General features: G+C 42.3%; 53 protein-coding genes, 1 tRNA gene and 1 pseudogene (1 of these 55 running past the window's edge). 31 read left to right on the top strand and 24 right to left on the bottom strand.

Annotation, left to right across the window (positions count from 1 at the left end):
- From JMX95_RS08360 to JMX95_RS08330, 7 genes and pseudogenes are all read left to right on the top strand, one after another.
- Positions 1-437, top strand: partial view of a chemotaxis protein CheW gene (locus JMX95_RS08360; protein WP_055124771.1) — the 3' portion only. 94 nt of this gene lie to the left of the window's left edge; 437 of the gene's 531 nt are visible here — the last part of the coding sequence; its start codon lies beyond the left edge, outside the window; it ends in the stop codon at positions 435-437.
- 516 nt (positions 438-953) lie between these two features.
- A pseudogene (locus JMX95_RS08355) lies at positions 954-2,027 on the top strand (methyl-accepting chemotaxis protein); the annotation flags it as partial.
- Positions 2,028-2,139: 112 nt separating this feature from the next.
- The gene (locus tag JMX95_RS08350) at positions 2,140-3,114 is read left to right on the top strand and encodes a CheR family methyltransferase (protein ID WP_227676007.1); all 975 of its coding nucleotides are present in this window, start codon (positions 2,140-2,142) and stop codon (positions 3,112-3,114) included.
- Between the two features lie 30 nt (positions 3,115-3,144).
- Complete coding sequence (locus tag JMX95_RS08345) at positions 3,145-10,053, top strand: Hpt domain-containing protein (RefSeq protein WP_201560525.1); 6,909 nt, start codon at positions 3,145-3,147, stop codon at positions 10,051-10,053.
- Positions 10,043-11,047 carry a chemotaxis protein CheB gene (locus tag JMX95_RS08340; protein WP_045444048.1) on the top strand — a complete coding sequence of 335 codons (1,005 nt, stop codon included), beginning with the start codon at positions 10,043-10,045 and terminating at the stop codon, positions 11,045-11,047. The genes JMX95_RS08345 and JMX95_RS08340 overlap by 11 nt, the downstream gene beginning before the upstream one ends.
- Positions 11,048-11,064: 17 nt before the next feature.
- Positions 11,065-11,580 (top strand): hypothetical protein, encoded by a 516-nt coding sequence (locus tag JMX95_RS08335; protein WP_201560524.1) that lies wholly within the window; start codon positions 11,065-11,067, stop codon positions 11,578-11,580.
- 146 nt (positions 11,581-11,726) lie between these two features.
- On the top strand, positions 11,727-12,254 hold the full coding sequence (locus JMX95_RS08330) for a cytochrome b (RefSeq protein WP_109591815.1): 528 nt from the start codon (positions 11,727-11,729) through the stop codon (positions 12,252-12,254).
- 109 nt (positions 12,255-12,363) lie between these two features.
- On the opposite strand, the gene minE is transcribed toward JMX95_RS08330, so the two are convergent.
- The 5 genes from minE to JMX95_RS08305 all read right to left on the bottom strand — a co-directional run bounded on the left by minE (position 12,364) and on the right by JMX95_RS08305 (position 17,225).
- Complete coding sequence (gene minE, locus JMX95_RS08325; RefSeq protein WP_055124765.1) at positions 12,364-12,654, bottom strand: cell division topological specificity factor MinE; 291 nt, start codon at positions 12,652-12,654, stop codon at positions 12,364-12,366.
- On the bottom strand, positions 12,654-13,469 hold the full coding sequence (gene minD, locus JMX95_RS08320) for a septum site-determining protein MinD (protein ID WP_045444058.1): 816 nt from the start codon (positions 13,467-13,469) through the stop codon (positions 12,654-12,656). Before minD ends, minE begins: the two co-directional genes overlap by 1 nt.
- Positions 13,470-13,920: 451 nt before the next feature.
- A complete protein-coding gene (minC, locus tag JMX95_RS08315) occupies positions 13,921-14,775 on the bottom strand; it encodes a septum site-determining protein MinC (protein ID WP_201560522.1) in 855 nt (284 codons plus the stop codon).
- A gap of 126 nt (positions 14,776-14,901) precedes the next feature.
- Entirely contained in the window at positions 14,902-15,963 is a 1,062-nt protein-coding gene (locus JMX95_RS08310) for a hypothetical protein (RefSeq protein WP_413786832.1), read from the bottom strand.
- A gap of 299 nt (positions 15,964-16,262) precedes the next feature.
- Positions 16,263-17,225, bottom strand: coding sequence for an acyltransferase (locus JMX95_RS08305; RefSeq protein ID WP_201560518.1), 963 nt, complete (start codon positions 17,223-17,225; stop codon positions 16,263-16,265).
- A 351-nt stretch (positions 17,226-17,576) separates the two neighbouring features.
- Between JMX95_RS08305 and JMX95_RS13795 the strand changes: the two genes are divergently transcribed.
- The 7 genes from JMX95_RS13795 to JMX95_RS08270 all read left to right on the top strand — a co-directional run bounded on the left by JMX95_RS13795 (position 17,577) and on the right by JMX95_RS08270 (position 26,479).
- Positions 17,577-18,230, top strand: a complete 654-nt coding sequence (locus tag JMX95_RS13795) for an OmpA family protein (protein ID WP_055124860.1) — start codon at positions 17,577-17,579, stop codon at positions 18,228-18,230.
- Between the two features lie 507 nt (positions 18,231-18,737).
- Complete coding sequence (locus JMX95_RS08295; RefSeq protein WP_201560516.1) at positions 18,738-20,198, top strand: imelysin family protein; 1,461 nt, start codon at positions 18,738-18,740, stop codon at positions 20,196-20,198.
- A gap of 318 nt (positions 20,199-20,516) precedes the next feature.
- Positions 20,517-22,196, top strand: a complete 1,680-nt coding sequence (locus JMX95_RS08290) for a di-heme oxidoredictase family protein (RefSeq protein WP_413786831.1) — start codon at positions 20,517-20,519, stop codon at positions 22,194-22,196.
- A 158-nt stretch (positions 22,197-22,354) separates the two neighbouring features.
- Entirely contained in the window at positions 22,355-23,503 is a 1,149-nt protein-coding gene (locus JMX95_RS08285; RefSeq protein WP_201560514.1) for an imelysin family protein, read from the top strand.
- Between the two features lie 3 nt (positions 23,504-23,506).
- The gene (locus JMX95_RS08280) at positions 23,507-25,048 is read left to right on the top strand and encodes a DUF1513 domain-containing protein (RefSeq protein ID WP_201560513.1); all 1,542 of its coding nucleotides are present in this window, start codon (positions 23,507-23,509) and stop codon (positions 25,046-25,048) included.
- 2 nt (positions 25,049-25,050) lie between these two features.
- Entirely contained in the window at positions 25,051-25,719 is a 669-nt protein-coding gene (locus JMX95_RS08275) for a M48 family metallopeptidase (protein WP_201560511.1), read from the top strand.
- A gap of 154 nt (positions 25,720-25,873) precedes the next feature.
- Positions 25,874-26,479, top strand: coding sequence for a methyltransferase domain-containing protein (locus JMX95_RS08270; protein ID WP_201560509.1), 606 nt, complete (start codon positions 25,874-25,876; stop codon positions 26,477-26,479).
- Here JMX95_RS08270 and JMX95_RS08265 read toward each other — a convergent pair.
- Both JMX95_RS08265 and JMX95_RS08260 read right to left on the bottom strand, forming a co-directional pair.
- Complete coding sequence (locus JMX95_RS08265; protein WP_201560507.1) at positions 26,457-27,140, bottom strand: hypothetical protein; 684 nt, start codon at positions 27,138-27,140, stop codon at positions 26,457-26,459. The two genes, JMX95_RS08270 and JMX95_RS08265, sit on opposite strands and share 23 nt — an antisense overlap.
- A 45-nt stretch (positions 27,141-27,185) precedes the next feature.
- Entirely contained in the window at positions 27,186-28,094 is a 909-nt protein-coding gene (locus JMX95_RS08260; RefSeq protein WP_201560505.1) for a hydrogen peroxide-inducible genes activator, read from the bottom strand.
- 332 nt (positions 28,095-28,426) lie between these two features.
- On the opposite strand from JMX95_RS08260, the gene ahpC reads away from it, so the two are divergent.
- Positions 28,427-28,993: an alkyl hydroperoxide reductase subunit C gene (gene ahpC / locus JMX95_RS08255; protein WP_045453533.1), complete on the top strand. Its 567-nt coding sequence runs from the start codon at positions 28,427-28,429 to the stop codon at positions 28,991-28,993.
- Between the two features lie 173 nt (positions 28,994-29,166).
- Here the strand turns inward: ahpC and JMX95_RS08250 are convergent, their stop codons facing one another.
- Positions 29,167-29,415, bottom strand: coding sequence for a YdcH family protein (locus JMX95_RS08250; protein WP_045444089.1), 249 nt, complete (start codon positions 29,413-29,415; stop codon positions 29,167-29,169).
- Positions 29,416-29,917: 502 nt separating this feature from the next.
- On the opposite strand from JMX95_RS08250, the gene ahpF reads away from it, so the two are divergent.
- From ahpF to JMX95_RS08235, 3 genes are all read left to right on the top strand, one after another.
- On the top strand, positions 29,918-31,495 hold the full coding sequence (gene ahpF, locus JMX95_RS08245) for an alkyl hydroperoxide reductase subunit F (RefSeq protein ID WP_201560503.1): 1,578 nt from the start codon (positions 29,918-29,920) through the stop codon (positions 31,493-31,495).
- 127 nt (positions 31,496-31,622) lie between these two features.
- Positions 31,623-32,483, top strand: coding sequence for a hypothetical protein (locus JMX95_RS08240; protein WP_201560502.1), 861 nt, complete (start codon positions 31,623-31,625; stop codon positions 32,481-32,483).
- Positions 32,484-32,555: 72 nt separating this feature from the next.
- Positions 32,556-33,347: a hypothetical protein gene (locus tag JMX95_RS08235; protein WP_201560500.1), complete on the top strand. Its 792-nt coding sequence runs from the start codon at positions 32,556-32,558 to the stop codon at positions 33,345-33,347.
- 22 nt (positions 33,348-33,369) lie between these two features.
- Here JMX95_RS08235 and JMX95_RS08230 read toward each other — a convergent pair whose 3' ends face one another.
- The 5 genes from JMX95_RS08230 to JMX95_RS08210 all read right to left on the bottom strand — a co-directional run bounded on the left by JMX95_RS08230 (position 33,370) and on the right by JMX95_RS08210 (position 37,539).
- Positions 33,370-34,116: a glutathione S-transferase family protein gene (locus JMX95_RS08230; RefSeq protein WP_193007174.1), complete on the bottom strand. Its 747-nt coding sequence runs from the start codon at positions 34,114-34,116 to the stop codon at positions 33,370-33,372.
- A 151-nt stretch (positions 34,117-34,267) separates the two neighbouring features.
- A complete protein-coding gene (locus JMX95_RS08225) occupies positions 34,268-34,600 on the bottom strand; it encodes a TIGR01244 family sulfur transferase (protein WP_021813753.1) in 333 nt (110 codons plus the stop codon).
- A gap of 81 nt (positions 34,601-34,681) precedes the next feature.
- Positions 34,682-35,008, bottom strand: coding sequence for a beta-lactamase hydrolase domain-containing protein (locus JMX95_RS08220; protein WP_060491797.1), 327 nt, complete (start codon positions 35,006-35,008; stop codon positions 34,682-34,684).
- 214 nt (positions 35,009-35,222) lie between these two features.
- Positions 35,223-36,932 carry a SulP family inorganic anion transporter gene (locus tag JMX95_RS08215; RefSeq protein ID WP_201560499.1) on the bottom strand — a complete coding sequence of 570 codons (1,710 nt, stop codon included), beginning with the start codon at positions 36,930-36,932 and terminating at the stop codon, positions 35,223-35,225.
- A gap of 238 nt (positions 36,933-37,170) precedes the next feature.
- Positions 37,171-37,539, bottom strand: a complete 369-nt coding sequence (locus JMX95_RS08210; protein ID WP_319020723.1) for an ArsR/SmtB family transcription factor — start codon at positions 37,537-37,539, stop codon at positions 37,171-37,173.
- Between the two features lie 279 nt (positions 37,540-37,818).
- Between JMX95_RS08210 and JMX95_RS08205 the strand changes: the two genes are divergently transcribed.
- The 3 genes from JMX95_RS08205 (at position 37,819) to trxC (ending at position 39,579) form a co-directional block, all read left to right on the top strand.
- Entirely contained in the window at positions 37,819-38,691 is an 873-nt protein-coding gene (locus tag JMX95_RS08205) for an MBL fold metallo-hydrolase (RefSeq protein WP_201560498.1), read from the top strand.
- A gap of 170 nt (positions 38,692-38,861) precedes the next feature.
- Positions 38,862-39,044 (top strand): DUF2892 domain-containing protein, encoded by a 183-nt coding sequence (locus JMX95_RS08200; protein WP_045444095.1) that lies wholly within the window; start codon positions 38,862-38,864, stop codon positions 39,042-39,044.
- A gap of 97 nt (positions 39,045-39,141) precedes the next feature.
- Positions 39,142-39,579 carry a thioredoxin TrxC gene (gene trxC / locus JMX95_RS08195; protein WP_201560497.1) on the top strand — a complete coding sequence of 146 codons (438 nt, stop codon included), beginning with the start codon at positions 39,142-39,144 and terminating at the stop codon, positions 39,577-39,579.
- Between the two features lie 162 nt (positions 39,580-39,741).
- Here trxC and JMX95_RS08190 read toward each other — a convergent pair whose 3' ends face one another.
- The 4 genes from JMX95_RS08190 to JMX95_RS08175 all read right to left on the bottom strand — a co-directional run bounded on the left by JMX95_RS08190 (position 39,742) and on the right by JMX95_RS08175 (position 42,247).
- Positions 39,742-40,143, bottom strand: coding sequence for a hypothetical protein (locus JMX95_RS08190; RefSeq protein ID WP_201560496.1), 402 nt, complete (start codon positions 40,141-40,143; stop codon positions 39,742-39,744).
- 147 nt (positions 40,144-40,290) lie between these two features.
- Positions 40,291-40,650: a SirB2 family protein gene (locus tag JMX95_RS08185; protein WP_060491792.1), complete on the bottom strand. Its 360-nt coding sequence runs from the start codon at positions 40,648-40,650 to the stop codon at positions 40,291-40,293.
- Positions 40,651-40,742: 92 nt separating this feature from the next.
- On the bottom strand, positions 40,743-41,066 hold the full coding sequence (locus JMX95_RS08180; protein WP_201560495.1) for a BolA family protein: 324 nt from the start codon (positions 41,064-41,066) through the stop codon (positions 40,743-40,745).
- Between the two features lie 368 nt (positions 41,067-41,434).
- Positions 41,435-42,247 (bottom strand): M48 family metallopeptidase, encoded by an 813-nt coding sequence (locus JMX95_RS08175; protein WP_045453551.1) that lies wholly within the window; start codon positions 42,245-42,247, stop codon positions 41,435-41,437.
- A 656-nt stretch (positions 42,248-42,903) separates the two neighbouring features.
- On the opposite strand from JMX95_RS08175, the gene JMX95_RS08170 reads away from it, so the two are divergent.
- A tRNA-Gly gene (locus JMX95_RS08170) sits at positions 42,904-42,978 on the top strand.
- Between the two features lie 289 nt (positions 42,979-43,267).
- Positions 43,268-44,059, top strand: coding sequence for a glucose 1-dehydrogenase (locus tag JMX95_RS08165; protein ID WP_201560494.1), 792 nt, complete (start codon positions 43,268-43,270; stop codon positions 44,057-44,059).
- A gap of 202 nt (positions 44,060-44,261) precedes the next feature.
- On the opposite strand, the gene JMX95_RS08160 is transcribed toward JMX95_RS08165, so the two are convergent.
- Positions 44,262-45,500: an amidohydrolase family protein gene (locus tag JMX95_RS08160; RefSeq protein WP_201560493.1), complete on the bottom strand. Its 1,239-nt coding sequence runs from the start codon at positions 45,498-45,500 to the stop codon at positions 44,262-44,264.
- A 431-nt stretch (positions 45,501-45,931) separates the two neighbouring features.
- Here JMX95_RS08160 and JMX95_RS08155 point away from each other — a divergent pair, with 431 nt between their 5' ends.
- The 4 genes from JMX95_RS08155 to JMX95_RS08140 all read left to right on the top strand — a co-directional run bounded on the left by JMX95_RS08155 (position 45,932) and on the right by JMX95_RS08140 (position 48,171).
- The gene (locus JMX95_RS08155; protein WP_109591771.1) at positions 45,932-46,291 is read left to right on the top strand and encodes a hypothetical protein; all 360 of its coding nucleotides are present in this window, start codon (positions 45,932-45,934) and stop codon (positions 46,289-46,291) included.
- Positions 46,292-46,479: 188 nt separating this feature from the next.
- On the top strand, positions 46,480-47,208 hold the full coding sequence (locus tag JMX95_RS08150) for a BLUF domain-containing protein (RefSeq protein ID WP_201560491.1): 729 nt from the start codon (positions 46,480-46,482) through the stop codon (positions 47,206-47,208).
- A gap of 4 nt (positions 47,209-47,212) precedes the next feature.
- Positions 47,213-47,746, top strand: coding sequence for a GTP-binding protein (locus tag JMX95_RS08145; protein ID WP_060491787.1), 534 nt, complete (start codon positions 47,213-47,215; stop codon positions 47,744-47,746).
- A gap of 8 nt (positions 47,747-47,754) precedes the next feature.
- Positions 47,755-48,171, top strand: coding sequence for a roadblock/LC7 domain-containing protein (locus tag JMX95_RS08140; protein ID WP_201560490.1), 417 nt, complete (start codon positions 47,755-47,757; stop codon positions 48,169-48,171).
- A 156-nt stretch (positions 48,172-48,327) separates the two neighbouring features.
- On the opposite strand, the gene JMX95_RS08135 is transcribed toward JMX95_RS08140, so the two are convergent.
- The 6 genes from JMX95_RS08135 to JMX95_RS08110 form a co-directional block, all read right to left on the bottom strand.
- A complete protein-coding gene (locus tag JMX95_RS08135; RefSeq protein WP_201560489.1) occupies positions 48,328-48,480 on the bottom strand; it encodes a hypothetical protein in 153 nt (50 codons plus the stop codon).
- 84 nt (positions 48,481-48,564) lie between these two features.
- Positions 48,565-48,702, bottom strand: a complete 138-nt coding sequence (locus JMX95_RS08130) for a hypothetical protein (protein ID WP_201560488.1) — start codon at positions 48,700-48,702, stop codon at positions 48,565-48,567.
- Between the two features lie 373 nt (positions 48,703-49,075).
- Complete coding sequence (locus JMX95_RS08125; RefSeq protein WP_198329499.1) at positions 49,076-49,528, bottom strand: DUF962 domain-containing protein; 453 nt, start codon at positions 49,526-49,528, stop codon at positions 49,076-49,078.
- Positions 49,529-49,723: 195 nt separating this feature from the next.
- The gene (gene pnuC / locus JMX95_RS08120; protein WP_060491784.1) at positions 49,724-50,455 is read right to left on the bottom strand and encodes a nicotinamide riboside transporter PnuC; all 732 of its coding nucleotides are present in this window, start codon (positions 50,453-50,455) and stop codon (positions 49,724-49,726) included.
- Between the two features lie 113 nt (positions 50,456-50,568).
- Positions 50,569-51,609 (bottom strand): multifunctional transcriptional regulator/nicotinamide-nucleotide adenylyltransferase/ribosylnicotinamide kinase NadR, encoded by a 1,041-nt coding sequence (nadR, locus tag JMX95_RS08115; protein WP_201560487.1) that lies wholly within the window; start codon positions 51,607-51,609, stop codon positions 50,569-50,571.
- A gap of 551 nt (positions 51,610-52,160) precedes the next feature.
- Positions 52,161-52,808: a hypothetical protein gene (locus JMX95_RS08110; RefSeq protein ID WP_201560486.1), complete on the bottom strand. Its 648-nt coding sequence runs from the start codon at positions 52,806-52,808 to the stop codon at positions 52,161-52,163.
- A gap of 426 nt (positions 52,809-53,234) precedes the next feature.
- On the opposite strand from JMX95_RS08110, the gene JMX95_RS08105 reads away from it, so the two are divergent.
- From JMX95_RS08105 to JMX95_RS08090, 4 genes are all read left to right on the top strand, one after another.
- Positions 53,235-53,447 (top strand): PspC domain-containing protein, encoded by a 213-nt coding sequence (locus JMX95_RS08105; protein WP_045454060.1) that lies wholly within the window; start codon positions 53,235-53,237, stop codon positions 53,445-53,447.
- Positions 53,448-53,949: 502 nt separating this feature from the next.
- Entirely contained in the window at positions 53,950-54,939 is a 990-nt protein-coding gene (glyQ, locus tag JMX95_RS08100; protein WP_201555134.1) for a glycine--tRNA ligase subunit alpha, read from the top strand.
- Between the two features lie 9 nt (positions 54,940-54,948).
- Entirely contained in the window at positions 54,949-57,042 is a 2,094-nt protein-coding gene (gene glyS, locus JMX95_RS08095; RefSeq protein WP_201560485.1) for a glycine--tRNA ligase subunit beta, read from the top strand.
- 251 nt (positions 57,043-57,293) lie between these two features.
- The gene (locus tag JMX95_RS08090; protein WP_227676006.1) at positions 57,294-57,590 is read left to right on the top strand and encodes a hypothetical protein; all 297 of its coding nucleotides are present in this window, start codon (positions 57,294-57,296) and stop codon (positions 57,588-57,590) included.
- Positions 57,591-57,671 lie beyond the last annotated feature (81 nt).

Genomic DNA, 57,671 nt, shown 5'->3' with positions numbered 1-57,671 from the left:
AAGGTGTGGTATTCGAGATTGGCGGACAGCGGTTAGTTGCACCGATGGGTCAAGTATCAGAAGTATTGGCCATGCCAGAGTATACCAGCTTGCCTCTAGTGAAGCCTTGGATGCTAGGCATCGCCAATATTCGCGGACGCCTATTGCCAATCACTGATTTGTCTCAGTTTCTACAGGTTCCTAGTCGTTTAACGCAAATGAGCCAACGCAAAGTCATTGTCATTGAACATGACAATCTCTTTTCAGGACTGTTAGTGGATCAAGTTATTGGGATTGAACAATTTACGCATGATCAATACCGTGCAGAAGCTATAGAGCCTAATTCGCCCTTTGCTCCTTATAATCACGGTAAGTTCTTTAAAAATGAGCAAGATTGGTATGTTTTTATGCCAAGCCTGCTCGCACAAGACCTGCAGTATACCGATGCTGCAATATAGCAGTCGATAACAGCTATCTGGCTGCTATAACGATGACGAAATAATAGCGAATGACATGATACAGTTGGGTGTCAGTATTCATACAGGCTTTGCTAATCACTGTTGTTTTTATAGCAATAAGATTGTCAAAGTCAGTCACGATGAGACTTTGATGATTGTTTGAAAGGAATACGTACGATGAGTGATGTTATAAAGAAACCTGTAGCTGGTACGACCAATACAACAGATGGCAAGGACGCTAATAGCAAGTGGAAGTTATTGTTAGGGTTTTTTGTGCTAATAAGTGTGGCCTGCCTGATTTGGCTGGTCAATTCGTTATCGTCAGTAAGTCAGTACTTGGCTGATTTTAATCAATCCGTTACTTTACCAGCGATTATATTTGTCGTAGGGGTATTAGGCATCCTCTTTGCTCTGTATCAGTTACTGAAGCAGCGTGGGGGATCAGAGCGTCTACTCATTGAAAAAGAAACCTTGCGTCGTCGTCAGGAAGCAGAAGCGGAATCTGAGCGAGCGCGTCAAATTCAAGAAGAAAACGAACGTAACCAGATTGCTATTCTACGTCTACTTGATGAATTGGGTGATTTAGCAGAAGGTGATTTGACGGTTAATGCCACCGTATCAGAAGATTTTACTGGGGCAATTGCTGACTCAGTGAACTTTGCGATTGACCAATTACGTCAATTGGTTTTGGTTATTAACAACACGGCTGACCGCGTTTCGCAGTCTTCAGACCAAACACAGATGAATGCAGTCGAACTTGCTGAAGCATCTGAGCACCAAGCACAAGAAATTGCTGGTGTATCAGCGGCTATTAATGAGATGACAGTATCGATTGACCAAGTTTCGAACAACGCTTCAGAATCAGCGACTGTTGCTCAGCGCTCAGTAGCCATCTCTCATAATGGAGCGGAAGTTGTACAGCGCTCTATTGAAGGTATGAACGTGATTCGTGATCAGATTCAAGAGACCTCAAAACGTATTAAACGTCTGGGTGAGTCTTCGCAAGAAATTGGTGATATCGTTGGTTTGATTAATGATATTGCTGACCAGACCAACGTTTTGGCATTGAATGCTGCTATTCAGGCATCGATGGCAGGTGAGGCTGGTCGAGGCTTTGCGGTCGTTGCTGATGAAGTCCAACGTCTTGCTGAGCGTTCAGCTAACGCTACCAAGCAGATTGAAACCTTGGTAAAAACCATTCAGGCAGATACCAACGAAGCAGTTATGTCAATGGAATCTACGACCTCTGAAGTTGTGCGCGGTGCACGTTTGGCAAAAGATGCTGGTGAAGCGCTAGAAGAAGTGCAGAGCGTTTCTAATACCTTGGCTGACTTGATTCAAAACATCTCAAACGCCGCTTTGCAGCAGGCAGAATCTGCTGGTCACATCTCTCATACGATGAATATTATTCAAGATATTACCTCACAGACCTCTTCTGGCACAATGGCAACCGCACGCTCTATTGGTGAGCTAAGCGAAATGGCTGCAGCATTGCAAGAGTCAGTCACTGGTTTTAAAGTATCGAACGATGATGAGCTACTAGAAAACGAGATGTTGGATACCGAAGAAGCGTTATCAGCAAGTGTGTAATGACAAGTGTTAACGTCAAGTAGGTGTGAGACCACTGACCGTTTTTAAATTAATGTGTTAATAAAATACTGTGCAGATACGATGATTTGCAGCAGTGACTATAGCAGGTGACGTGAATAATTTTACTCAACCAGACAGCAATCCTATCAAAGCAGTCAAGCACTCGTTGATTAAGGGTTTGCTGCAGGCAGACAGTTTTGATGTGCAGCAGTGGCAGCGATATATAGAACAAGAGATTGGTTTCGTTCTACCCAATGTCCAGCTGCAATGGTTGATAAATGCGATTGAACACACGGCATTATCACATGGATTGACAGTTGAAAAGCTGTGGTGTCAACTACCAAAGAATGATGAAGTACGCCAGCAGTTATTGGATAAAGTACTGATTCACGAAAGTCGTTTTTTTCGCCATATGCCTTCTATCGATTTTGTCACAAAGAGTGCATTACAGCATCAGCGCCAGCAGCTTACTGCCACTAGTACTGATCGTGGTCACAACAATGATGCTAATGATTTATTTCGCATTTGGAGTGTTGGTTGTGCCAGTGGACAAGAAACATGGTCATTGGCGATGGGCTTGGCTTCTGAACAATTGATTAATTATACGATATTGGGTACAGATGTTAGCCAACAAGCCATTACAAAAGCACGACTAGGGCAGTATGATAAGCGGCAGCAGTCGTTAATTCCAGACCTGTGCCAGCAGTTCGTTCAGCCATTGCGAGCTAAGTGTGATATCAGTCAATCGCATTTTTATAAGGTGTCTACCGCAAAAAAGGCGATGACTGGCACTCAGACCGACTGGCAGATTGCGCCAACGTTACGACGTTATGTTAGCTTCGCTTTACACAATATTATTGAGCAAAAACCACCTACTTCGCACCTTCAGCATGTCATTATCTGTCAAAATATGCTGCTATATTTTCGCAAGTTTGATCAGCGTGATATTTTGGCAAGGCTATCAGAGCAGTGTGCGTTAGGTGGATATATTATATTGGCTCCAGGTGAGGCGTTGTTTTGGCGTCCTTCAAATATGCGCCGTATTGCGCACCCACAGGTTAATGTGTGGCAAAAAATTAATGTCTAAATTAGTGCCTAGACAAGTTAGGATAACCCTATGAAAAACCAGCCCAATGACATAGTGACGCTTGAGTGGTTATTACCACTGTTTAATCAGCAATTATCACAGATATCTGATGGCTGGCAGTTAGACGCTGATAGCACTGATTACGAGCAGATGGTGCAACATTATCATCAGGTTGGCGGCGCGCTAACGATGATTCGCCTTAATTTATTAGCAGATCTTGCCAATAAACTGAGCTTGCTGGCAGACGTTAGCAGTCGCGATAGTATTTCTGCTAACGACCGCCGCATTGGTCAGTTTTCTCATCGCTTACTACAGCGTGAGTTGAATCAATACGCAGGTATGGGTAATCAAAACACCATTTTAATTGATAATGCTGCTGACGAGCTTACTCAAGCACTATCGAAACTGGGGGTAGCGCCAGATATCTCGGTCAGCTTGGCGAATACTCAGCATAAGAATCTAAATAATCATGCTATCGATGATCATATTATCGATGGTATTAATAGCATCGAAGTGATGATGCCGGCGAATAGAACGGCGACGCATTTAGCTGATTATCACTATCAACAATTATTACTGGTTTGGCGACAGCAAGTACAAGCGTTATTGAGTGCCAATACCAATCAGCCGTCCTTATTGACTACACTAGAAAGAGTTAGCCAATACTTATGGCAGACCACTCAACATGATGACTTACAACGCCTTTGGTACTTAACGGAACTGTGGCTAAATGACCTTGCTCATAATGATACCCCATTACCTGAGCATTATGCGTCATTGCTAAGTCAGCTGGATCAAGTAATAGAGTCTCGCACTCAGCAAGCTGAGTTGTCATCAAGCGTTATTCGAAGCTTAATCATAAGGGTGTATGTCGAACTAAATAGCCTTGCTCAAAGTAGCAAGCGCACTCAGTCACTCCTAAATGATTTGTCGCAAACGTCGTCAACGGGATCACGTTTTTTACCACGTATACTCAGTGAGCTTGAGACACTTATCTTTACTTTGGATAAGCCAGACACGCTTCTCATTCCTTTACAGAAAATACAAAGTCAACTCGAAGGTCGAGGTTGGACTTATTACGTGTCGCAAATACATGCAATTGCTACAGACATAGAGCAGGCTCTATCATCAGAAACAGGATTTGCGCAAGAACAATGGCAGATTGAGCGTCAGCTTCAAGAGCTATATAACGCTATCTATCATACTGAACAGACGATATCTCTCAAGATAGGGGATGCTGCTTCTTTTACGACATTGTCTGCAACGTTTGAAGGTATTGAAACGCAGTCGGAAACAAGTCCTGCGACAGCTTCTGTTGGTGGAAGTTTACGTGAGCTGCGCATCGCGGTAGAAGATGTCAAACAAAGCTTCCATGAATATGTACAGCGTCAAGACATTGACTTACTGCCCATTGCTGCTGATTTTACCGATATTGGTGATGCTTTTGCCGACATGGGATTGCCATCAATTCGTCAAACCATGAATGATATGGCAAGCATATTTACACAATTGACCATTCATGAGATTGACGTACTCAGTTGGGATGTGACTCAGGCATTGGCTGAAGGGCTAACGTCTATTGAATTGTTGCTTGACTACCTTGCACAGCAGGTTTTTGACCAGCAGCTATTAATGCGGGCAAATGAGTATACTGCGACGGCCGCCCAACTTCTTACTCATTATATTGCATCGCCAGAGACGATTAGCGACACTTTCCTTACCCAAAAATCCGTAGCGACCAACGTATTGCGTTACGATGATAGTGGCGAGATTGCTCCTGCTAATAGTCAAAATGATGTTGCTAACCAAGCTTTGACTGATGTAGATCATGAGCGTGTGGTAGGGCAAGATACGGCTGATGGTGATAGTACGGAGAGTGACGCATTAACGCGTGCTCGTGAGCAAGTTAAGCCTGATAATTTTGAGATGGACGCAGAGATTCGTGACATCTTTATCGAAGAGGTGACGGAAGTCATTGCTGATTTAGAAGACTTTTTACCTATTTGGCAGCAAGATTCAAAGGATTTAACCCCACTCACTGAAGTGCGTAGAGGGTTCCATACCTTAAAAGGCTCAGGACGTATGGTTGGGGCTTTTAGCATCAGCGAGATGGCATGGTCAATCGAAAATCTTCTCAATCGTCTTTTAGATAAGACGCTGCCTGTCACAGATGACGTCGTAAATCTGGTAATGGATACGGCAAAACGGCTACCAGCATTAGTGGTAGATTTTGAAGCGCAACAATCTCCAAGCTTTGATCCTGCTATTACTATTCTACAAAGCCATAATCTCATGACACAGCAACCTATCAATGCTGGGCTGACCATATTAGATGCTGTCACTGCTGATTCAGACTCAGCATTAGAACTATCGCATCCATTTGATGATGATGCTGAACTGCTAACTGCTCTCGACATGAGTAATGAGTCAAACGAGACAACTACTGATAGTACAAAGAGCACTGCTGTTGCTTCCTTATCTGCTATTGATATTCCAGCGATACTCAAACCTTTTATGCAAGAAACCGAGCAGCTATCGGCAGATGCTCATGATGCCGATCCTGATATTAAAGAGATATTCTTAGAAGAAGCTGATGAAGTATTGGCTGAGATTGTACCTTTATATGAAGATTGGCGATTATTGCCAGCCGACTTAAGCGGATTGGTGGATATTCGTCGAGGGTTCCATACCTTAAAAGGTTCCGGTCGTATGGTCGGTGCAAATTATACGGCTGAGCTGGCTTGGGCTATAGAAAATATGCTTAATCGCATTTTGGATCATAGTGTGACTGTCTCAGCAGATATGCGTCAGCTTATTGCTGATGTGCTAGCTGCCTATCCTGCGATGCTAACAGTATTTGAAAATGACAGCCAAAATTATCCAGCGATGGTGCCTTTATGGATCGCATGCGCCAATGCTTATAGCAAACAGCAAGGGGACGAATTTAGCTATTCTGCTTTGTATGAGCAAGCATCAAATAGTTCTGAGGATGAGACCATCCAAGCGTCAGTACCATCGCCTGCTATTGATGAGCATAGCCCGACCCAAGATAATCTTAATACAGAGATAGATACCACGCTGCAGACGATTAATTCTGTCAATGAAATGATAGCAGAAGCGCCTATTTATTTAGCACCGCAAAGCGAAGAAGAAAAAATGTTTTGTGAGATTTTTATCGACGAAGCAGAAGGACTGTTGCAAGATATTGACCAATTCGTTGATGAGCATCAAGATCAGTCTTATATTGAAGTGACGGATGAGATTGTCCGCGCATTTCATACCTTGCGAGGGGCTTCAGGTTCTAGTGCTTTAGCAGCGATCAGCGAGGTTAGCGCAACGATAGAGCATAGCTTAGAGCTACTGCAGCAGCAAGATACTGCCATGAATGCTCAACATCTAGAAGCATTGGCGAAGTCTGCTACGCTAATGGACGGTTATTTAAACAACTATAAGCAAAACGTTCAGCCACAAAATATATCGATCGAAGATGCACAAAGTCAGCAAGATATAGCCTCATTGCAAGCTATGCTTGGTGAGCAATACGTCATTAGCGATGATAAGGTCACGGCTGATAACAAACCAACGATAGAGCAGTTGTTAGACAGTAATATTGATGAACTATTGGATGCTGAGTGGGAATTAGATGACGCACTTAATCATTCTGAGACAGCACATGTTCAGGGCTATATATCGCAGCAAATATCGCAAATAGCTTACTTAGCCAATAAAGCAGAAGCGTTTCCAAAATTCACTTTTATTCTTAATGAGTTGGGTAATGCTTATGCCTATTTGAGTGATAATATTGATACAGCAAGAAATATCGATACCCAAGCGGTTTTACACGCTGGTCATGCTCAATTGGTTGGTTTGTTCGATGCATTGGCTGGTAGCACGTCATTGAAGATTGACCAACAAGTTATTGAAGATCTACAACGTATTTACCAAGACGATGATAGCAATGGTGATGAGGGTATCTTTGTCGTGAGAGCCGTTGCAGCACCTGAGCTACAGCTTGAATCTATTGATACTGATGCTGAGCTATTAGAGATATTTTTAGAAGAAGCTCAAGAGCTCGATGCCGCGCTGGATGAGAGTTTTAATAAGTGGCGTGCTGATATCAGCAATATAAATGCGCTAAAAGTTTTACAGCGCCATCTGCACACTATCAAAGGTGGTGCGCGAATGGCAGGTATTCGTAGTATTGGTGATCTGACCCATGAAGCTGAAAGTGTCTATGAAGCATTTGTAGAGAATAGAAGAATACCGACACCACAATGGCTTGAAATAATGCAAATAGTGCAAGACACAATGTCGTTGCAAGTACTGCATATCGTAAATCATAAAAAATCATTTTTTGCTTCAGCGCTGATAGAGCAGTTACAACAGTTTGTAAAAGCCCAAGCCTTGCCAGAAACGGTAGAGCTAATCATACCTATACCGAAAACCCACTTCGAACCTGAAGCACAAAATAGGGTGGCTAACAACGCTCACCTCAGCGCTGACGTATCTGATACCTTGAGCCTAGACATGATGATTAAACAGTCATGGGCGAATGGTTTGCCAGATCCTGATATATTGTCGGTGTTTTTAGAAGAAGCTGAAGAGCTTACCAATCGTAATAAGTATCTGCAACTGTTCTTAACAGATACCAATAATACGACAGCATTACAGGCATTGCAGCGTGATTTGCATACCATCAAAGGTGGCGCACGAATGGTCACCGCAGCTGGTATCGCTGATCTGGCACATGAAATGGAATCGGTTTATACAGATTTTGTAGATAATCGTCGTCCTGCTACCAAAAAAGTATTGGAGTTGCTGGTTGCCAGTCATGACTGGCTTGCTGATGCAATATCTATCCTTAGACAACATGTCAATCCACCGACGCCTGCGCTATTGATTGAGGCATTGCAGCAATTTAGTAAAAATCCTGACAGCTTAAAGCAAATTCCTAAAGAATCCCTACAATCGCAGCATGAAGCGCTCTTTATTGCTAGAGAACAGCAAGACTCACAGTATCTGGCAAAAGATATTAGCGAGATGCCCTCTATGCTCAGCAGTACGGGTGAGGAAGATCAGAGTGCCAATAATAATGAGATGATTCGTATCTCAGGTGGTTTGATCGAGCATATGATTAACCTGTCTGGTGAGTCAGCCATCAACCGTGCTCGTATCGATATGGGCATGAGTAGCTTGACCAATAGTATCGAAGATATGGGTATTACGGTACAGCGCTTGGCTGATCAGTTACGTCGAATGGAAATCGAGCTTGAGGCGCAGATCTTGTCGCAGATAGACGATGAGCTGATTAATCATGAAGGGTTTGACCCTCTAGAGATGGATCAATATTCTTCTTTAAATCAGTTATCCAAATCTTTGACAGAGTCAGCCTCAGATTTGATTGATATTAATCATACTTTATTAGAAAAAACACGAGACAGTGAAAGCCTTTTATTACAGCTGTCTCGTACACAGACCGAGTTGCAAGATGGGCTTATGAATTCACGTATGGTGCCGTTTACGCGCTTAACGCCACGTCTTGAGCGTATCGTACGACAAACTGCCAATGAGCTGAATAAATCTGTCGAATTAACGATCATCAATGCCGATGATGAGATGGATAGAACCATTCTAGAGCGCATCACTTCACCGCTTGAACATATGCTCCGTAACGCCGTCGATCATGGTATCGAAAATACCTCAACGCGTTTAAAAGCAGGTAAAGAGCGTAGTGGTCGCATTACTCTTGAGGTAAATCGAGAAGGTAGTGAGATTGTCATTCAGTTAATAGATGACGGTCGCGGCATCGATGTAGAAGCCGTTCGTAACAAAGCCATTTCTCAAGGCTTGATTGATGCCAATGATAACAGCCTAACAGATCTTGATATCATGCAGTATATTTTCCATGCTGGATTGAGTACCAGTAAGCAAGTGACGCAGATTTCTGGACGTGGCGTGGGCATGGATGTGGTCATCAGCGAGATTCGTCAATTAGGTGGTGCTGTATCGGTTGTCTCAGAGCTGGGTAAAGGCTCACGCTTTACGATGCGCTTACCACTGACGGTTGCGGTATCTGATGCATTGGTTGTGCGTGCCGCGGATCGCTATTATGCGATACCTTTAGTACAGATTGAGCGTGTGGTACGAATTAATCCAGAAAAGCTTTATGACTATTATCAGTCAGGCGATGCAACGTTGAACTTTGAAGATGTTGATTATCGAGTGCGTTATTTAAATGAGATTTTGTCAGGCAATGAGCTGAATGAGCTGGTCGTTAATACCAATACCAGTTTGCCACTTATTATCATTAAGAATCGTAGCGGACAAAATATTGCATTACAGGTTGATCAGATTGCAGGGTCACGTATTGAAGTCGTGGTCAAACCTCTAGGACAACAGTTATCGAATCTACCAGGTATTTCAGCAGCGACTATCATGGGCGATGGTTCAGTAATGCTTATCTTAGACCTGATTGCTTTGATGCGTAATGCGCAGTTGGTCAAAAATATCTCGCAATCTGCTGATGCTAAACGGAGTCGTTTAGAGTTTAAGTCTACTATTTTAGTGGTTGATGACTCTGTTACCGTACGTAAAGTGACGTCACGTTTCTTAGAGCGCCAAGGGTTTACTGTGGCCGTGGCAAAAGATGGTATCGATGCAATTGAGATATTACAAGACATGATACCAGACATGATATTGCTCGACATTGAGATGCCACGCATGGATGGTTTCGAGGTGGCTACTCAAGTGAGACACAGCAAGCGCTTACAACATATCCCAATCATCATGATCACATCACGTACAGGTGAAAAGCATCGTGAGCGTGCACTAGAGATTGGCGTGAACGATTACATGGGTAAGCCATTCCAAGAACAAGAGCTACTTAATAAAATCCAGCACATACTGGGTCAAAAGGTCAGCGTAACTTATGAAGGATAATGCACGTGTCTTGGCGCTAAGAGGAAAAAACAAGGACGATATTAAGGTGATGGTAGTGGCAGAAGACCATCATCAGCGTATGGCCTTTTCAGATACTGTACGCAGTTGTGGTTTTAGCCTTGTTGGCTGTATGTCACGGGCGCAACTGCAAGAAAAACAGGGGCGCTCTGATACCTCGATTGACATCTGGCTAATAGATAGTGATTACGACGACAGTGTGGTAGCCGCGACCACGGCATCTAAGCCTGCTGCGGTGTTGGTGGGTTTTAGTCAAGCACCTTACTTAAATGAAGCGCCGCAATATGCCAAATGGCAGCGCAAATTAAAGCGTAAGCTGGCACATATGTTGGCATTACCCGTTTTAATGGATGCACCCGTGCACAAACCTGATAATGCTGATGCAGACTGGCGCTACGTAGTATTTTTGGGTGCTTCTATGGGTGGGCCTAGTGCTATAAAAGAATTTTTGGATAACTTGTCGGCGACGCTACCGGTGTGTATTTTGCTGGCGCACCATTTTAATAAAACGATGATTGGCACACTGCCACGCATCCTGAATCGCCATAATGACTGGCATTGTCAGGTGATTACTTCTTCGCAGCGTTTAAGAGCAGGACAGTGTCTTATAGCTCCTATTGATAAACAAATTGTTTGTGACTCTACCGGTCGAGTCATATTGCTAGAGCAAGCTTGGGAGGGTGAGTATAAGCCCGCGATTGGTCAGATTCTCAAAAACACCAGCGACGTTTATGGTAGCGAGCTTATCAATATTATATTTTCTGGCATGGGTAATGATGGTTCGCAGTATCTGGATCTTATTCAAGAGAATAACAGTCAATTGTGGGTACAAGATCCCAGCTTAAGCGCTTGCCCAAGTCAACCTCAGGCGATTATTGATTCAGGGTATTGTGGTTTTATTGGCAGTCCAGCGGATTTAGCACAAAAACTAACAGATTATATTGATGAAAGATTAGTAGTAGCCTCTTTGCATTAACTGATTGTGAGCGATGTATGAAACAAATTTTGAAACATTCGTTTGAGGCAGTGAGTTTACTGACCACGAATAACGGTATGCTTGATGTCACTATTGTGCCAGCATTTGACCAACCTGACTGGCTTATTCCAAGCAGCCTGATTTTGAGTGTGGATGATTATAATGAGCGCACGGCAACCTATGAATGGCAGCAGCAAAAGGTAGTGGTATGTCATCTGCTACCACAGGATCAAATGCCAGATACCATGATTGTATTAGAGGGCAATACTACCGATCATCGTTTAGCTTTACAAACGGCAGGCGAGCTGCACCAGCGACAAGTGCGTATTTCTGAGGTCAAAGATATTGACGTTCCTGAGCAATTTAACAGCCCTAAGCATGCCGATAATATAGACAGCGACAAAACAGCCCTACCTTTTGATGAAAACGTTATGCTATCCTATCTTTTCCAAACGGTTATGATTGATGATAAGGCTTATTTGGTGCCCGACTTAGACAAAATTGCGCATCAATTGGTCGATTTAGACAGATAGCATCTCGCTTATATCGGGGTTTATTTCTACTATCAGAGAAATAGGGTTATCCAATTACTTTGATGATTGCTAATCGTTGAATGAGTGGTTGTTTTGTCTATAACATTGATGATAGATAATTAGTGATGAGGGTAATAGGACAGCTCATGAATAGTACCAATTCAAATGTGTCAAAGTGGCCAGTCAGCAGCCGGATATTTCACTGGATCAGTGCAGTTTTACTGTTGGTTACGTGGATAATGATTCTGTTGTACGATAATTTGGATAACAATCTTTATATTGGGTTGCATAAAGCGTTTGGTATTAGTTTGTTATGTTGGATGATAGCACGGGTGCTTAATCGTGTATTTATTAAGGCGCCGCCACCTGTACCGATGCCAAAGTGGCAGTTATTAGCCTCTAAACTGTCGCATTTTGGCTTATATGCTTTATTAATTGCAATGCCAATAGCTGGTTTGCTGATGTCCGTTTATGGTGGACGCCCCGTCGATATTTTTGGCTTGTTTCAAATCCCTGTATTTGTCACACCAGATAGAGGGTTGGCACGCTTTTATAATGACCTGCATACTGATATTATTTGGCCGACCATTATTGCCTTTACACTTATTCATATCGGTGCTGCTCTATATCATCAGTTTGTCAAAAAAGACAATTTGATAGCGCGTATAAAATAATGGTATCAAAATAATCGTAGGCTGCTATAGGTAAACCTACTATTTCATGCAATATAAAAAAGCCCTAAGTGATGATACTTAGGGCTTTTTTGTTTTTCTAAGACAGCGCTTATTTTTTGTGTTCAGGTAGACTGATATTCATCTCTAATACGTCTAGGCTGTCCTCAGAACGATGATTGATATTCACATCATCAATCTGTACGCCATTGACATATTTGTTGACCACTTCTAAAATCTCACGTTTCATTTTTTCGATACGATCAGCTGTTAAGCGGTTGTTTAAGCGATTTTCGCTCGCAACGATAACCTTAAGACGCTCAGTAGCCATATTAGCGCTACCTGCGCTACCACTGTCGTCAGTACCAAATAGGCTACTCCAAAATCCTTTTTTCTTCGTCATCATTGACCTCCAAACCAGCGCTGTAATAGACTCTTTTTCTTCACGTCAATATGACGTAGTGGGCGTTCTTCACCTAAGAAGCGGGCGACGATGTCATCATAACATTGACCAGCAACTGAATCGGTATAATGAATAACTGGCTCACCATGGTTAGATGCTTCAAGCACTGAGTGACTTTCAGGAACAACCCCAAGTAACGGAACTTTTAGGATATCATTTGAAATGGTATCAATGTCCATCATCTCGTTGGCTGCTGCACGCTCAGCATTATAACGAGTAATAATCAAATGCTCACGTACAGAGCCTTGGTTTTCTTCAACCTTTTTGGTCTGGCTTTGCAAGATACCGATAATACGGTCTGAGTCACGCACTGAAGAAATCTCAGGGTTGGTGACGATGATCGCTTCATCAGCATGATACATGGCGAGTTGTGCACCGCGCTCAATACCAGCTGGTGAATCACAGATAATATAGTCGAACTGTTTAGACAGCTCAGACATAACCTCTGCCACCCCTTCGTCTGTCAGGGCGTCTTTATCACGCGTTTGACTGGCGGGTAGGATATACAAGTTTTCAAGCTGTTTGTCTTTGACCAGTGCTTGCGACAAGCGTGCGCTACCAGTGATGACATCAACAAAATCATAAACAATTCGGTTTTCACAACCCATGATTAAGTCTAGATTACGTAGACCCACATCAAAATCGATAACGACTGTCTTATAGCCACGCAATGCTAAACCTGCGGCAAAAGAGGCACTTGTCGTGGTTTTGCCCACACCGCCTTTACCTGAAGTGATTACAACTATCTTCGCCACAATGGCACACTCCTATGAATCAATGGGATATCTTTTATATAAAAAAATAGCGCAATTGCACATTATTCACATGCTATATATACACTACCTGCGAAGGTAGCCTAGCATAAATAAACAAAAATTTATAGCACGTCCATAGTAAAGCAGAAAAACAGCTTATATATGGATCACAAAGCGGTGCTACCTAGAATTTTCTGGTCAATATTGCCTATTGTGAATAATAAAATAGACGCTGACGAGTAGTGTAGATAGTGGCAGAGCTAGCGATTCATCATAGAACACTTTTGTTAAATAAACTTACTATAATATTAAGTGCGCTGTCTAAACGTCTACTGTTGAGATTTTCTAATAAACGTTTTTTAATAAGCGTCATGTATGATGAAAATCGGCTTAGCCTGTCTACATTTATAAAAATCATGAATGAATTTATCGTTCTTAACGGTAAAAGAATTTAAGCGTCATCCATTACCGTAAATACTAAGCCTTCACCTTCTACAAATCTTACTTGTACAGATTTGTCAATCACGTGCTCAGGTAAGTTGTCTCGTAAGCAATAAGTTCCCGCCACTGACACCAAAGAAGGGTTAAAAACTTGACAAAAAATACGAGCATCTTTGTCACCGGTAGCACCAGCAACCAAGCGTCCTTGGGCACGACCGTAAACGTGCAAGCTGTTATCGGTAATCGCTTCCGCCCCGCTATTGACACTATTGGTCAAAATCAAATCACCGCCCACGTGATTCAGGCTTTGTCCTGAACGTAGCATTTGATCGTAAATTAGGCTGGTAATATGCTCAGCGCTCACCAATGTCTCTGCTGTGGTGGTTGCTATCGTTGTTTCTGTGTTTGACTCGCTGATGGCTGCAGTATCATTGGTGCTGTCTGAATTGTTACTGGTTGAATTGATGCTGGCTGATTCTGTATGCTTATCATCGGGAGCTTTGCTTACTTGAGCTGCAGCTTTCTTGCTAGGTAATATACGCTCAATACGTTTGCCATCAGCAGGGAAGATGGCCAATCGCTGTTCACGGGCTTGCGCATCTAGTGTGCCAGTCACGACGCCAATAGGTTGTAAGCCCCACGACCATAAAAGCTCTACCAATGCTGAGAGATCTTGTTCAACCTCGCTATCGATAAGGATAGGGATATTGCTAGATTTATTACTAAGCGTTGCGGCAAGCTGGGCGTCTATCGCACTTAAATCATCTGTGCTAAATTGCAAACGTGAAAAAGTCAGCATCTTGCCATAAAATGCCAATGCTGGTGCGGCGCTCGAGCCTTGGCTGTCATTATCTGAAACTGTCATATATAAATCCTCAAGAGATAATTCTGTCGCTGTATCCACGGTGTTGTTTTTATTATCGAGTCATACCATTCATTTGCTTGCCAAGCCTAATGTTTTGTAGGCAGGGCGTGCTATTAGCAGTATGAATTATAGATGAAGCATCTCTTGATGCTTCCACTGCTGCACTTTTACCTGCGCTTCAAATTCTGTCAAACTGTCATCGATGATACTCGAAATCAAGGTATCTAACGCAGTATTATCCGTATCGATACTGGCAATGCCGTTGGCAATCGCTACCATCAATGAATCGAGGCGTTCAGGGTCTAGAAGGCGTTTATTGAGTGCGTAAACGACGTTTTCGCCTATATTGTGCCCGACGTGTTGCAACTGTGATTCAATCAAGCTACCGGCAATCGGTATCATGCGTAGGTAGCGACGCAGCTCAGGCGTATTAGCTAAACCCTCTTCAATAGCATTGCCCATCTCGCTGGCTAATATACTGCCGCCACCTGATGCTGCCGTCAACTCCTGTAGTTTTGGTGCTAGCTCTGTGCGCAGTATCGACAGCACTGCTGCCTCAATCTCGTTACGATTACGAGCTATCGTTGATTCAATAAAGGATTTATGCGTTTTAGGATCGGTCAGTTGCTGCCGAAAGTTTTGGATAGTCGTCAATATGACGCGGTCGGACAGCTCTTCTAACAGTAAGTCGATATAAAACCTAATCCGATTAATCCATGGCTGCGGCAGCACTTGGTAACCAAGTTGGTATAAGCGTCGCCCAATGATGACCGCTCGGAATAAACGTAAGGCACGCAGCTGCGGAAAGCACCCCAATACTTCATACCAATGTACAAAAGGAAAAAAGAACCAGCGATAGTAGACGTTTTGTTTAATCGCAATCGCCCAACGTAGCAGTAGCTCAAAGATCAAAAATAGGGTAAAAAATCCACCAGCGGTACGTAAAGGCTCATGTAAGGTATTTTGATACCAGTTGAGAGCATCGCTAATACTGAGCCATCCTGCGGCATTGCTACTAAAGCTACTCATCAAGATAGCATCAATACTAATCAATAATAGATCGATACTGATGGCAATAATCATCACGATATCGTAAGTGAGTTTTAAGCGATTTGGCGTTGGTCGGTTTGGCGGTGGCAGCGTATTATTAGGCGGCTGATTGGATACAGGCGCTGAGTCTAGAGGCAGGCTAGTAGAAGAGGAAGCGGGCACAGTCAAACCTTATAAATGATAAATAGCACGAAAAATAAGCGGCTCAAATAGTACAGGGCTATCAAGTCACTAACGGTCAAAAAGTCATGGGCTCATGACTATTCACATTATCAATGAATAGAGCCAAAAAACAACCCATCTTTCATTATAATTACGCATTATCATTTATGAGTTGGGGTTTACAGTTAGCATTTTAAACAACAGCGCTCAATCGTAGTTTTAAAACGACTTAAAGTAATTCACTGTTGTATGCCGTTGCTCTGTTAACGATGTCTCTAAGCGCTCGGAGCTTTAGGGTTTGTTTCAAACTCAGCCAACATATCGGTAATACGCTGATCTTTTTGCTGCCAAATTTGCTCTACCCAATCAAACATTTGAGATTTTACCGCGTCATCATTTTCGTAACCACCATTTTTAATACCGTTAAATAATGCATCAGGCATCTCAATATAACGCACATCGACGCCCAAACGCTTGATGTTACCTTTCCACAAATCACTATAACTTGGCACACCATCAGGATAAACGATGGTCATATCTAGCATGCCATCGATGTCTTCGCCTAGCGCGTTAATGGCTAAAGATAGGCCGCCTGCCCGTGGCTTCAATAAATGCATATAAGGAGACTGTTGCTTTGCATGTTTGGCTTTGGTGAAACGCGTACCTTCTAAGTAATTTAACAAAGTAAAAGGTTTGTCTTTTAACAGGGCACAGGCACGTTTGGCTTCTTCGATGTCTTTGCCTTGTAGAGCAGGGTTTTTAGCGACGGCTTCTTTAGAATGCCGACGCATCATTGGGAAGTCTAAAAAGTAAAAGGCTTGACCCACAATTGGAATGTAAATCAGTTCAAATTTGGTAAAAAACCGTGTCAATGGCAAGCGTTTTTCACTAATGTACTGCACGATACTGGTATCGACCCAAGACTGATGGTTGCTGACCAGCAAATATTTGCCATTGATGTGAACGTCATCGGGTAAGCTGATGCGCCAATCTTTACGTGGCAACATGTCATCGATCAAGGCACTGTTGCCACTGATCCAATAAGTCGCGATTTTGATGACCGCTTTGTCTGCGATAGGAGCACCGGTGATGACTTTGCCGACACCCATTAACCATAAGGGAATACTACCACCGAAGCTGTTGGCTGCAATAACCCCAGTCGCTGTCGCAAGTGAAACGGCTTTGCCTAATTTAGGGTTGCGTTCGTGTATTTTTCGAATAGTGGATGTCAATCGCATGCTAAATCCTTTTCGGTCAGTCTTATTAGTATATAAATGATTCATTGCCAGCTTTATTGCACAATTTTAGCAGAAACGGTTCAGAGTGTACGAGTGTAAACGTGACTTGTGATAACACCTTGCGCTAATGGATAGTTAAAAATGAGAACACAAACGTATCCAATCATTGTGAAAGTCTCATTAAATCATTCTGCACTTCTCATACACAGGTGTGACAAAATATTACACATGATTAGATTGTAATTGCCATAATAATGACGAGTGTATATTAAGCATGTAGATGGAATTAACAGAAAATATTTATAAAAAGCACACTTTGTCTATAATTTTTTAAACTTAAGAGGAAATATTATGCGTAATACATTAATGATTGCAGCAGTAGCGTCAGGTCTAGCTCTTAGCGGTTGTGCTACTGATCCAAACACTGGACAACAACGCTTGAACAAAACTGCCATTGGTACATTGGCAGGTGCTTTAGGCGGCGGTGCAATTTCAAAAGCAACAGGTGGTGATAACACAGGTCGTGATGCCGCGATTGGCGCAGCTTTGGGTGCTGGTGTTGGTTACTACATGGAGCGTCAAGCCAAGCAGCTTGAGCAGCAAATGGCTGGTACGGGTGTAACCGTTACGCCAAATGCGAACGGTAATATTGACCTAGTAATGCCAGGCAACATCACGTTCTCATTTGATGATGCGTCTTTAAACCCATCATTTAGACCAACGCTTGATAAGCTTGCATCAACGCTAAATGAATATAACCAAAACACGATAACGGTTGCTGGTCATACTGATAGCAAAGGTTCTGATGCTTATAATATGAAGCTGTCACGCGATCGTGCTTACGCAGTAGCGAACTATTTAAGCGCACGCGGTGTGGCTTCTAGCCGTATCAATGTTGTCGCTTATGGTGAGTCTCGTCCAGTTGCTGATAACAGCACTGAGTATGGTCGTCAGCAAAACCGCCGTGTTGAATTAACCATCAATGCGCCAAACAACGTACGTTAATTCATACGATGGTCTAGCTGTCATTATAGTGTTAAAAAAGGTCAGTGATAAACTGGCCTTTTTTTATGCCTGACATTTAGATTTCAAATTCAAAATGATCTTAGGAATCAGGATTCCGTTAGTTTTAAATCAATTTAGAGCTGTTTTTCGTATTTTTATTTATAAGACAATCGTTAGCTAAATGGTTATATTAATATTAATTAAATATTGATAATGATTATCAATAACACTATAATTTACAAAGCTTTGTTATTGTGGCGATACTAGGGTAGGTTGTCAGTTCATTTGAGGCTTTTCTAAATGGAATAAAAATAGCTAAACTTTGTCTAATAATGTCAAATTCTGGTCGATATTTTGATATTTTGATATTTTGATATTATGGGCACTGTTTTTCTCGTTTGACTGTCATTTATCTCATTTTCATCAGCATTATTTAAAATGAGGATATGCCCTAATGCTCTTTATTCAAAGCCCATTTTTCTTTTGCGATACTTTTTGAGGATATGTATGACGATTACCACAGTAACGAGCCGTAAGATTTTACCAACTACTTTAGCTGCTGCGCTTGCAGGGTTGTTAATGGTGTCGGGTTGTACCAAGCAAGCCAAGGAAGACACGGACTCTACCGCCGATACGCAAACAGCGGTGCAAGACACAACCGCTGCAGATACGACGAAACTATCAGCGGTTGATCAAGCTTATACCGATAGACTGATGATCAGCTATGCAAACATGGCGCATGCGGCTTATAAAGATTCGCTAGATACTGCTAAAGCCTTGCAAACGGCAGTAGAGACATATGTGACAACACCAACCCAAGCAAACCTTGATGCGGCAAAAGCGGCGTATAAAGCCGCGCGCCAGCCGTATTCGCAAACTGAGATCTTCCGTTTTGATGAAGGCTTTGTGACAGCCAATGATAAACGAGCACTCGGTAGTATCGATGGTTGGGAAGGACAGGTAAATGCTTGGCCACTTGATGAGGCGCTGATTGATTACGTTAGTGATGGCTATGAAGGTGAATACAATAGCCAAGACAATATCATCAATAGCGATAGCATTACAGTCGGTAGTATCAAACAAGATACCAGTACTATCACTCCTGAGCTGTTAGCAGAAATGAATGAGATTGGTGGCAGTGAAGCCAATGTGACGACCGGCTACCATGCGATTGAGTTTATGCTATGGGGACAAGATACCAACGGTGTTGGCGAGGGTGCAGGCAATCGTCCAGTGACTGATTATGCGACTGAAGCGGGTCAATGTACCAGCGGTGAGACGGTCAATGAAGATGCTGGTATATGTGAGCGTCGTGGCGCGTTCTTAAAAGCAGCGACTCAATTATTGGTTGATGATTTGACTGCAATGGAAGCTGAGTGGCAGCCTGAGAGTGAGAATACCTTACGTAGCGACCTGATGGCTCGCAAATACGATAATGGTCTACGCCAGATCATGTATCAGATGGGCAGCCTAGCATTGGGTGAGCTTGCTTCTGAGCGTATACAGGTTGCGTTTGTAACGGGCTCTACCGAAGATGAGCACGAATGCTTCAGTGATTTGACCCATCTAAGCTATGCCAATAATGCCCGTGGTATTCAAAATGTCTTTAACGGCAACTATAAGACAGTCGCTGGTAAGAGCGTTGGTGGTTATGGTGTTAAAAACTATCTAGTCGATACGAACAACAAAGAAGCGGCTGATAAATTGGCGACTGACTTTGCCAAGGTAGAATCCGCCTTTAATGTGATTGTTGAAAAAGGTGAAAAAGAAGGCATCAAAGTTGATCAAATGATTGCCACCGCTGGTCAAGTAAGCAAACAAGGTATTTCAGCTGAAGAGCAAAATACCCGTCGTAGCTGGATTGAAAATAGTATCACTAGCTTACAAGAGCTGACAGCTGGTATCGAAAATGCGGCAAAAGCGGTCGGTATTGACAATTTAGATGCTGACGCAGGTTCGCAGTTTTAACCGATCACGAATTTACTGGCTTAACAGCAAGCATAGCAGTGATTGACATAGCAGTGATTGACATAGTATTGACCGACATAGCATTGATCGATAATGCCTGACAAGTCGTTATAAGCTAATGAGAATTATTTTCATGGAAAAATAATTTAGGTATAATACACACGTTGTCGACTACCGTTGGCGGCGTGTTTTTTTTACCATATTAAAATAGCCTGATAGGTCAGTACGTCATTACATTGCTGTACCTTATCGACTAGAAGTGAAACACTTTATAGCATGCGATTTTAATGGTTCTAGATTAGAACTAAGGTACTCTTTATGAACACCACGATGAACGCCACAAATATCTTTAAAGCCAAAACCCCTACCTCTTTTTATGCGTCTTTTGTCAGCAAAACCACCCTGTTAAAGCCAACGCTTGGTATTCTGTGTGTGCTATCCCTTAGTGCTTGTCAGCCGACGGACAGTGTGTCTGATGATATTTCTGAAAACGAAAAATCTGCCATTAATAATGGTGACAACCCAACGCTAACACCTGAACGCCTCCAAACCATCGAAACGCTCGCTGGCTTATCAATGCAGCAATTGGCAAGCTTTGATCCGCAAGAGGTCAAGCAAGGTGGTGATACAGGAATCAGTATTAGCAGCGCTGAGAGTTACTCTAAACCTTCATCAAACTTGACGGCATCACGAAAAGGGCATTTTTTTATTGGTAATGCATTCTTTCGGCAACCGTGGGTGATTGCCCCTGCCAGTACCGACAGCCGCGATGGTTTGGGCGCATTGTTCAATGTTGCTGCCTGTCAGTCGTGCCATGTCAAGGACGGTCGCGGTCATGCACCTATGACCAGTGATGACGATGCCGATAGTTTGCTTATTCGCCTTGCGATGCCAGCGACCACCGATGAGCAGCGTCAGCAACTGCAAAACTCACTTATCGAAAAAGTCGTTCACCCTATGTATGGTGGTCAGTTACAAGATCGAGGTATCCAAGGTGTGCCTGCTGAAGCCAGAATCGCGGTGCAATGGACAGACAAGCCCGTTACTTTTGCAGATGGTCATATCGAAACATTGCGTGCGCCCACCTTTAATTTAACCAAACCGGGTTATGGGGCATTTGATGATGATTTGATGGTGTCGCCGCGAGTGGCTTTACCGATGATTGGGCTTGGATTACTTGAGCAAATACCGGATGAAGCGATTAAAAAACAAGCGGTTGATAATAAAAACAGTACGAATGGCGATATCAGTGGCAAGTTCAATTGGGTCATGGATCCACAGACTGGCAAGCATGCTCTTGGACGCTTTGGCTGGAAAGCAGGGCAAACCAAGCTGATTACTCAAAACCAAAGTGCTTTTAATGAAGACATGGGCTTGACCTCAAATATACGTCCTCATGAATCCTGTATGCCGACACAGACGGCTTGTATGAATGCGACGACTGGGGCTGATGAGCAAGGCAATGGTAAGCCGCCCGTCGAAGTCAACGATGAAGTGGCTAAGTTTGTGGAGTTTTATACGCGCAATTTGGCAGTACCGCATCGGCGTGATGCTGACGATACGCTAGTATTAGCAGGTAAAAAACGCTTTTATGATATGGGTTGTCAAAGTTGCCATACGCCAAGATATCAGTTGCCAAAAACCGACGATGACCATCTTGAGCAGCATGGACAAGTGATTTATCCTTATACGGATTTGCTATTACATGATATGGGTAATGATCTTGCCGATCGCACGATTGCTGGGAAATTGCCCGCAAAAAATATCCAAGTCGAGTTTTTAGCCAATTCTTATGAATGGCGTACGCCTGCTTTATGGGGCATTGGTCTGGCACAAACGGTCGATCCACAAGCGACATTTTTGCATGATGGTCGCGCCCGTACGTTGATGGAAGCGGTGCTATGGCACGGCGGTGAAGCCCAAAAGCAACAGCAAAAAGTACTCAAACTCGACAAACAAGGTCGTTCTGAATTGAATGCGTTCTTACAGTCATTATAGAGATAATGTCATTTACCTATGCTAAATGACTGAGTAATAACTGAGAAAATAAGTAAGTGTTGATAAGGTTATCCGCCCAATCAAACACTAGAGACTAGAGACTAGAGCTTGTAAAGAGTAGAATTTAAACCATTATTGATAATAATATTGAGAAATTTATGAAAATAAACCATGCTTTAGCGATGGCCTTATCGGCCTTAAGCGCAGGCTTGCTGATCAGCTGTGTTAAACCGGCTGATGACAATAAATCGCCAGAAGTAGATAGCCAAAAAGTTGCGCAAGACAGTGCGGCATCTACCAGCGCAGCAGAAAAAGATAGTAGTGGAGATAAAATTACCGCTGTTGATATTAGTGCTGAGACTGAAAAGACCTATTTGACCCATGTGGCAAATGACATTGTCATTCCAGCCTATGCGGATGCCGCAAAACAGAGTGATTTATTGCATGATTTGGCACAAAAGCATTGTCAGCAAGCACCAGTCAGCGGTGATGAGCTGCAAGCACTGCGCGATCAATGGCTAGTGCTCGCACAAGCATGGGCAGGCGCTGAGATGATTAACTTTGGCCCAGCGACCGCCAGCATGAGTAATTTATATATCAATTACTATCCTGATGAGCGCGGTCTGGTACACAGTGGCGTTGCCGATCTAATCGCTGCCAATCCTAAGCTCACCGCCGAGCAATTGGCTAACGAGAGCGCCATCGTGCAAGGGGTGCCAGGACTAGAAGAAGCGTTATATGCCAATGACAGTCTGGATGCTGCTCAATGTGCTTATGTGATTAGTGCAAGCAGTGCTTTGAGCACGCGCCTAAAAGATATTGAGAAAAACTGGCAGCAAAATGCCACTAATCTATTAGCTATTGATAAAACGGCTGACAGCGATCAAGGATTGAATCAATGGTTTAATTCTTTACTCTCGTTGGTTGAGACCATGAAGTCTAATGCCATCGATCAACCGTTAGGCTTAACAGGAAAGGTAAAAGGTCATTTGCCAGCCGCTACCGCAGAGCAAAGCCGTGCCATTATCAATGCTAAATTGGCGACATTGAATGAAGTACTGACGGATCCCGTTTTGACCGCTATTTTGGGCAGCAATAATGAAAATGAAGTCGCGGATAACTTATCGACCGCGCTTGCTGATGCCACTACATTATTAGCGCAAATGCCAGAAGACTTAGGGACCGCCGATAAAGCCACTCAACAAGAGCTGTTTGATCACCTCACGACTATTACACGTATTATTAAGCGCCAATTGATTCCGACGCTGGGTATCCGTGTGGGCTTTAACAGTACTGATGGCGATTAAAAAATGCACTCTATCGATACTAAGACAGCAAAAAAATCACAGCCGCAGCCAGAAGATAAGAAGTCTAATAATGAGCTGTTGGCAACATCAGCATTGACGATGCTTTCTACTATAATGGGTACCGTAGCGCTTGTCGGTATTCATCATCGTTATCGCAAGCAGCGTCAGGCTGATGCCCGCTTGCAGGATTATGTCGTAGGCATACGTTCGCAGTTGCAGTCGTTAACCTCTACACCAACACCCCAGCTAGCACGGTTTAGTTACGCTTGTCAGCAAGCCGCTACTGCATGGCAACACGCTTATCATTTATCGCTAGATGATAAGAATAATACCAACCATCATAGTGTCGCTGACTTTAGCGCAGCACATACCACCACCGTATTGACGCGACCCATTTGTTGGGTTAGCGGCGTGGCGTCTATGCCAAAAAATAGCGCCTTAGCAAATGATGATCAGCGTGCTGACAATGATTTTGGTGTGGTCGGTATTGATGCTGATCGACAAATCGTTTGGCAAACGACCATGCCTGAACGTGTCCATGATATTGTCGTTCAGCCTGTGCTTAGTGATCAAGATAGTACGATGAAGAATCATAGCAGTCGTGACGTCGTGGTGATGGGGCGCCGTCCGAGCGAAAAATTCTGGGTGCTTGATACTGCGACAGGACAAGTAAAATTCGCCATTAACGCTGCAAACAACCGTCATTTTTACGGACACGCTTGTTATAGCCTAGACGGTGAATTGCTGTATGTGACCGAGAATGACACCATAAGTTTGGATGGTAAAATCGGTATCTACGATGCTTACGATAATTATAAAAAAATAGCAGAGTATGACTCGCATGGTATCGGTCCGCATGAGCTGATTATGCATCCTGATAGCGAGACATTAGTCATCGCTAACGGCGGTATCAAAACCGAGCAAGCGTCGCGTGAAGAGCTCAATTTAGACAGCATGCGTCCTTCATTGGTTTACGTTAATCGTCATACTGGCGCTTTACTTGAGCAGATTATGCCTGAGCACAATCAAATGAGCGTGCGTCACCTAGCCATGCATGACGATGGGACGGTGATGATAGGCATTCAATTCCAAGGCGAAAAGCATATTAATGTACCGTTATTATTGACCCATAAGCGCGGTGATACTGATTTTAAAGCGCTTATTATGCCCAATGATCAATGGCAGCGCTTTCATCAGTATATCGCCAGTGTAGCGGTCGATAGTGCGCGTAACCTACTCTGCGTGACAACACCAATTGGCGGTTGTGCAGCGATTTACGATTTAAATACTCGTACATTGATTGATGATGTTAGCCTGCCAGATTGTGCAGGTGCAGCAGTATTGTCTAATAATAATACTGAAAAAGCAGAAGATAATAATGAGCAATCAGGTTTTATCGTTAGTGATGGTCAAGGTCAGTTAGCGGCTTTAACTGTTAATAGCTTGGCAGCTGCTGAACTTGCTACTATAGATCAAGGTGAGCGTATTTTTATCAACAGTAAATATCATATGATGTCGTTTGATAATCACTTGCAAGCGCTCTGAGCATGAATGTACCGCCAGCAAATCATTCGTTTTTATTAGACAGCGCTAAACATTGTTTGGCGCAAGCAGGTATTGAGCTACATATCAGCAAAAAGCGGGTTAAAAATATCAATTTCCGCTTAAAGCCACATCAGTTACTAGTATCTGTACCACTATTTATTAGCCCAGCCCAAGCTGCGCAGGCTGTGATGAAGCGCGTGTCATGGGCGATAGCAAACCACCCACAAGTATTAGAGCAGTATAAACGACAACAACTTCCTTTAGCGCAAGCTTTAACTGCTGATAGTACTTTGCTATTGTGGGGTAAAGAGCAACCGTTCACTTTAAACCATGATGAAAAACTTGCCTATTATCGGCAACATCTTTCTGAAGCGATACCTGCATTATTTGCAAAGTGGCAACCGATTGTCGGTGCGACAGCCAATGAGATACGCCTAAAAAAAATGCATACGCGCTGGGGCAGTTGTAACACGCGTGCGCGCCGAATTTGGTTGTCTGTGTATCTGCCTGCTTATCCTATTGCGTGCACCGAATACGTCATCGTCCATGAGCTGTGTCATTTGCACCATGCCAATCATAGCCGTGCCTTTTGGCAAATGGTGGCAACTGCAATGCCTGATTATCAGCATTGGCACGATATGCTGGCAGGGAAGACGGGAAAATTAGATTAAACGATTCATTTAAATAATATCCATAATCGTAAGGCATGTCCTCATTTTCATAACCATCTTTAAAATGAGACACGCTCTAATAAGCCTGATATGATAAGACATAACGATATAAATCGTGTCGTTTAAATAATAAGTTTGTCTACAGGGATGTCATATGGAAAACGTCAATCAAGCGGAATTTTGGCAGCAGCGTTATGAGCAAGACAGTATCGGTTGGGATATGGGACAGGTATCGCCACCGCTCAAAGCCTATATTGACCAACTGCCCGAATCTGCCAAAGAGCAAGCGATTCTGGTGCCGGGTGCGGGCAATGCTTACGAGGTAGGTTATCTACATGAGCAAGGGTTTACCAATGTCACCTTGGTAGATTTTGCCTCCGCGCCGATTGCAGCATTTGCTGAGCGTTATCCTAACTTTCCAGTTGAGCATTTAATCTGTGCCGACTTTTTTGAGTTATCGCCTGAGCAGTATCAGTTTGATTGGGTGCTTGAGCAGACGTTTTTTTGTGCGATAAATCCATCACGCCGTGATGAGTATGTGCAGCAGATGGCAGCGTTACTGAAACCGAATGGTAAGCTGATTGGTTTGCTCTTTGATAAAGACTTTGGACGAGAAGAGCCACCGTTCGGCGGTACAATAGCTGAATATCAGCGGCGTTTTGAGCAGCGTTTTGATATTGAAATCATGGAGCCAAGCTATAATTCACATCCTGCACGGCAGGGCAGTGAGCTGTTTATTAAGATGCGTGTAAAAGCGTAATTTCGTGCTCAATATTTTTTCTAGCCTGCTTCTCTAAACGTTCATAGTAATAATCTGTCAGATAAAGCGTTGGATGTGCCAGTAATTCTTTTAACACTGCCATGCGTCCGACGCGATAATCGTCATCTGAGACATGCGCATACTCTTGGCGTACAGCGTGAGAATAGTGTTCATACACCGACCAAGATGACCCTAAAATACTTAAGTCCATATCTAGTAAATAAGCGGCATCGCTGTATTCTTCTCTCTCTTTAACTTTGTTTGACCATTTGTCAATTTGATGACTAGCCGTCATCATAATCAGCGTATAGATATGTTGGCATTGCTCCGCACTTAAATAACCAGTTAATGACTCTACTGCATATTCTGCACTTTTAAGCTCGTTATCTGAACGCGTCGGTTCATATATCACATCATGATACAACAGTGCTAACGCAATGATATGCGGCTCATGCAAGTTATTCTTAACCTGATCGAACTGTCCAAACAACTGCTGAATATGCTGCAAGCTATGATAAGCACGCTGTGGCTCGTTATAACGCATGGCGATATCTTGCCAAAGTATGCTTGCGTTTTCTGGCGTAATATAGCTACTTATAGCGGATAAATGGCGCGTGAAAATCTCTTCAAGCGCCGTATCTATTTTTGACAAACCGTCCATCGTTAACCTTCGCTTGATGACTGTTGGCAATTTACAATCAACGGATTATTTTTTATTGGCAGCATCCTCAAAGGCTTGCTTAAACACTTTACCCAATAAGTTGACGTCATCGACACGGGCATAATTTAGACGGGTGACAAAAGCAATATGGCGGTGTGGCCCTTTTTCTGCTAATGGTACGGCTACCGCATTTTGGTTCTGCAGATGCAGCTGGTCGAGCGCCATTTCTGGCACCAATGTCGTTCCCATATTGGCAAGTGCCATTTGAATCAGGGTGTTTAAGCTAGCATCTGAAAAGCTTGATTTCATCTGTGCACGGTCAAAATGACAGACAGACAGGGTTTGATCGGTCAAGCAATGCCCTTCGCCGAGCAGCATGAGGTTGGCGGTAGCCAGCTCATCAGCGTTGATGGTCTTAAGCTTGGCATGCACATCATCTTTTGGGAATACGGCAAAGAAATCCTCGCTCCAAAACTCAAAGCTGTGCAAACCATCGACCGCATAAGGCAGCGCGATAATAGCGGTATCAATATGACCGTAACGCACTTGCTCTAGCAACCGCTCCGTTTGTTGCTCAACGATGGTCATACGAAATTCTGGATAATTTGCTCGCAGGGCAGGTAAGACTTTTGGCAGCAGATAAGGCGCAATCGTTGGAATGATACCGACAGTCATCGGATACGCCAGCGGCGATTGATGGCTATGGGCGCGTGTGGTCAAATCATTGACTTCAGAAAAAACTCGTTGCGCCCGTGTTAAAATGTCTTCACCAATAGGGGTAATCAATACTTGCTTATTATTACGCTCAAAAATCTGCGTATCCAGTTGCTTTTCTAACTCGGCAATCCCCAAACTCAGTGCCGATTGTGAGATATTACAGTCTTCTGCTGCACGTTTGAAGTGACGGTGCTTGGCCACTGCTAAAGCAAACTCAAGTTGACGTAAAGTAATCATAAAACCTCTCTATTAATGGGTTTTTAACGCGATATATTAGGCTGATTCATTTGGTGTACCAATTCGATATCCAAACTCGATGTCATCTTAACGTAACCTAACGGCTGTATAGTGACTGACGCATGCTCTATAGTGGCTTACGCATAATGCACTGATGATAAAAAGTAGAGAGAATAGTTTAACAAGTTTAATAAAACAAAACATCACATTAAAAACTTTTAACTGGATTAACGATAGAATTCGCGTATAGTTTGTCAGGTAGCCCAAAGCAGTAAAGGCTTAATAGAAACAATCATACCAAGAAATTTCAATCAACTATAAAGGAGCCAATCATGGCGTCTATTATCAATCAAGAAATCCCAGAATTTTCAGCTGATGCGTACGTTAATGGTGAATTCAAAACCATCACTTCAGAAGACGTAAAAGGCAACTGGGCAATCTTTTTATTCTACCCAGCTGACTTTACCTTTGTTTGCCCAACTGAACTTGAAGACATGGCGGCTCATTACGACGAGCTTAAAGGTTTGGGCGTAGAAGTATACTCAGTATCTACTGATACTCATTTCACGCATAAAGCATGGCATGATTCTTCAGAAGCGATCGGTAAAGTACAATACCCAATGATCGGCGATCCTACTGGCCGTATCACTCGTGGCTTTAACGTCATGATCGAAGAAGCAGGTTTGGCTGAACGCGGTACATTCCTAGTTGATCCAGACGGCTTGATTCAAGTTGCTGAGATTCATGCTGGTGGTATTGGCCGTAGTGCAAAAGACATGCTACGTAAAGTGAAAGCAGCTCAATATGTTCGTGAAAACGATGGCGAAGTTTGCCCTGCCGCTTGGGAAGCTGGTCAAGAAACGCTAAAACCAAGTCTTGATCTTGTTGGTAAAATCTAACTCTTGATTTAACGAACTTGCTCAATACTTTAGATATTTGTAGTGCTGTATATCCTACTTTGAGTTAAATCAGCATTATAAATAAAGACCCCATCAGCATAAGTTGATGGGGTCTTTTTATGTTATTTATCAATAAGTGTTTTTATTCATGCATCGTGATAATAAGTGAAGCGCTAAGCATGAGATTGTAGTTTATTTTTATCAATTATCTTATAAATCTCATCTTTTAAATGCAGTTTTCGTCGTTTCATCAGTTCAATTTCTTCATCGCGACTGGTGTGTGTCACCAAGTTTTTATCCAACTGATTAATCTGCTGATCTAGCTGGGTATGCTCATCAAAGATCGTCGCAAAATGACTGTCTTTTAGCTTAAGCTCAGCAATAATGTCTTTGTTATCTTGCCATGTATCAGTCTTTCTCATGTTGTCATCCTTGTTATGAAGCGCAAGTTTGCAGTAAGCATCCGCGCATGGTCGTAAGATTGTTTTGATGAATTGCTATGATTCTGAGACTTGATTTTATTAAGCCAAAACACTATTTAGCTCAATATGGATAAGACCTAATAGTAGCAGAAAGCTTCTTTGATAAACTTGCATAAAAGACAATCTGCAACGAGGGAAATAAGAGTTTTTCCTATTAGCCTCATTTGATTGTAGCGAAAAAACAGCACTGTTACCATGAGAATAATCCACATATAGATTAATATTTAATTATTAATTATAATTAATGATTGGTTTTATAAAACATAAGGTTTGAGTTTCTCAGCTTGCCGAAACCCTCAGAACCTATGATAATAGAGACATCAAAGGGCATAAACTTATGGCCTATAATATTTTAGATAAAATTATTAATACCAAATAGTCTATATTTGAACGAGCAACATGACAGTTGCCGTTACATATCCAGTAATGATGAGGAACAAACATGATAGATAAAAGTTTATTAGATGCCATCAAAAGTTATAGCGAAAAAATGACTCGTCCAATTACCTTCGTATTGGGTAGTGGCGAACATAGTAAGCGTGCTGAGTTGATTGATTTTTTGACTAAAATCGCTGGCACCACAGATAAAATCAATTTTGATGCAACAGCAACTGATGACAGCTTACCAAGTCCAATTAGCTTTAAAGTGGTCAGTCATGTCGATGGTGAATTAACTGATACGGGTATCGTCTTTAGTGGTATCCCCGGTGGTCATGAATTTACCTCGCTGATTTTGGCTATTTTGCAAGCCGGTGGCCATACGCTAAAATTGGATGAAAGTATTCAAAAGCTGATTAAGCGTTTTAATAAGCCACTACAGTTTCAAACTTACGTGTCGCTATCTTGCCACAGTTGCCCAGAAGTGGTACAAGCGCTCAACCAGTTTGCACTATTGAACGATGGTATTAGCAACGAGATGATTGATGGTGCTCTATTCCAAGAGCAGGTTGATGCTAATAACATCCAAGGTGTACCAGCGGTATTCTTAAATGGTAAACCGTTTGCCAATGGTCTCATCGACACGGCAAAATTGATTGGAAAGTTGCAAGAGCAGTTTCCTGACTTGTTAGCAGAAGCTGATGACGATGCTGAGCAGTTAGAGCAGCAAGATGTGACGATTATTGGTGCAGGTCCAGCTGGCGTTGCCGCTGCGATTTATACCGCTCGTAAAGGCTTAAAAGTCACCATGGTTGCTGATCGTATCGGCGGACAGGTGAAAGACACGCAGGATATCGAAAACTTAATTTCTGTGCCTTTAACCACGGGTACTGAGCTATCAGCGAACTTTGAAAAACATTTACGCGAATACGATATTACTTTAAAAGAGCACGTCAGCGTCAAAGAAATCAGTGAGACAGAAGATGAAAACTATCGCATTCATCTAAACACGGGTGAGACGTTTGAGACACGCAGTATTATCTTAGCGACGGGTGCTCAGTGGCGTAAGCTTGGTGTTCCGGGTGAAGAAGAAAACATCGGTAAAGGCGTGGCTTTCTGTGCTCACTGTGACGGTCCATTCTTTAAGGGTAAAGACATTGCTGTCGTCGGTGGCGGTAACTCTGGTATCGAAGCGGCATTAGATCTTGCTGGTATCGTGAAGCATGTGACCGTGCTTGAGTTCGCGGATGATTTAAAAGCGGATCAGGTATTGATTAACAAAGCTAAAGAGAAAGCCAATATCGAATTTATCACTAGCGCAGCGACGCAAGAAATTAAAGCGACTGATGGTAAAGTGACTTCGATCGTGTATCAAGATCGCAGCACAGGTGATACTCATGAGCGTGACTTGGCAGGGGTGTTTGTACAGATTGGTCTAGTACCGAACTCTGCGTTTGTTAAAGGCTTTGTCGATTTGAACCGTTTTGGCGAGATTGAGATTGATGAGCGCTGCCGTACTGATCGCAAAGGTATCTTTGCTTGTGGTGACGTGACCACTGTGCCATTTAAGCAAATTAATATTGCGATGGGTGAGGGTAGTAAAGCGGCGTTATCAGCGTTCGAGTATTTGGTTATGCAGTAAGTTATTTCACGCTAAAGTCAGTCTAACAAGCCACCTCTTTTGAGGTGGTTTTTTTATGGGTGCTGATATACTACTTGTAAAAATTTATCAATTAACTTATGTTCGTTAATATTTTATGAGAGCCTTAATGGTGAAAAATAAATATGCAGTTCGCAAAAATAATCATTGGGTTAAATGTCTGGTTTTTATATCGTTTATATTTAGTGTAACCAATGCTTATTCAGGTCAAACGGTCAATGAGATTCTGAATGAATACTATCCTATCTATAATGAGACAAAGCAGTGTCGAGGTATTATAGCTAATAACGGTTCATCAGATGGCGAAGGCACACTTTATCAAAACGGTTACTGTATTAAAGTTGATAGACAATTAAAGGTACAAGCCAAGCAGGGTACAAGATTGTATGTATCGGTAACTGGCGACATCGGTTTTAATGAAGATGGTAGCGAAGCGTATGGAGCACACGTCTTTTCTGGTCTAGTAGGCATGTTTGTTCTAAAGCCACAAGGTTCAGGCTGGGAAGTAGAATCTGCCAATCCAGCGATGAATGCAGGCAGCTCTGGTAAAGCTCTAAAAGACTGGAAGCTGATACAAGTTGCCCCTCATATTTGGGGATTTATTAATATTCATAGTGATTCGCACTACATCCAATCTTTTTCTGAATACGTATTAATGACACCAGACCCTAAGTCAAAAAAAGTGATATATAGTCATATAGCTGCGAAAGCAACTACAGAAAATAATCCTATAGCACTATCTGGCTGTAGTAAAGATAGAAAGGTAGAATATTGCACATTATTGAAAGCCAAGCTCAATATCGATAAAACGACGCTGATAAATGGTTTTTACCCGCTAGAAATTACAATAAATGGTCATAAGTATAACTATGATGCCTCAAAAAAGAATACCTATAATAATCAGGTCTATAAAATAAAATACGAGCCAAAAAAAGGGTATCAAGTAACTAAAGATTATCCACTACAATAATTTTGTTTAGAGTTATTTAATTATTCAATTGAGGTATGTCTGATGCACGCCAAATTATATGGATCAATACTCATGTTAAGGTTATGTCTTAGTTTTGGACTATTAGGATTTGCCACCAATACCTCTGCTGCTGATAGCGTGATGGATATCCTCAAGCCATACTATCCGATTTATAATGAAGCATTAGGGTGTCATGGTGCGATTGCCCCTTCTGGTTCCGTAAGTGGTTTAACTAGAGAACCTTATATGACCGGCTATTGCATCGATATTGATCGGCAAAAAGTCATAGAGACGGATAAAGGTAAACGCTTATATATATTAATTACAGGCGATGTTAGCTTTGATGAAGATGGTAAAGAAGTTTTACGCGGTCATGGCGCTAGTGGTTTAGTCGGTATGTTTGTTTTAAAGCCTAAGGGTGAAGGCTGGCAAGTTGAGTCGGCCAATCCTTATATGAATGCAGGCAGTAATGGTCTTGGTTTAGGTGATTGGGATTTAGAACAGTTTGCGACAAATACGTGGAGCTTTATAAATGAGCATGGTGATACGCATCAAGGTTATTACAGTGATAGTCTTGTCATATTGACACCTAGTGGCAGCGGTATTACACAGAGTTGGATAGGTATTAATTTTAATAACGAAAATGCGGGGAAATGCGAAGACGATATGTCAGAGTGTGATGATGTCAAAGCTACTTTTACTGTTGATAGCAGTAGGGTAGTCAATGGGTTTTATCCTTTGGAACTAACCATCAATGGGCGGACAAAAGGTAAGGTATATGCTGATTTTGTTTATCGTATTCATTATCAAAAAGACAAAGGTTATATAGAGCCTAATGATTATCCTTTAAAAGATAACTACTAAGCTCGTTTCCAATGATTCACTTTTAATCAGCCAACACCCCAACCACCGACAGTATCTCACCTGCTTCATCTTCTTTAATTACGCGAGTTTCTTCAAGTGCTGCCTCTCGCCAAGCCTGTAGATAAGGATCGTTTAATATCGTCTCACAATACTGTTTGGTCGTTGATTTCAATACTATGCCAGAGGCATCGGCATACGTTTGCAAACGTAGAATAACTGGTGCGAAAAAAGCATCGGCAGCTGTAAATGAGCCAAACAAGTAGCTGTCTGTTGCGCGATTTTTTAAACAATCCGCAAAAATATCTTCTATCCGAGCGATATCATTTAAGCATGCGTTACTTGGTTGTATCTTCGCCGTCGCTCGAATATTCATCGGCATCTCACTACGAATGCCTGTTAAACCTGAGTGCATCTCAGCGACGATACTTTGGCAATAGGCGCTATTTATTCTGGTGCTAGTATCACTCTTAGCATCAGTATCAGACTTCTTCAATCCTGTCCAAAGATCTAATTCTGTCAAATAATCATTGGCATGAATGGCAATCGCTAAAGTATCCCAGACCGTGACTTTTTCATCATCTTGACCATAGACTAAAACTGGCACTTTGCCTGTTGGCGCATGCTCATCGAGAATGGCTGTCGCGGATGGATGAAACAGCTCAATCAGTTGCTCGTCGAAGTCAATATTGAAAGCTTTGAGTAATAGCCAAGCTCGTAATGACCATGACGAATAGTTTTTATTGCCAATGATGAGTAGCGGTTTTTGCATAAAAAGTCCTATTGAGCTGTATAAGTAGTATTTTATTATGTGCTCAATATTAAAAATTAACCAGTCTATAGTTCAGTAATTTCAATAAAAAACGCCCCTCCAAAATTTGGATGGGCGTTTTTCAGCAGTAGCGATTATATTTAAATCACTATTAATCGTCTAATAAATCCATACGCTTTGCCGCTTCATAAATACCTGTTGAGCGGTTGCCAGTACGGCAAAAGATCAGCATTGGCTGTTCAGCTTGATTAAAGAAATCAGCAAATTCTTCGACATGGTTTTGATTAAGCTCACTACCAGCGAAAGACACTTCTTTATAAGCAAGCCCTGCTTTTTTAGCAGCAGCTTCAATCTCAGCGCTGGTCGGTTGGTTCGGCTCTTCACCATCTGGACGGTTGTTAATAATGGTTTTAAAACCATTTTCAGCAATCATAGGTACTTGATCAGGGGTGATTTGTCCGGTAATACTAATTTGATGGCTCATAAGAGCTCCTTTTTATTTTTTAGCGTAAAAACGAAACTTTTGCGCTTGGATTAAAATATTTCAATAAGGTATAGCGGTTTTTTACAACAAACCTTGCATCAATGCGCTTTGATACAACAATTTAGCACGTGCACCTGTCCCGCAAAACATCAATATCGGTTTAGGCATCGAGCGATAAAATGCTGCAAATTGCTCGACAGTCGCCATGCTCAAGCGCTCATCATCAAAGGGTAAATGATGATAAGTAAGGTTGGCTTTTGCCGTCGCACTGGTAAAGTCGCCGCTATTGGGCTGCGTTTCTGTCTCGGCATCAGGACGAATATTGAGCACGGAGCGGTAGCCAAGCTCAGCAATCTTGGTGCATTGGCTTGGATAAATTTGCTTATAAATGGTTAAATTATCGGTCATAAGTAGCTTCGGTCGCGTATATTAAAAGACGTTTGGAGGTATCGTATTGTAGCTAAGCGCTATTTTATAAAGGCTGTGCTTTAGGTATCTCTTCTAAAGGCTGTATTTTTTAGGGGCTTATACCAATTTAGCATAACACAGCTTTTATCATATCTATATTTTGTCACAGCATAATAATTATGCTTGATTGAGCAACATATGTCTCACACACCGATTAGACATCTTTTAGCGCATTTACCGCATCCATCGTGCTTAAATAAACTTGACCTGAGAGGGTGGTAATGACCGGAGTATGCTCGATGATGTCCATTACTGGCCCTTTAATAAAGCTAAAGTTTAAATGTTTGTTTTGGTTCAACAGCTCTTGATTAAGACTGATAAGCATCTCTTGTCCGGTCAAGTCAATGTGATTGACCGCTGACATAATAAGAATAATCTCATGCGCTTCGGGATATTGCTGAGTGGCTTGTATGACCCTGCGATGGACGGATTCACTATTGCCAAAAAATAAGCTCTCATCGATACGCAGCATCAATAAATTGCTAAATGTCACCACATCGTGACGGTTTATATTACGAAAATGCCCTGTGCCAGCTAGCTGACCAACCACAGCGACGTGCGGTTTACTCGATTGCCAAATGAGGCTAGCAAACGACACCATCAAACCAATTACTAAGCCTGTATTTAATCCAAATATCAATACGCCGATGAATGCCGCCAAAAAGCTGGCCGCATCTAGACGGTCGCGTTGCCATGCCGACTTCAAGGTTGCCATATCAATGAGACCGATGATCGATGCCATGATGGTTGCGCCCAATAAAGCGTAGGGCAGTGGTGCGAGTACATTGCCAAAAGCGATTAAAGCAGCAATCATGACCAGCACGGTTACTAAACTTGCAACTGGTGTTTTGGCCCCTGAGTCGGCATTGATGGCGGTACGCGAAAAGCCGCCAGCGACGGTAAAGCTTTGAAAGAACCCACCCGCCATATTGGCAAGCCCCAGTCCAGTCAGCTCGCTATTGGCGTTAAAAGCCTCACCGCGCAGGCGTGCATAGTTGCTGGCGACGGAGCTGCTAGAGACAAAGATAATCAATGCCATCAAACCTGCGCTAGGCAATAAATTAAGCGCTTCATCGAAGTCTGGTACATAGGGCAGGGTAAAGGTTGGTAAGCCTTGTGGAATATTCCCAATCGTGGCCACGCCGTTCGTTGTCCAGTTTAAGCTTATGCTCAAAACAATCGCAATACCGAGCAAAATAAGCGGAAACAGTCGCTCAGCCCATTTGGCATAAGACGCTGATAACCAAGATTTCCATAGCCATTTGCTACCGTAGCGATTGGCCACCAACAGTGCAAAAGCAATGACGCCAATAACTAAGGTTAGCGGATGTAGCTGGCGTGCATACATTTGCATACTTGATAGATAACCGATTAAGTTATTTCCCGCAATAGGAATCGCGGTCAGATATTTAAGCTGACTGATAAAAATTAATACGGCTGCACCACTGATAAAGCCTGCTGAAACGCCGCGACTGATAAACTGCATAATCCAGCCAAGCTTGAGCCGCCCTGCTAGCCATAACATTGTACCAACCATCAATGACAGCAAACTTGCCATCAATATATACTGCTGAGAGCCCTCTGTAGCATAAGGATGTAGGCTGCTGGCTGTCATAATCGCTGTAATAGCGACAGGCCCTACTGCTTGCACATTACTCGAGCCTATCCATGCATAGACCAGCACGGGAACGATGGCCGCGTAGAGTCCATAGACGGGTGGTAATCCTGCCAATACCGCATAACCTAAGCTTTGCGGAATGACGAGCACCCCAACCACCAACCCAGCAACAACGTCAGTTGGCAAGGCAGACAGCTGGTACTGACGCAACCAAGCAGGAATCAGACGAGCGGCGATAGAAGGCATAGCAATATGTCATCACAATATATAGTCAATCCTATATAAATCAGATCCGGTGTCAGGCTCGCTTAGTCTACTATTGGTAGTACTTTCGCTCGCCTTCCTAGTATCTAAACTATATTGAACCGACTATAGTAGAAAAAATTGAATAAAAGAAAAGGTTAAATACAGCCAAGCGCTAAATTCATAAAGCTATGCTGAAAAATGATGCTAACAAGTGATGCTAAAAACTCAAGCCAACAAACTAGCTGTCAGTTTTGGCACAAAAGCGTTCATACAACAAATGTAACACCGCCAAGGCATCGTCGCTGGCAATACTATAATAAATTTGCTTGCCTTCGCGGCGGGTCGTCACCAGCGCATCTTTGCGTAAAATACCAAGCTGCTGTGACAAGCTTGGCTGACCAACACCGACTAAGCTTTCAAGCTCGCTGACGCAATATTCTCCTTGAGTCAACTGACATAAGAGTAATAAGCGATCCGGATGTGAAAGCGACTTTAATAGTTGGCTGGCTTGCATGGACGCTTGCTGCATTTGCTCAGCAAGGTCTTTAGGTGCAAAGTCTGCTACGCTAGATGACGCATCATCAATGCTAGTAGTCGAGGTGCTCAATGCTGAAGTAGAAGTAGTCAGAGCAAGCTCCTTATATAAGACATAATAAAAAATTTAGGATTAATAGCTAAGATAAGATTAATTATCAATGATATTGCCACGGATAGCAAGTTATCATTATTTACATTATATAAATTGATAAAATGTTAAATCGTTGCTATATTGGCATGCATCGTTGATAAATATGTGGCGGTCAATACGATAAGCTGAAGCCGGTGCATATTATACTGAACAATTTATCAAAAAATAAAATATTCATCTAAAAGCAAAGAGGTAGCCATGCAAGTTCATTCATTCTTACATAGCGACACAGAAACTTATACTCACGTACTCGCGGACGTTCAACAACAAGTCTGTGCCATCATCGATCCCGTATTGGATTTTGATGCTAAGTCAGGGCGTACTAGTACTACTAGCGTCGATGAAGTGATTGAGTTCGTCCGCGAGCATGGTTGGGAGCTGGTTTACATCATAGAGACTCATGCGCATGCCGACCATATATCCGCCGCGATACATGTCAAAGACACACTTGGCGGGCAGTTGGTAATCGGTCAACATATCACCGAAGTGCAAAAAGTATTTAAGCAAATATTCAACTTTGATACCAGTTTTCGCACCGATGCCAGCCAGTTCGATATTCTAACGGATGAGGGCGATATTTTGGCGCTTGGCAATATTACTATTACGGTCATGTATGTACCAGGTCATACGCCCGCAGATATGGCCTATATTGCTACTGATGATGAAAAGACCGTAGTCTTTGTTGGTGATACTTTATTTGCTCCTGATGTCGGGACGGCTCGCTGTGACTTTCCAGGTGGGGATGCCAAGACGCTGTACCACTCAATCAAGAAGCTCCTTGCGCTCCCTGAAGATACGATAATATATCTGTGCCATGATTATCCAAGCAAGGGTCGCCAGCACTGTCCAACCACGACTGTCGCTGCACAAAAACTGGGCAATATTCATGTCAAAGATGGCATCAATGAAGCAGAGTTTGTGCAAATGCGTGAGCGCCGCGATGCCACTCTTGATATGCCGCGTCTCATTATTCCATCGGTACAAGTAAACATCGATGCAGGTCATTTCCCAGAGCCAGAAGACAATGGTACCCGTTATCTAAAAGTACCGATTAATGTACTTGGGCAATAAGACAGATATCAGGATAAGTAGACATCAGAAGAAGCAAACATTATAAACATGCATCACGTTACGTAAGCACAATACGAGTATAAGCAAGCCATCATAATGCTAGTCTTTACCGTAAACACATGGCTATATTACCCCTCTACCATTAAGCCTTCACACTTAAGGATTGAACCATGGAAATTAATATCGGCAGTACTGAGCGTTTACTACGTATTATCGCGGGTGTCGTGATTATCGGCTTGGGTTTGTATTTTCAAAGCTGGTGGGGCGTGATTGGCTTAGTGCCTTTACTCACAGGACTCTTCCGCTTTTGTCCTTTGTATAAAATGCTTGGGATGAATACCTGCAAGCGTTAAACAGTCGCTAAATTTATTGTCATAAATACATAATCAGGCATGGGTATTGGATACTTTGATTGACCAATACCCATGCTACTTGCATAGGAGTCTTATAATGAGTGAGCAAAACTCTCATCTGGTCTGCCCACATTGTCAGGCAACCAACCGCATACCAGCAGCCAAACTTAGTGCTGCGCCAAATTGCGGCAAATGTGGTCAGCCGTTATTAACGGGGAGTCCTCATGAACTAAACGCTCAAACGGTTCGTAAAGTCATTCAAAAAAATGAGGTCTTGACCATCGTTGATTTTTGGGCGAGTTGGTGTCAGCCGTGTCTCATGATGGCACCGCAGTTCAAAGCCGCAGCGGCTCAACTGCCACAAGTAGTCTTTGCCAAAATACAAACCGATAAATATGAGCAAGCGGCGGCACCTTATAATATTCGCAGTTTGCCAACCATGGTGGCTTTTAAAAATGGTAGAGAGATAGCACGGCAGTCAGGTGCTTTACCTAGCGATCAAATTGTTCAGTGGGTACAAAGCTTACGTTCTTGAGTTTTAACGAATTATGATTATGAAAAAAGCCAGTATGCTTATTGCATGCTGGCTTTTTTCATAATAAATACTATCTAAAGTCATCGAAGAGTTGAGCAGTTAAACCTCACTTATCAAACTTAACTTATTAAATGTAATCTATTAAACATAACCTATCACGCATTACTCGCCATAAATCTTAACACCATTGGCAAAGCTACAACGCTGAATGCGGGCGGATTGAATGATGGCATCACGCTCGCCATAGAGCCGTGATAATTTTGCATCGCGCGCCTTGGTATTGTTGCTTTTGCCCACGCCAAAACTGATATTAGGGGAGATGCCCCAACGTCCCGCAGAAACCCCAACCCCGACACCTGAGGCGGATAAAGTTGATTGCTCATTGCGCGCCGCGTCGACATAGCGATTGACGCGGGCATATTCTTGACTAAGGGCTTGGCAATCGTAACTTTGATACGTGCTTGGCGGCACATATTGTGGCGTGACATTGCCCGTCGAGGCACAGCCTGAGAGACCAAAAATGCCAGCTGTCGCCAGTAGTGTCGCTGCAGTAAGAGTTTTCATAGTGGCTCCATTAGGCTAGGTTGAGGCGATTGTATTTATGTAAGATAGCAAAAATAATGGGATTAAGATATTGAAAATATAGCACTTATTAAATATTTTCAATACTAGTAATATAAGTATTTGTGCAATAAAAATGTCATATGTTTATTAAAATAAGTTACCAGGTTTAGCAAAGGCTAGTACCACAATGCCCACATACGCCGCTCCAGCAATAAGAATACCGGTCTTTCTTTGGCTAGATGTGGCGTTATTATTAAACGCTTTAATACTGGCACTGATAGCCGCAACGAGTAAGATTACTTTTGCAAATACCCATTGTATGGGTGCATTGGCACTCATCAGCTGCATTAGCATGACTGCCCCTGACACAATAATGAGGGCATAGAGAATGTGCGAAGAGATTTTAACCACGCGTGGCGCTTGCTTGTTTGAGCTTAATACCAAATAGCTCTGATATAAAAACAGGGCAATGAGCAATACAGCCATGAGCATGTGTAGATGTTTCATGAGATATTATTTCCTTTAAAGGTGCAGTTTCAGCGCTTACTGGTTACATATAATTATGGTATGGAAAACACTATCTTCGCAATAGTTCGTTATTAGCCCTTGTTTTGTCCAGCACATAACGGACTATCAGGGCTTTGACCTTGCCATTCTACTGGGGTATAAGCATGAATCGCTAAAGCATGGATTTGACCGCCTTGCGAGGTTAATAAGGAGTTTGCCAGTCCATATACAAGCTGATGGCGTGCGACCAATCTTTTGGCTTCAAAAGCATCACTAACAATCGTAAGCTTAAAATGGCTTTCTTTACCATCAAAATAACCAGAATGATTCATTGACTCATTCAACAATTCTATATGTTGCGGCTGCAACGCTTGTAGCTCAGCATTGAGGGCATCAGCGGTCGGTGTTTTACTCATAATGATCTTTCCATATATTTTGCCTAATAGTACTTGGCGGTATCATACTTAGCAATTTGTGAATTGCAAATAATGCCCATTATAGCAAACGCTATTAGCGGTAAAGCCTGCTATTAAGTGGCATGTGCCTGTAAGCGATTAAACTTTTGAGCTATCCTGCTTTTAAAAAATATAGCAATGAAAGATATTCTTTTTAACATACTGTCTTTAATGACGATACATAATAGCTGGTCATGGCAAGTAGCGGTATCTGTTAGCTATCAGCATAAAAAAGCAGAGCACAATTGATAGCCTGTACTCTGCTTTTATAAGTAACAATCATTATAAGTAACAGCCATTTACTCAAAGCATGAAATCTAACAATCTCGTTAGCGGCGCGCTTTTTGATAAAGCGGCATCACTTTAGGCATTAACGATTGCAATTGAGCAATACGATTGCTGCTGGTCGGGTGAGTGCTTAAGAACTGTGGTGGCTCACCTTGGCTTGCGCTTTGCATTTTCTGCCATAAGGTAACCGCTGCTTGCGGATTATAGCCAGCACGTGCCATTAACTCTAAACCAATTTGATCGGCTTCAGCTTCTTGTGTGCGACTGTGCGGACGGCTCAGTCCCAAATCCCCAGCAACGTTTGCTAGTTCAGCTTGACCTTGCGACAGTCCAAAGATGCTGGCCGCTACACCGATACCAGTCTGCGTGGCATATTGGCGTGAGAGACGTTCACGTGAGTGCTCACGCAGCGCATGTGACATCTCATGACCCATAATAGCCGCAATCTCGTCATCGGTGAGATTCAGGCGGTCAATGATACCCGAGTAAAACATGATTTTGCCACCCGGCACCACAAAGGCATTCAGCTCATTAGATTTGATCGTATGCACTTCCCATTGCCATTTCGCCGCATCTGGACGGTAGACGCCGACCTGACCGACCAAACGATTAGCGATGTTCTTTAAGCGATTAAGCTGAGCCTTATTGGTATCTAACACGCCGCGCGCTTTTGCTTCTTGCAACGTTTTGGCATAACTCTGTGCAGACAGCTGCAAAACTTGCTCACTAGAAACCAGTAATAGCTGCTGACGGTCAACGCCAACGGCCCCAGTACTGGTGGTGCTGGTACAGCCTGTCAGGGCTAGTGCCGACAATGAAGCGGCCATCACGGTGCTGGTCAGTAATTTTTTCATAATAAACATCCTCGCTGTAAATGATAAAAAGTAAAATAGAACAAAGTGGCGGTTAATAACAAAGCGGCTACTAATAACAAAGTGATTATCGTTGAAACAATTGTCGTTCAAATGACTCGTATTAAATTTTTTGTGGAATAAAGAGTCAAAGCAGCAAGTAAGGCAATTTTTTATTAATGTTCTACCTATGCTTGCTACGTGACCTCAACAGTAAAATTTTACCCGAACTGTCATTAGGCATAAGTATAATAATGTTACTAAGGCAAAACCAATGCAGGAAAAGTAACAATACAGCGTAGGATTGTAAGTGAGAGGGACGTTGACACCAACAAATCTATTTTTCATGACTAACGTCTATAAACTTGATAGGCGGCATAAATCTCAGTCAAAAAATAGTCTCATAGGCGATGAGATACTACCTACAAGGACAGAGCTTTAGATTTCTAACATTATTCTGAAAAATAATTGATATTATTTTAAATAAATAATTATCGCTAAATCAATTATTTATGATAATTACATCAATAAATAGCGAGTTAAAGACATAATATTGGAAATAAACGTTAAAAATGAGGTTGACAGGGTTAGAATATCTGATAGAATAGCCAGCCTATCGAGACGGAGTTGTTGTTAACAACACTACAATTCGATAATCAGCGGGAATAGCTCAGTGGTAGAGCATAACCTTGCCAAGGTTGGGGTCGAGAGTTCGAATCTCTTTTCCCGCTCCAAATATGGCTTGAAAAAGCATCAAAGCCTCACTTTATTGTGAGGCTTTTTTTTGTCCTGATTTTAAGGGTTGTCATTGTTTCTTAAGAATATTTCGATGACATTCCAAGTTACTATCGACGGAATTAACGACATAGATTACTAAAAGTGGCAGCGCCAAAACTAAGTTACAAAAGGTGGTCAATTTGACACATTAGGCTCAGTTCAATCATGCATAATTATATAGATCGTTTAAACGAATATAACAACAAATAATCCATCTATAAACAATGATGATAATAAGGAATAATTATGCAAGAATTCAAACATAGAGCATTTAATGAATTATTTGATCTGTCAGGAAAAACTGCGATTGTGACGGGCGGTGCAAATGGTATTGGTAAAGCAACGGCGTTACGTCTAGCACAAGCTGGGGCAAATATCGCTATTGCTGATTTAAAACTAGAAGATGCAAAGGCTGCGGTCAAGGATGTCGAAGTGTATGGTGTAAAAGGCTTGGCAGTCGAATGTAATATCTTGAAAGATGAAGATTTGGTCGCTATGGTAGACAAGGTCGTAGCTGAATTTGGCACTGTCAATATTTTAATCAATAATGCTGGTGGCGGCGGCGGTGGTCGTGAAAACCCAGCCACAGCATCGGTCGATGATATTCGCCGTGATTTTGAGTTGAATGTTTTTAGTGGCTGGCGCTTGTCTCAATTATGCGTGCCACACATGAAAGCGTCGGGTTATGGCTCGATTGTATTTACCACTTCGATGTCGAGTATCAATAAAAGCCCGAACATGAGTGGTTATGCAGGTTCAAAAGCGGCTGTCAATCATATGGTGGCGAACTTGGCACATGATTTTGGCCCTGAGGTACGCGTCAATGCGGTTGGCCCTGGTGCCACGCGTACTGATGCGTTAAAAACCGTGCTAACACCAGAAATCGAAAAGAAAATGCTAGAGCATACGCCGATTCAACGTTTGGGTGAAGCTGATGATATCGCTGGTGCTATGCTGTATTTTGCCGCACCGCTATCTGAGTGGGTCAGTGGTCAAACCATATTTGTGAATGGCGGCGGTGTGCAAACCTTGGACTAAGCTTATCTGCATATGAAAGTATTTAAACTATGATGTTAAAGCTATAGTAAATAGTAAAAAAACCGTTATGAAAAGCGTCATTCAACGTATAGTTGGGTGACGCTTTTATCGTTTTAGGCCTATGTTTTATGATGAAGGTGCTGGCGCATTGATAGGCTGTATCTTTCAATTGACTGAATGGGCTCAAGTAATGATATTCAAGTTATTCAAAGCAAATATGAGCGACCTCATTGCAAAAGGTTTGCTTGCCATTTTTAAAGCCTGCTATGGCTTGCGAATTGATTCTAATCGCTTCTACCGCGTCTTTCGCTTCTAATATGACTAGGGTAGCCGCTGCTCCTACTTTAATCTCCGTTTGCCGTGACAAAAGCTTCGCTGCATTTTTGCTAATCATATCGAATACCTCCGCTATCTGCTCATCTTTTGCTAATTGAGTGATATTGGCATACATATTTGCCATTCTAATCAGTGAGGCATCACCGTAAGGCGTGAAAGCATTTAAAATATTATTACTAGAAATAGTCGTATTGATGCCCATTGCTAATAGCTCATTGGCGTTGACCATGCCTCTAGGAATGAGCGCATCATAATCACGCCCATTCAAAAATATGTCGGTGGCTGGTAACACCGTCAAGGTAATGTCAGCGAATTTAAGTAACGCAGCCATTTCCATACGTTTGTCTTTGTCCATCGCCGACAGTTTAGTCACATGACCAATAGACACGCGACCTTGATAATGGCGCTTGATGGTTTCTTCAACCAATTTTGGAATGCTCGAGCCTTGTGGATCCAGATCAAAATCTAAATGAAAATCAACATCGACGTCAAACTGCTCAGCCAAGTCAAACACCATTTCAATATGCTTGTGAGGATATTCATCTTTGTATGGACATCCGCCAACCAAATCAGCGCCTTGCGACAATGCCAGTTTTAGTAGCTCATAAGTATGCAGGTCATTGGTCAATCCTGATTGCGCAAAGGCGCAAATCTCTATATCGATGGCAAATGCATAGGTATCGCGGGCTTTTTTGATGGCATTAAAGGCGCGCATCTCTGTTTTTGAATCTGTTTCAACAAAGGTGCGCAGACCAACGGTGCCTTTTTTAATCGCCATCTCAATCACTCGTGAAGCACGATTAAACACATCTACTTCCGTAAAATCCTTTTTAGCCTTACCTGTTTCTTCAACAGCCTCGTTTAAATCACCTTGCTCTATAGTACAGCGATCAAGGATGCAGGCTTTATCAAGGTGAATGTGGCTCTCATAGAATCCTGCACAGACAAAGTAACCTTTAGCATCGTAAATTGCTCTTGGCGCATCATCACGTTCAGTTTTTTCCGCAACATCGTCAATGCTCTCAATATAAGCGCCGTTTATACTGATATTGACCAAGTTTTTATGATTGGGTAATTGGGCATTTTTTATAAGTAAATCGGGCATCATTTTTCCTTGTTTTTTTGCTTGAAATGACTCAACGATCAATGGCATTTTAGTGTCAAGAGCGGGGGTTTTAAACTTTAAATTCGCATGATTATTCGATGTTTTTATTTTTTCCTACCCAACGGTCGTTTTTTGTTCATGAGTGGTTAGGGGCAAGCGTCATCGAGTCTAATATATGGAATATAATGACCACCGCTACGGTATGTAGACTTTGTTTATAAATAGACTATATGGTTTTTACCAAAAAACATACTTAGTTATTAATGTTTTATTGTTATGATTATCTTATAATTTTTGAGTGTTCGTTAAGATATACTAATAATAAAAAGAGTAAAAAATAAGCTAAATTTAGCTTCATACCTTTAAACTACGAAAGCATTTCTGTGATGGAATGACTTCATTTAAATACAATCAGATAAACAGGAAAAAGTATGTCAAATATCGATGAGTCGTTACAAGAATTAATGAATCTTGATGGTGCAATGGGTGGCTGTATCGTCGACTATATGTCAGGCATGGTACTAGGTATGGCTGGCGGCGGCGTTGACTTAGAACTTGCAGCAGCAGGTAACTCGCAAGTGGTAAAGGCGAAGGTAGCAACGATGAAATCACTAGATATCAAAGGTGAAATCGAAGATATGTTAATCACCTTGGAGTCTCAACTGCACATCATTCGTCCTACAGCCAAGCATGAAGACTTGTTTATTTATTTGGTGCTTGATAAATCAAAAGCCAATCTTGCATTAGCCCGCCGTAAGGTACAAGCCGTAGAAAATAAACTAGAAATATAATTCGGTTGGTCGTGTTCAAAAAATGAGTGATTTATCAAACTATCCTTGTTGCTTATCGCGCCTTAAATAAGACAAGAGTGGCAACAAAGTTAAATTCGCTATGTACGTACTGTACATAGCGAATTATTATTTTATAGGCAGTAGGAATAACTTAACGAGCGTGAGCCGTTTTATCAAGTGGTGGCAAAATGAAGTGTATTGCATACGTCAGTAGAGTGCCAATCAGTGATCGCACTATTCGAATGCCTACTGGGTTATCAGACATCGTTAGCGTCTCTCGTAAGCATAATCCAAAATCGCAAATTACGGGTATCATCTCTTACCGTGAAGGTCAGTACCTGCAAGTGCTAGAAGGCCCTTATCTGGAAGTAGACAAGTTAATGAGTAAGATAGCTTCTGATCCTAGACATGAAGATCTTTGGGTGTTTTTGGATGTGCGCGTGATCAAACGCAGCTTTAATAATTGGGCTGTGAGCGTGTTTGATTTTGTGGATCAAGGCAACTTTTTTAATGCGTTCATTGAGAATAATAGCGCTGTGTTAAACAGCTTTAATGAGTCTCAACAAAGACGTATTCAACCGTTTATTGATATAAAAAAATCTGATACGGTGCCTGAAAAGTATTATGAAGGTAAGGATTTAAGATTGCTGGCATGGCCTGATCTCAACAATGAAAGCCAGCCGCAAATGGTTATGAACCTGTGTATCAAATTGACTAAAAAGCCTTATTCGTTTAATGCATTAGCGGATAGTGGTGAGTTTGGCAGCCATCATCAAGTCACACAGATTATCAGAGAGTTTGATCGTTTAGGTTTATTGAGTGTCACAGAGGCAGCACCGATACATGAGCAAACCGTAAATGAGAAAAAGCCTAACAAATTTTATGGTGCGATCAAAAAATTCTTAGGAATGAGGTAAAAAATTGAATTATCAGAAACTAGCAATCATTGGTGAAGTAGGTGCTGGAAAAACTCGGTTGGTCAAAACCCTAAGCGAGATAAGCCCCATCGAAACAGAAGCAAAATCTAGTATCGATATCGGTAAAGAGTACACGACGGTCGGCATCGATTATGGACGCATCACTCTGTCTGACGATATGGCACTAGGTATTTACGGTGTGCCAGGTCAAGAGCGGTTTTCTTTTTTATGGGAGTTCGTCAATCAGTCGCTATGGGGATTGCTCATTTTGATTAGATATGGCGAGACACCCGATTATGCCAATTTAGATAAGCTATTACACTTTTTTGCGCCAGAAAAAAATCAGACCACGTGTATCATTGGTATCACTCATTGCGAGGATGCTGACAAAGATAGCCTTTCAGCACTGGGACAAGAAATAAGAGTGATGTTGATGCAGCATAATGTGGTGGCACCTGTGCTCCATACAGATCCTAGAAATAGAGAGTCCGCCGTGTCTCTGTTGTCATTATTTAATACCCTTAATAATCAAGACTAATGCCAGATATGACTATGTTAAAAGAAAAATTAGACGAAAAATCACCAGCAAAAATAGCGTTGTTAAGCCACATGAAAGCATTGTGTGACGCCAATAGAGAAGTCATATTGGTTAGCTTATGCACCACAGATGGCTTTCCCATTAGTTGCTTTTCGATCAGTGAATTGAGCAATCAAACGGACAAGTTTGCGGCGATGAGTAGCACGCTATCAGCGCTGAGCGATTCATCCGCGAGTCAGATGAAGCAGGGCAAGTGCGACATCACTATTGTCGAAGCCACTGCTGGAAATATACTATTTGTCAAAACTGACTATATCGGTAAGCCGTGTGTATTGACCGTGGTAGCGCAGAATAAGATGGCACTAGCAGAAGCAAGATATAAGACCAAAAAATTGATTGGTGTCATTTCTGCTATCACTGAGTAAGGCGCATAAGTAACTAAGATTGCTGGATTCGGTAGGGCTATAAGCGATAATTCGACTGTGATAGACATGTGATATTATTTGCGTGATCAAATATCGACACTGTATTCAGATATCGACCTTGTATAAAGGTAATGCATTGACCTTTGACGGCCATATCTACCAAAAACGCACCATTAGCGGCATTAATTTTGCCATGAATCGTGTGATTGTGCCTTCTTCGTCAGTCAGCTCTAGGTTGCTTCTTTTGCCAAGACCATATTGTAAAAATTCATGATTCTCCAAATCTGCTAGCGTCTCAAGTAATCCCATCCTGCTCAGATAATCGGGACTGGCACAGAGCGAATAACGAGTCAGCGCCAGCCGTTTTGCTTGGTCGCTGGAACCTTACAGCTCTTAATACTCGACCAACTCATACCCTTCTTCGAGCAAGTCAATGTGTCGATCAGAAAAATCCAACTCAGCGTTTAGGACGGGACAGCCAGTGCTGTATCTATCGGTGATGGCGCGTAATGAAGAATTTCTACAGTACATTGCGTAGAGGCTAGAGGCTTGTCGCGTATTAACTATCGGGCGAATAGGCTGAATTTATGCTGTTGGCTCTATTCTAAAATGAATGGTTCGATTTTGAAGTAAAAGGTTCTGCTGTGGTTATTTGACGCTATATTTACAGTGTTATTGTTCTGAAATTTAGAGGAGTTAATTACAGTCAATAAATTTTTTTGATAGCTTATTTTTTATAACCTGTTCTTTGATAGCGTAATATACAAAGCACCACTTAACGGATTGTTGAGTGGTGCTTTTTTGAGTCAAAATATCAGTTTTAGATAGTGGTTTTTTAGGTACTAATTCTAACGATACCGAGCTTAAAGATACTAAGCTTAAATATACTATCAAGGATAAATAGTTAGGCTTGGCTTTTTTTTCGACCCATCAAGCTATTAGCTACCCATGCTGGACCAATTAATAAGAATTGTAAGTCTTCAAAAAACGAGGGTTTTTTGCCTTCAATTTTATGACCAATGAACTGTCCAATCCAAGCAACCACAAAAACAGCCGCCCAAACCTTAAAGCCCCATGGTAATAATGCCATTACTGACAAACAAATAAGAATAAACATTCCCATCGCCAAGAATAACGGCGTGGATAGACGCATATAAAATAACAATACCAACGCGCTAAGTACCAAGGTAAACCAAACTGATAGTGACATGCCCATGCCTAACAGGCTGACAAATATAGTAGGAACGCATAGCCAATGGATTTTTTTATTGACTAGGTTTTGATGACTGACAGAATATTCACTAAGCCATTGCTCAAGTGTGCGTTTAGATAGGCGTTTTTGCTGAGTACGAGACATACTAACCTCCATGTTAGTAGATGAATTGAAAAATCTCTCCTATCAGTTGTAGCACTAATTGAGCCAGTCCACCACATTATCTGATAGACGGCACAGTCAAAACCTATAACGTTATCAACATGTTTGCCAATATCTGCGAGCTCTTCGGTTTTATTCTTTTAAGATATCAGCACTTATGACCATACAAGATAACCGTTAACCTTGTTCACTGCGCTGCCATTCATACAAACCAATAAAAGCGTTTATTTGATATATCATGGTTTGAATGGCAAAAATGTAATTGCCTGACATTAGATTGACGATGAGCCAGACAAAGTTAACGATAATCCATAACCACCAGTTAAATGAATAGCGCAAAATCATCGCGGCTTGTGCAGTAATGGAGAGGACAAAAGCAATGACGTTGATCCAAAAGAAGGAAATAAATCCTAGGAATTTACTATTATCATCTTCAACCACTGCATAGCCATAGCTGGCTAGTAAATTATTTACCGTGGGAAAAAGTGCGAGACCAATAATAATAAAGGCGGCGGTAATCAACCAAACCGCTTTGCTCGCCGCCTTTGGTATCATGTCGCCATCAGGATCGGTATGTTTTGACCAATAAAAAATACCGTAGACATGGGTGAAAAAGTTAAAGAGCGGCGCGAGCATCAAACCGACTGCACCAGACGTCGCCTGCACGACGACTTCTCCCGCAGTCGCTGCCATTCCCAGCCCGTTGCCCATGACGTTTTTGCGAAATGATAGCGAAACCACACAGACCAAACCAACGAAAGACACGCCCAAATAAAACATATCAAGTGTGGTGTGTTCTGTCGTGAGCCAAAAACCTGCGGATAAGGCTATTACCCCGCAAATGAACCAAGTGACAATCCATTGCATCGCCCACTTTCCAGTAATATTATCTAATAGCTGAATACGCATAAAGCCTTTTTCCTTAAAGTATTAAAACTACAATGAGTTCTTATTTTATTTTTTAGTATCATATTATTTTTGTATTATCGCTATTCTTGCCATCGCTATTTTTACCCTGTCGTCTATCTACCATAAACATACTGATCGATAAGCAGCAGCGCTTGCTGATAGCGCGCATCGTAATCTGGCTGATCAACCATGTGTGGTTTGATATCATGACGAGCAAAAATATCGACGAGACGTCGCTCAAAGCGTCCACGTGCCTCAGGCGTGCCCAATGAGCGCATGCCATCATCAATCCACGGCGTATTGTTATCCAGCATAATGGTATGATCTAAGCGAAACTCATCGATACAAGCCGCCACAAAAGGATGGCTGCGACCTTCATATTCTTCACAAAATGCTTGAGTGGTCACAAAATCGGTATCAACGATGGTGACAGGAGCGGTCGCATTAGCCGCCGCGTCTCTTATAGCTTGAGCATGCTGAAGGGCAATCGGACCATAGTCATTGTATTGTAGACCGACTTCACTACCGCCCAAATCAGTGCCGACATATAAGCGTCCCATCTCTAAAGCAAAGCTGGCGCCATAATAATTGGCCAGTTTATGCACCAATGTGGTCTTACCTGAGCTTTCACCGCCAACAATTGCCACCGTTTTGGTATAGTCGCCGCGCGCTTGGGGATGAATAGCTGACCAATGCGCGACTGGATTACGAGCGATGGAATAAGAGTCAAACTCAGGCTGTAGCGGGGTCGTGACGACTGGTATCGATAATCGCTCATAGACATCACTCTGCGCCAATGGGTGGTTTTCTGCGACAAACAATACTGTATCTGTTGGTAAGTCGAGCGCTGTCGTTAATCGTTGTAGTTTGGCATTGCTGGCGGGAATGTCGATTGTCACATCGACGAAGCTATCATGTAGCGGCAGCTCAATCTCATGAGTGGTATGAATCTGGATAAATGGCAAATCAGCACACGCCATCTGTAGCCAACGTGCTTTGTCTTGCAAAGTAATGTCAAAGTCTGGATGCGGTGCTGGATGCGCCATAATGATAATATGCAAGGTTTTCGCTTGTCCTGCCGCAGCCAATATACTGCGCATTTGACCTAAATGTAGTGGCTCAAAATGTCCAATCATCAATCCTGACTCGTACATAGCTTTCCTTAATTTTTATTTATTCTTAATTGCACTAATTTTATAGATAGACTTCTAGAATATCTGTTATTTACCAGCATGTTATAAAGGTTTAAGGCGATTTACAGGTAGGTTATTGTAAAGGGGTGTTTTTTTATACGACTTTTTTCTGATAAAAATATGACCAAGTTATTAATTTAACTGTGATTGTTTGACTATCTCACCATTTCTGAAGTTCCATCTACACAATATCTATGTGCTGAAAATGGCTAAATATTGGATTTGTAACAACATGTGTAATATGGCAGCAATAAAGCTAATTGTGAAACATTTTGAAATAACTATTTAAAATCAGCAGTTTATGAGGTTTTATGACAGATTAGGGCAAGCTTGGTTAGCATAAACTCACAAAGTACGTCTATACGTTCAACAGATAAATATTAAATAGTTGCTATACTTATTCATAAGTTAAGAAGGCTAAGCAGCTTCCTAACTAGAATCGGAAAAAAGGGTGTAATGGACAAAATTCATGCTAAAAAGTAGAAGGTAGTCGCTAATGGACATAATTCATGCTATTTGAGTGACTTTGACCCTAAAAAGTCTTTAATAAACCGCAACTTACGCTGCTCACTTAGACCGTGATGACTGTGTAATTGTCGCTTTAACTCACTGAATAAGCCTTCAAGAGAATTGGTGGTATTTGGTATATCTAAATGCCCATATTCTTGGTAAGTGAATAACCAATCACTATTGGTCCTGAGGCTGCGATAAGCACTTCTAAGACGTTTGTGAGTGTACCAACTTCTACCAGTATCTTCATTGGTACTACGCTCACTCAGATAGTCTTCATGGGTTAAATACCATTGATCTAAGCATTTTGTGAACGTGGCTTTATCAAGCTTAGTTAAGTCTAAAGTGAGCCGTCTAAGCTCGATACTGGCACTGTTCTTAGGTCGACGAGTGAGATAGCGAGTTATTATTTGCACTTGATGAAGCTGGCAAATCTGGCAAGGGGTGTGGGTGAATAGCGTACGCAGTCCTCGTCTACCATCACAGGTGATGCTTTGTATATCAACGCCTAACGATACTAGATGATCAACACCTTGCTTGTAGGCACTGTTGGTTTCATGACCCACTATCGCGTAATAAAGTACGGCTTTAGTGGTATTGTCCATAAAGACCATTAAACCAAACTTGCGACCAAAGTAAGTGGTGTCCATGATGATATTAGCAGTCTTTGGTTGCTTAATCTGATACTGGGTACTGACTTTATCTAAGCGTCTTTGAATGATCTTGAGACTACAGTGATATTTATCAGCCAGCTGTTGGTAGGTCTGTTTTCCCTGAGTGTATTCAGTCCAAAGGGTTTGGTTATTGAGTCTTTTTCCACCTAAAAACTGCCGTCTGCAAGCGAGACATTGATACTGCTGTTTGCCAAGCTTGCGTCCATTCTTCTTGGTGTGTTTATCACGACAAAAAGGGCAGTTTTTTGATTCATGGCGTTGATTCCTTGCAAATATAGACAGTATATAGCGTTAGACCATACGCCAGCATGAAAAATGTCCATTACACCGAAAAAAGCATAAAAACAGAAGAAAAGAAGCAGAATTTCAAATAACAATAGAAATGATAGAGAGGTATTTGATTTGGCTAAACTAGCAAAACTACATCGCTCACAGAACAATCGCATGATAGCAGGTGTGATGGGCGGCATTGCCGAATACGTTGGCTGGTCACCGACTTGGGTGAGAGTCTTATTCGTGATTATCTCATCTTTGAGTGCAGCAGTACCTGGCATCTTAATTTATATAATTTTATGGATAATCATGCCAAAAGCGACTAGTGCGTCTTACCAGTAAAGTTATTTTATATTTGCTCGTATTTTTTTAACAGCTTAGTAGCAGTACCATTTTAATATTATCGTTTTGATAGCATCACTATCGAGATTAGCTCAGATAGATTTTTACCAAAAAAAGAGAATAGTAGTTCGACTAAAAAACAAAAAGCCTGACTCATCAGGATACCAAAGACATACCTTTCCTCCTGCCCAGATGCTCGCGCATTTGGGTATTTTTTTATCTGCTACTTTTGTGTCTCCTATATTGCAGCAGTTTGATTATAAATGAGCCTTATAACGACTCATTTAGGTCTGCAGCATAAATTTAATTGATGTAAATATAGATAAAATAGTCAATTTTTAGTAAGGTGAGCAGGCAAATAGAGTCGTTGCCGAATAGGCTATACGAGTGCTATCAAAACTTTATTTATAAATATCCATTCCACAGTGGCTTTACTATGAAAACCCAAACTATGACATCCCAAGCGACAACTCCGATGATAGAAAATACAGACCCTCAACCGATGACGTTTCAGGATTTAATCCTAACCCTACAGAATTATTGGGCAGATAAGGGCTGCGTTATCTTGCAGCCTTATGATATGGAAGTCGGCGCGGGTACTTTTCACACCGCGACATTTTTACGCTCGTTAGGTCCTGAGCGTTGGAATGCTGCCTATGTGCAGCCATCGCGTCGTCCAACCGATGGTCGCTACGGTGACAACCCCAACCGCTTGCAGCATTACTATCAGTTTCAAGTGGTGCTAAAGCCAAATCCACCCAATATCCAAGAGCTGTATTTGGACTCGCTAAGAGCCATTGGTATTGATCCATTGGTGCACGATGTGCGTTTTGTTGAAGATAACTGGGAGTCGCCAACGCTGGGTGCGTGGGGACTAGGCTGGGAGATTTGGCTCAACGGTATGGAAGTGACGCAATTTACGTACTTCCAGCAAGTAGGCGGTCTTGAGTGCTTCCCAGTGACCGGCGAGATTACCTACGGTCTTGAGCGCTTGGCGATGTATGTACAAGGCGTCGATAGCGTTTATGATTTGGTCTGGGCAGATGGTGAGTTTGGTCGCGTCACTTATGGCGATGTTTTCCATCAAAACGAAGTTGAGCAATCGACCTATAACTTTGAGCACGCAGATGTGCCGATGATGGGTCAGATGTTTGACTTTTATGAGCAGCAAGCAGATAAGTTGGTTGCCGAAGGTTTGCCATTACCTGCCTATGAGATGGTACTAAAAGCCTCACATGCTTTTAATTTACTCGATGCTCGTGGTGCGATTTCAGTGACCGAACGTCAGCGTTTTATCCTACGTGTGCGTACGCTTGCCCGTAAGGTTGCCATTGGTTACGTCGAAGCACGCGCTAAGTTAGGCTTTCCATTGGCAGATGAGGTACATCGTCAAGCGGCGCTCGATAAGTATTTGCCAAAAGAAGAAGCCGCTGAGAATACAGAAATCAATCAAGCTATTGATAACAATCAATCTACTAATAACAATAAATAGGAGCATCCCATGAGTACCATTCTATTTGAACTGGGGTGTGAAGAGCTACCTCCAAAAAGCCTAAAGCCACTACGTGATGCGCTACAAGCAAGTGTGATAGCGCAGTTAACTGAAGCTGATATTACCTTTGATAGCATTAAAGCTTTTGCTGCGCCGCGTCGTTTGGCACTTCAAATTCAGGGCATTAGCGATAAGCAGCCGGATCGTAGCGAGCAAAAACGCGGCCCTGCGATTAAAGCTGCCTTTGATGCGGAAGGTAATCCAACACGTGCAGCGATGGGTTTTGCCAAGGGTTTAGGTATTGAAGCCAGCGAGTTGATAACGATTAACACCGACAAAGGTGATTATGTCGGTTATGAGCAAGTCATTCATGGTCAAGCAACTACTGAACTGTTAGCTGCCATTTTCCAGACTGCACTAGACAATCTACCGATTGCTAAGCGTATGCGTTCAGGTGCCAGCCGCAATGAATTTGTGCGTCCAGTACAGTGGGCGGTATTGATGCAAGATAGCACCGTCATTGATGCGATCATTCAGGGGCATCAGACAGGCACGCAAACTCGTGGTCATCGCTTCCATAGTCCTAATTATCATGAGATTGCGCATGCCAATGACTACGAAGAGTTACTAGGTGGTTTAAAAGTGGTTGCTGATTTTGATAAGCGTCAAATGCTGATTAAAAACCAAGTCAAAGCCTTGGCTGATGAAGTTAATTCAGATGCTATCGTGCCGCAAGATTTGTTGGATGAAGTAACCGCATTGGTTGATTTCCCTATTGCTTTACGTGCAAGTTTTGAACCGCGCTTTTTACAAGTGCCACAAGAAGCGCTTATCTCTACCATGCAAGCCGATCAGAAGTATTTTTGCTTAACCGATAAAGCGGGCAAATTACAGCCGTACTTTATTTTCATCACCAACATTGAGTCAAAAGATCCCAATCAAATTATCGAAGGTAATGAGAAAGTCGTGCGTCCACGTTTGGCTGATGCCGAGTTTTTCTTCTTACAAGACCAGAAGCAGCCATTATTTGCGTTGACAGAAAGCCTCAAAACTCGTGTCTTCCAAGACAAGCTGGGTACGATTTGGGAAAAATCTGAGCGTATTGCCAAGCTTGCCGCCTTTATTGCCGCCTTGATGCAACAGCAAGGTCAGCAGATTGATATAGATGAAACGGTGCGTGCGGGTATTTTGTCCAAAGCCGATTTGGCAAGCTCGCTCGTAGGTGAATATCCTGAATTACAAGGTATTGCAGGCACTTACTATGCGCGTTTGAATAATGAGCCTGAAGCAGTCGCGGCAAGTTTAGAAGAGCAATATTTGCCCAAGTTCAGTGGCGACGTATTACCACAGACGCCAATTGGCATTTGCTTAGCATTAGCCGACCGTTTAGATACGCTTGTTGGTATTTTTGCCATTGACCAAGCACCGACGGGTTCAAAAGATCCGTTCAGTCTACGTCGTTCAGCCATCGGTATCTTGCGTATTTTGATCGAAAAGCAATTGCCAATTAATTTGGTAGCGCTCGTTGAACAAGCGGTCAAAGGCTATAGTGACGCTGAAGGCAGCAAGATTGAAAAAATGGGCGATACGTTTACTCAGGTCATGGCATTCTTAAACTCGCGCTATCGGGCGATGTATACCGAGCAGGGAGTGAGCGTCGATACCATTCAGGCAGTGCAAGCGATTAACCCGCATATGCCGCTCGATTTTGATCAGCGTATTCGCGCGGTACAAGCCTTTAGCGAATTGTCACAAGCTTCAATGCTTGCTGATTCAAACAAGCGTGTCGCCAATATATTGGCCAAATCAGAAGTGAGTGTCGCTGATACTGTCGATGAAGCGCTATTGTCTGAGCCTGCCGAGCAAGGTTTATACGCAAGTGTGCTGCAAGCGCAGACGGCGGTTAAACCGATGCTAGAACAAGCGGATTACACACAAGTGTTGCAAACGCTTGCCAGCTTAGATGAGCCGTTGACGCAATTCTTTGATAATGTGATGGTCAACAGTGAAGACGCCGCCCTTAAAAACAACCGCTTAGCGCTGCTTAAGCAAGTACGTGCATTGTTTTTAACCGTCGCTGATATCAGTGAGTTGCAGCTATAGTTTCACTAATATAGATCGCTCACTTTATTTTCTGTTTAATACAAAAACTGGTCCGCTATGGCCAGTTTTTTACAACGTATCATGGCATTTATTGATAAATTACCATGATAAATGGATGGACAATTAACTCGCTAAAGCATAGCACTATCGTCAGTATTGATGGTTAAGTTATACTGTTCAGACGTATTGAATAATCCGCCAAACGGCTTTTATCATTCATAGCGCTTACTCATATTTAAAGGAGCACTGCCGTGTTTGCTGTTATCATTATCATCATCGTTATTTGGATAGTAATGTGGGGGTTTTATAAATTTATGTACCCGCGTGCGCCCAAAAGCATGATGCCAAAAAAAGGGGATGTGATCACACCGCGTCAGTGCAATTTTTGTGGCAACAGCTTAGCTGAATACCGCGGCGTCCTTGAAACCAAGCCCAACTTGGCTGCAAATAGTGAGAGTGCTATTGGCGAAAACCAAGCATTGTTTTTTTGCAATTATGAGCATCAAGCAGACTTTCATGCAGGTAAAGTTTATAACTCTAATGTATAAATAATTAGGGGCTGTCCTAGATAAGTAAAATAATCTAGGATAGTCATATGAGAAAGAGCAGATTAAGTTGGTACAAACAAA

The sequence above is a fragment of the Psychrobacter sp. NC44 genome (genome assembly GCF_904846655.1).
GTDB lineage: Bacteria > Pseudomonadota > Gammaproteobacteria > Pseudomonadales > Moraxellaceae > Psychrobacter.
This window is presented reverse-complemented; position numbering and strand designations above follow the sequence as displayed.

Excerpts from the sequence above, each read along its gene's own strand:
- JMX95_RS08345 (WP_201560525.1), top strand. The coding sequence starts at position 3,145 with ATGAAAAACCAGCCCAATGACATAGTGACGCTTGAGTGGTTATTACCA.
- JMX95_RS08340 (WP_045444048.1), top strand. The coding sequence starts at position 10,043 with ATGAAGGATAATGCACGTGTCTTGGCGCTAAGAGGAAAAAACAAGGAC.
- JMX95_RS08335 (WP_201560524.1), top strand. The coding sequence starts at position 11,065 with ATGAAACAAATTTTGAAACATTCGTTTGAGGCAGTGAGTTTACTGACC.
- JMX95_RS08330 (WP_109591815.1), top strand. The coding sequence starts at position 11,727 with ATGAATAGTACCAATTCAAATGTGTCAAAGTGGCCAGTCAGCAGCCGG.
- minE (WP_055124765.1), bottom strand. The coding sequence starts at position 12,654 with ATGACGAAGAAAAAAGGATTTTGGAGTAGCCTATTTGGTACTGACGAC.
- minC (WP_201560522.1), bottom strand. The coding sequence starts at position 14,775 with ATGACAGTTTCAGATAATGACAGCCAAGGCTCGAGCGCCGCACCAGCA.
- JMX95_RS08305 (WP_201560518.1), bottom strand. The coding sequence starts at position 17,225 with ATGCGATTGACATCCACTATTCGAAAAATACACGAACGCAACCCTAAA.
- JMX95_RS13795 (WP_055124860.1), top strand. The coding sequence starts at position 17,577 with ATGCGTAATACATTAATGATTGCAGCAGTAGCGTCAGGTCTAGCTCTT.
- JMX95_RS08295 (WP_201560516.1), top strand. The coding sequence starts at position 18,738 with ATGACGATTACCACAGTAACGAGCCGTAAGATTTTACCAACTACTTTA.
- JMX95_RS08290 (WP_413786831.1), top strand. The coding sequence starts at position 20,517 with ATGAACACCACGATGAACGCCACAAATATCTTTAAAGCCAAAACCCCT.
- JMX95_RS08285 (WP_201560514.1), top strand. The coding sequence starts at position 22,355 with ATGAAAATAAACCATGCTTTAGCGATGGCCTTATCGGCCTTAAGCGCA.
- JMX95_RS08280 (WP_201560513.1), top strand. The coding sequence starts at position 23,507 with ATGCACTCTATCGATACTAAGACAGCAAAAAAATCACAGCCGCAGCCA.
- JMX95_RS08275 (WP_201560511.1), top strand. The coding sequence starts at position 25,051 with ATGAATGTACCGCCAGCAAATCATTCGTTTTTATTAGACAGCGCTAAA.
- JMX95_RS08270 (WP_201560509.1), top strand. The coding sequence starts at position 25,874 with ATGGAAAACGTCAATCAAGCGGAATTTTGGCAGCAGCGTTATGAGCAA.
- JMX95_RS08265 (WP_201560507.1), bottom strand. The coding sequence starts at position 27,140 with ATGGACGGTTTGTCAAAAATAGATACGGCGCTTGAAGAGATTTTCACG.
- JMX95_RS08260 (WP_201560505.1), bottom strand. The coding sequence starts at position 28,094 with ATGATTACTTTACGTCAACTTGAGTTTGCTTTAGCAGTGGCCAAGCAC.
- ahpC (WP_045453533.1), top strand. The coding sequence starts at position 28,427 with ATGGCGTCTATTATCAATCAAGAAATCCCAGAATTTTCAGCTGATGCG.
- JMX95_RS08250 (WP_045444089.1), bottom strand. The coding sequence starts at position 29,415 with ATGAGAAAGACTGATACATGGCAAGATAACAAAGACATTATTGCTGAG.
- ahpF (WP_201560503.1), top strand. The coding sequence starts at position 29,918 with ATGATAGATAAAAGTTTATTAGATGCCATCAAAAGTTATAGCGAAAAA.
- JMX95_RS08240 (WP_201560502.1), top strand. The coding sequence starts at position 31,623 with ATGGTGAAAAATAAATATGCAGTTCGCAAAAATAATCATTGGGTTAAA.
- JMX95_RS08235 (WP_201560500.1), top strand. The coding sequence starts at position 32,556 with ATGTTAAGGTTATGTCTTAGTTTTGGACTATTAGGATTTGCCACCAAT.
- JMX95_RS08230 (WP_193007174.1), bottom strand. The coding sequence starts at position 34,116 with ATGCAAAAACCGCTACTCATCATTGGCAATAAAAACTATTCGTCATGG.
- JMX95_RS08225 (WP_021813753.1), bottom strand. The coding sequence starts at position 34,600 with ATGAGCCATCAAATTAGTATTACCGGACAAATCACCCCTGATCAAGTA.
- JMX95_RS08220 (WP_060491797.1), bottom strand. The coding sequence starts at position 35,008 with ATGACCGATAATTTAACCATTTATAAGCAAATTTATCCAAGCCAATGC.
- JMX95_RS08215 (WP_201560499.1), bottom strand. The coding sequence starts at position 36,932 with ATGCCTTCTATCGCCGCTCGTCTGATTCCTGCTTGGTTGCGTCAGTAC.
- JMX95_RS08205 (WP_201560498.1), top strand. The coding sequence starts at position 37,819 with ATGCAAGTTCATTCATTCTTACATAGCGACACAGAAACTTATACTCAC.
- JMX95_RS08200 (WP_045444095.1), top strand. The coding sequence starts at position 38,862 with ATGGAAATTAATATCGGCAGTACTGAGCGTTTACTACGTATTATCGCG.
- trxC (WP_201560497.1), top strand. The coding sequence starts at position 39,142 with ATGAGTGAGCAAAACTCTCATCTGGTCTGCCCACATTGTCAGGCAACC.
- JMX95_RS08190 (WP_201560496.1), bottom strand. The coding sequence starts at position 40,143 with ATGAAAACTCTTACTGCAGCGACACTACTGGCGACAGCTGGCATTTTT.
- JMX95_RS08185 (WP_060491792.1), bottom strand. The coding sequence starts at position 40,650 with ATGAAACATCTACACATGCTCATGGCTGTATTGCTCATTGCCCTGTTT.
- JMX95_RS08180 (WP_201560495.1), bottom strand. The coding sequence starts at position 41,066 with ATGAGTAAAACACCGACCGCTGATGCCCTCAATGCTGAGCTACAAGCG.
- JMX95_RS08175 (WP_045453551.1), bottom strand. The coding sequence starts at position 42,247 with ATGAAAAAATTACTGACCAGCACCGTGATGGCCGCTTCATTGTCGGCA.
- JMX95_RS08165 (WP_201560494.1), top strand. The coding sequence starts at position 43,268 with ATGCAAGAATTCAAACATAGAGCATTTAATGAATTATTTGATCTGTCA.
- JMX95_RS08160 (WP_201560493.1), bottom strand. The coding sequence starts at position 45,500 with ATGCCCGATTTACTTATAAAAAATGCCCAATTACCCAATCATAAAAAC.
- JMX95_RS08155 (WP_109591771.1), top strand. The coding sequence starts at position 45,932 with ATGTCAAATATCGATGAGTCGTTACAAGAATTAATGAATCTTGATGGT.
- JMX95_RS08150 (WP_201560491.1), top strand. The coding sequence starts at position 46,480 with ATGAAGTGTATTGCATACGTCAGTAGAGTGCCAATCAGTGATCGCACT.
- JMX95_RS08140 (WP_201560490.1), top strand. The coding sequence starts at position 47,755 with ATGACTATGTTAAAAGAAAAATTAGACGAAAAATCACCAGCAAAAATA.
- JMX95_RS08135 (WP_201560489.1), bottom strand. The coding sequence starts at position 48,480 with ATGGGATTACTTGAGACGCTAGCAGATTTGGAGAATCATGAATTTTTA.
- JMX95_RS08130 (WP_201560488.1), bottom strand. The coding sequence starts at position 48,702 with ATGTACTGTAGAAATTCTTCATTACGCGCCATCACCGATAGATACAGC.
- JMX95_RS08125 (WP_198329499.1), bottom strand. The coding sequence starts at position 49,528 with ATGTCTCGTACTCAGCAAAAACGCCTATCTAAACGCACACTTGAGCAA.
- pnuC (WP_060491784.1), bottom strand. The coding sequence starts at position 50,455 with ATGCGTATTCAGCTATTAGATAATATTACTGGAAAGTGGGCGATGCAA.
- nadR (WP_201560487.1), bottom strand. The coding sequence starts at position 51,609 with ATGTACGAGTCAGGATTGATGATTGGACATTTTGAGCCACTACATTTA.
- JMX95_RS08110 (WP_201560486.1), bottom strand. The coding sequence starts at position 52,808 with ATGGACACCACTTACTTTGGTCGCAAGTTTGGTTTAATGGTCTTTATG.
- glyQ (WP_201555134.1), top strand. The coding sequence starts at position 53,950 with ATGACGTTTCAGGATTTAATCCTAACCCTACAGAATTATTGGGCAGAT.
- glyS (WP_201560485.1), top strand. The coding sequence starts at position 54,949 with ATGAGTACCATTCTATTTGAACTGGGGTGTGAAGAGCTACCTCCAAAA.